46 protein-coding genes, 3 pseudogenes and 1 riboswitch (1 of these 50 running past the window's edge) are annotated in these 57,671 nt (G+C 43.8%); of the genes and pseudogenes, 24 read left to right on the plus strand and 25 right to left on the minus strand.

Annotated elements, in window-relative coordinates; genetic code table 11:
- Nucleotides 1-1,121: 1,121 nt before the first annotated feature.
- Nucleotides 1,122-1,718 carry a tyrosine-type recombinase/integrase gene (locus AB4263_RS21680; RefSeq protein ID WP_372098876.1) on the plus strand — a complete coding sequence of 199 codons (597 nt, stop codon included), beginning with the start codon at nt 1,122-1,124 and terminating at the stop codon, nt 1,716-1,718.
- A gap of 164 nt (nt 1,719-1,882) precedes the next feature.
- On the opposite strand, the gene AB4263_RS21685 is transcribed toward AB4263_RS21680, so the two are convergent.
- The 5 genes and pseudogenes from AB4263_RS21685 to AB4263_RS21705 all read right to left on the minus strand — a co-directional run.
- Entirely contained in the window at nt 1,883-2,113 is a 231-nt protein-coding gene (locus AB4263_RS21685) for a hypothetical protein (RefSeq protein ID WP_004735670.1), read from the minus strand.
- The gene (gene gspS2, locus AB4263_RS21690; protein WP_016796828.1) at nt 2,114-2,479 is read right to left on the minus strand and encodes a type II secretion system pilot lipoprotein GspS-beta; all 366 of its coding nucleotides are present in this window, start codon (nt 2,477-2,479) and stop codon (nt 2,114-2,116) included.
- Nucleotides 2,436-3,572: an alanine/ornithine racemase family PLP-dependent enzyme gene (locus tag AB4263_RS21695; protein ID WP_372098877.1), complete on the minus strand. Its 1,137-nt coding sequence runs from the start codon at nt 3,570-3,572 to the stop codon at nt 2,436-2,438. Before AB4263_RS21695 ends, gspS2 begins: the two co-directional genes overlap by 44 nt.
- Entirely contained in the window at nt 3,569-4,774 is a 1,206-nt protein-coding gene (locus tag AB4263_RS21700) for a DUF1611 domain-containing protein (protein WP_372098878.1), read from the minus strand. The genes AB4263_RS21695 and AB4263_RS21700 overlap by 4 nt, the downstream gene beginning before the upstream one ends.
- A 481-nt stretch (nt 4,775-5,255) precedes the next feature.
- Nucleotides 5,256-5,417 (minus strand): annotated as a pseudogene (locus AB4263_RS21705) (carboxypeptidase M32); the annotation flags it as partial.
- A 391-nt stretch (nt 5,418-5,808) separates the two neighbouring features.
- On the opposite strand from AB4263_RS21705, the gene AB4263_RS21710 reads away from it, so the two are divergent.
- Nucleotides 5,809-6,087, plus strand: a complete 279-nt coding sequence (locus tag AB4263_RS21710; protein ID WP_102321458.1) for a hypothetical protein — start codon at nt 5,809-5,811, stop codon at nt 6,085-6,087.
- Between the two features lie 529 nt (nt 6,088-6,616).
- On the opposite strand, the gene AB4263_RS21715 is transcribed toward AB4263_RS21710, so the two are convergent.
- Together AB4263_RS21715 and AB4263_RS21720 are read right to left on the minus strand one after the other, a co-directional pair.
- A complete protein-coding gene (locus AB4263_RS21715) occupies nt 6,617-7,528 on the minus strand; it encodes a LysR family transcriptional regulator (RefSeq protein WP_017069525.1) in 912 nt (303 codons plus the stop codon).
- 330 nt (nt 7,529-7,858) lie between these two features.
- A complete protein-coding gene (locus AB4263_RS21720; RefSeq protein WP_372098879.1) occupies nt 7,859-9,331 on the minus strand; it encodes a carboxypeptidase M32 in 1,473 nt (490 codons plus the stop codon).
- Between the two features lie 296 nt (nt 9,332-9,627).
- Here AB4263_RS21720 and AB4263_RS21725 point away from each other — a divergent pair, with 296 nt between their 5' ends.
- Nucleotides 9,628-10,263, plus strand: coding sequence for a LysE family translocator (locus AB4263_RS21725; protein WP_017058961.1), 636 nt, complete (start codon nt 9,628-9,630; stop codon nt 10,261-10,263).
- Nucleotides 10,264-10,369: 106 nt separating this feature from the next.
- Here the strand turns inward: AB4263_RS21725 and AB4263_RS21730 are convergent, their stop codons facing one another.
- From AB4263_RS21730 to AB4263_RS21745, 4 genes are all read right to left on the minus strand, one after another.
- Nucleotides 10,370-11,845, minus strand: coding sequence for an aerolysin family beta-barrel pore-forming toxin (locus AB4263_RS21730; protein WP_372098880.1), 1,476 nt, complete (start codon nt 11,843-11,845; stop codon nt 10,370-10,372).
- Between the two features lie 560 nt (nt 11,846-12,405).
- Nucleotides 12,406-12,867: a hypothetical protein gene (locus AB4263_RS21735; protein ID WP_372098881.1), complete on the minus strand. Its 462-nt coding sequence runs from the start codon at nt 12,865-12,867 to the stop codon at nt 12,406-12,408.
- Between the two features lie 46 nt (nt 12,868-12,913).
- Nucleotides 12,914-13,675: a transcriptional regulator gene (locus AB4263_RS21740; protein WP_372098882.1), complete on the minus strand. Its 762-nt coding sequence runs from the start codon at nt 13,673-13,675 to the stop codon at nt 12,914-12,916.
- A gap of 385 nt (nt 13,676-14,060) precedes the next feature.
- Nucleotides 14,061-15,431, minus strand: coding sequence for a sodium:alanine symporter family protein (locus AB4263_RS21745; RefSeq protein ID WP_017066272.1), 1,371 nt, complete (start codon nt 15,429-15,431; stop codon nt 14,061-14,063).
- Nucleotides 15,432-15,559: 128 nt separating this feature from the next.
- Nucleotides 15,560-15,679, minus strand: a riboswitch (glycine riboswitch).
- A gap of 609 nt (nt 15,680-16,288) precedes the next feature.
- On the opposite strand from AB4263_RS21745, the gene AB4263_RS21750 reads away from it, so the two are divergent.
- Both AB4263_RS21750 and AB4263_RS21755 read left to right on the plus strand, forming a co-directional pair.
- Nucleotides 16,289-17,023, plus strand: a complete 735-nt coding sequence (locus AB4263_RS21750) for a chromosome segregation ATPase (RefSeq protein WP_017059725.1) — start codon at nt 16,289-16,291, stop codon at nt 17,021-17,023.
- 322 nt (nt 17,024-17,345) lie between these two features.
- Nucleotides 17,346-17,572 (plus strand): annotated as a pseudogene (locus AB4263_RS21755) (hypothetical protein).
- Between the two features lie 143 nt (nt 17,573-17,715).
- Here AB4263_RS21755 and AB4263_RS21760 read toward each other — a convergent pair.
- From AB4263_RS21760 to AB4263_RS21785, 6 genes are all read right to left on the minus strand, one after another.
- On the minus strand, nt 17,716-19,257 hold the full coding sequence (locus AB4263_RS21760) for an alanine/glycine:cation symporter family protein (protein ID WP_372098883.1): 1,542 nt from the start codon (nt 19,255-19,257) through the stop codon (nt 17,716-17,718).
- 560 nt (nt 19,258-19,817) lie between these two features.
- A complete protein-coding gene (locus AB4263_RS21765) occupies nt 19,818-20,984 on the minus strand; it encodes an ABC transporter permease (RefSeq protein ID WP_372098884.1) in 1,167 nt (388 codons plus the stop codon).
- On the minus strand, nt 20,981-22,228 hold the full coding sequence (locus tag AB4263_RS21770) for an ABC transporter permease (RefSeq protein ID WP_372098885.1): 1,248 nt from the start codon (nt 22,226-22,228) through the stop codon (nt 20,981-20,983). Before AB4263_RS21770 ends, AB4263_RS21765 begins: the two co-directional genes overlap by 4 nt.
- Before the next feature lie 7 nt (nt 22,229-22,235).
- Complete coding sequence (locus tag AB4263_RS21775; RefSeq protein ID WP_017070946.1) at nt 22,236-23,210, minus strand: HlyD family secretion protein; 975 nt, start codon at nt 23,208-23,210, stop codon at nt 22,236-22,238.
- A 3-nt stretch (nt 23,211-23,213) separates the two neighbouring features.
- Nucleotides 23,214-24,653 carry a TolC family protein gene (locus AB4263_RS21780; RefSeq protein WP_017063805.1) on the minus strand — a complete coding sequence of 480 codons (1,440 nt, stop codon included), beginning with the start codon at nt 24,651-24,653 and terminating at the stop codon, nt 23,214-23,216.
- Between the two features lie 215 nt (nt 24,654-24,868).
- Complete coding sequence (locus AB4263_RS21785) at nt 24,869-25,096, minus strand: hypothetical protein (protein WP_009846577.1); 228 nt, start codon at nt 25,094-25,096, stop codon at nt 24,869-24,871.
- A gap of 633 nt (nt 25,097-25,729) precedes the next feature.
- On the opposite strand from AB4263_RS21785, the gene AB4263_RS21790 reads away from it, so the two are divergent.
- From AB4263_RS21790 to gnd, 5 genes are all read left to right on the plus strand, one after another.
- Nucleotides 25,730-27,382, plus strand: coding sequence for an ATP-binding protein (locus AB4263_RS21790; RefSeq protein WP_372098886.1), 1,653 nt, complete (start codon nt 25,730-25,732; stop codon nt 27,380-27,382).
- A gap of 66 nt (nt 27,383-27,448) precedes the next feature.
- Nucleotides 27,449-28,144, plus strand: a complete 696-nt coding sequence (locus AB4263_RS21795; RefSeq protein ID WP_017059715.1) for a response regulator — start codon at nt 27,449-27,451, stop codon at nt 28,142-28,144.
- Between the two features lie 410 nt (nt 28,145-28,554).
- The gene (gene zwf / locus AB4263_RS21800; protein ID WP_017059714.1) at nt 28,555-30,057 is read left to right on the plus strand and encodes a glucose-6-phosphate dehydrogenase; all 1,503 of its coding nucleotides are present in this window, start codon (nt 28,555-28,557) and stop codon (nt 30,055-30,057) included.
- Nucleotides 30,054-30,788 carry a 6-phosphogluconolactonase gene (pgl, locus tag AB4263_RS21805; RefSeq protein ID WP_017066266.1) on the plus strand — a complete coding sequence of 245 codons (735 nt, stop codon included), beginning with the start codon at nt 30,054-30,056 and terminating at the stop codon, nt 30,786-30,788. The genes zwf and pgl overlap by 4 nt, the downstream gene beginning before the upstream one ends.
- Nucleotides 30,789-30,816: 28 nt before the next feature.
- Complete coding sequence (gnd, locus tag AB4263_RS21810; RefSeq protein WP_372098887.1) at nt 30,817-32,265, plus strand: decarboxylating NADP(+)-dependent phosphogluconate dehydrogenase; 1,449 nt, start codon at nt 30,817-30,819, stop codon at nt 32,263-32,265.
- A gap of 138 nt (nt 32,266-32,403) precedes the next feature.
- On the opposite strand, the pseudogene AB4263_RS21815 reads toward gnd, so the two are convergent.
- Nucleotides 32,404-32,610, minus strand: a pseudogene (locus AB4263_RS21815) (metal-dependent phosphohydrolase); the annotation flags it as partial.
- A gap of 239 nt (nt 32,611-32,849) precedes the next feature.
- On the opposite strand from AB4263_RS21815, the gene AB4263_RS21820 reads away from it, so the two are divergent.
- Nucleotides 32,850-33,263: a VF530 family DNA-binding protein gene (locus AB4263_RS21820; RefSeq protein WP_010438513.1), complete on the plus strand. Its 414-nt coding sequence runs from the start codon at nt 32,850-32,852 to the stop codon at nt 33,261-33,263.
- 133 nt (nt 33,264-33,396) lie between these two features.
- Here AB4263_RS21820 and AB4263_RS21825 read toward each other — a convergent pair whose 3' ends face one another.
- The 5 genes from AB4263_RS21825 to AB4263_RS21845 form a co-directional block, all read right to left on the minus strand.
- Nucleotides 33,397-33,588, minus strand: a complete 192-nt coding sequence (locus tag AB4263_RS21825; RefSeq protein ID WP_123283324.1) for a hypothetical protein — start codon at nt 33,586-33,588, stop codon at nt 33,397-33,399.
- 226 nt (nt 33,589-33,814) lie between these two features.
- Nucleotides 33,815-34,573: a sulfite exporter TauE/SafE family protein gene (locus tag AB4263_RS21830; protein ID WP_102333369.1), complete on the minus strand. Its 759-nt coding sequence runs from the start codon at nt 34,571-34,573 to the stop codon at nt 33,815-33,817.
- Between the two features lie 192 nt (nt 34,574-34,765).
- On the minus strand, nt 34,766-36,286 hold the full coding sequence (locus tag AB4263_RS21835; protein WP_372098888.1) for a tripartite tricarboxylate transporter permease: 1,521 nt from the start codon (nt 36,284-36,286) through the stop codon (nt 34,766-34,768).
- A 10-nt stretch (nt 36,287-36,296) separates the two neighbouring features.
- Nucleotides 36,297-36,797, minus strand: coding sequence for a tripartite tricarboxylate transporter TctB family protein (locus AB4263_RS21840; RefSeq protein ID WP_372098889.1), 501 nt, complete (start codon nt 36,795-36,797; stop codon nt 36,297-36,299).
- 244 nt (nt 36,798-37,041) lie between these two features.
- Entirely contained in the window at nt 37,042-38,013 is a 972-nt protein-coding gene (locus tag AB4263_RS21845; RefSeq protein WP_136974310.1) for a tripartite tricarboxylate transporter substrate binding protein, read from the minus strand.
- 499 nt (nt 38,014-38,512) lie between these two features.
- Here AB4263_RS21845 and AB4263_RS21850 point away from each other — a divergent pair, with 499 nt between their 5' ends.
- From AB4263_RS21850 to AB4263_RS21900, 11 genes are all read left to right on the plus strand, one after another.
- Nucleotides 38,513-41,686 (plus strand): HD domain-containing phosphohydrolase, encoded by a 3,174-nt coding sequence (locus tag AB4263_RS21850; protein WP_372098890.1) that lies wholly within the window; start codon nt 38,513-38,515, stop codon nt 41,684-41,686.
- Between the two features lie 393 nt (nt 41,687-42,079).
- Nucleotides 42,080-42,799, plus strand: a complete 720-nt coding sequence (locus AB4263_RS21855) for a GntR family transcriptional regulator (RefSeq protein ID WP_102428969.1) — start codon at nt 42,080-42,082, stop codon at nt 42,797-42,799.
- A 100-nt stretch (nt 42,800-42,899) separates the two neighbouring features.
- Nucleotides 42,900-43,796 (plus strand): methylisocitrate lyase, encoded by an 897-nt coding sequence (gene prpB, locus AB4263_RS21860; protein WP_017062292.1) that lies wholly within the window; start codon nt 42,900-42,902, stop codon nt 43,794-43,796.
- Nucleotides 43,797-43,942: 146 nt separating this feature from the next.
- On the plus strand, nt 43,943-45,157 hold the full coding sequence (gene prpC, locus AB4263_RS21865) for a 2-methylcitrate synthase (RefSeq protein ID WP_372098891.1): 1,215 nt from the start codon (nt 43,943-43,945) through the stop codon (nt 45,155-45,157).
- Nucleotides 45,158-45,258: 101 nt separating this feature from the next.
- The gene (gene acnD / locus AB4263_RS21870; protein ID WP_372098892.1) at nt 45,259-47,895 is read left to right on the plus strand and encodes a Fe/S-dependent 2-methylisocitrate dehydratase AcnD; all 2,637 of its coding nucleotides are present in this window, start codon (nt 45,259-45,261) and stop codon (nt 47,893-47,895) included.
- 9 nt (nt 47,896-47,904) lie between these two features.
- Nucleotides 47,905-49,077, plus strand: coding sequence for a 2-methylaconitate cis-trans isomerase PrpF (gene prpF / locus AB4263_RS21875; RefSeq protein ID WP_017069365.1), 1,173 nt, complete (start codon nt 47,905-47,907; stop codon nt 49,075-49,077).
- A 118-nt stretch (nt 49,078-49,195) separates the two neighbouring features.
- Nucleotides 49,196-51,100: a propionyl-CoA synthetase gene (locus AB4263_RS21880; protein ID WP_017063816.1), complete on the plus strand. Its 1,905-nt coding sequence runs from the start codon at nt 49,196-49,198 to the stop codon at nt 51,098-51,100.
- 147 nt (nt 51,101-51,247) lie between these two features.
- Nucleotides 51,248-51,694: a hypothetical protein gene (locus tag AB4263_RS21885; protein ID WP_050648228.1), complete on the plus strand. Its 447-nt coding sequence runs from the start codon at nt 51,248-51,250 to the stop codon at nt 51,692-51,694.
- A gap of 236 nt (nt 51,695-51,930) precedes the next feature.
- Nucleotides 51,931-52,332: a glycine zipper domain-containing protein gene (locus tag AB4263_RS21890; protein ID WP_017062298.1), complete on the plus strand. Its 402-nt coding sequence runs from the start codon at nt 51,931-51,933 to the stop codon at nt 52,330-52,332.
- A gap of 222 nt (nt 52,333-52,554) precedes the next feature.
- The gene (locus AB4263_RS21895; RefSeq protein WP_372098893.1) at nt 52,555-53,034 is read left to right on the plus strand and encodes an N-acetyltransferase family protein; all 480 of its coding nucleotides are present in this window, start codon (nt 52,555-52,557) and stop codon (nt 53,032-53,034) included.
- 86 nt (nt 53,035-53,120) lie between these two features.
- Nucleotides 53,121-54,533, plus strand: coding sequence for an NUDIX domain-containing protein (locus tag AB4263_RS21900; RefSeq protein WP_372098894.1), 1,413 nt, complete (start codon nt 53,121-53,123; stop codon nt 54,531-54,533).
- A gap of 100 nt (nt 54,534-54,633) precedes the next feature.
- Here AB4263_RS21900 and AB4263_RS21905 read toward each other — a convergent pair whose 3' ends face one another.
- Nucleotides 54,634-55,443 (minus strand): Cof-type HAD-IIB family hydrolase, encoded by an 810-nt coding sequence (locus AB4263_RS21905; RefSeq protein ID WP_017062301.1) that lies wholly within the window; start codon nt 55,441-55,443, stop codon nt 54,634-54,636.
- 184 nt (nt 55,444-55,627) lie between these two features.
- Here AB4263_RS21905 and queE point away from each other — a divergent pair, with 184 nt between their 5' ends.
- Both queE and queC read left to right on the plus strand, forming a co-directional pair.
- Nucleotides 55,628-56,296 (plus strand): 7-carboxy-7-deazaguanine synthase QueE, encoded by a 669-nt coding sequence (gene queE, locus AB4263_RS21910; RefSeq protein WP_346762947.1) that lies wholly within the window; start codon nt 55,628-55,630, stop codon nt 56,294-56,296.
- Nucleotides 56,297-56,354: 58 nt separating this feature from the next.
- Nucleotides 56,355-57,050 carry a 7-cyano-7-deazaguanine synthase QueC gene (gene queC / locus AB4263_RS21915; protein WP_004733611.1) on the plus strand — a complete coding sequence of 232 codons (696 nt, stop codon included), beginning with the start codon at nt 56,355-56,357 and terminating at the stop codon, nt 57,048-57,050.
- Nucleotides 57,051-57,057: 7 nt separating this feature from the next.
- On the opposite strand, the gene AB4263_RS21920 is transcribed toward queC, so the two are convergent.
- On the minus strand, nt 57,058-57,671 hold the 3' end of the coding sequence (locus tag AB4263_RS21920) for a diguanylate cyclase (RefSeq protein ID WP_372098895.1). The gene runs 1,366 nt beyond the window's last position; 614 of the gene's 1,980 nt are visible here — the last part of the coding sequence; its start codon lies off the right edge, out of view — the gene reads right to left on this strand; its stop codon occupies nt 57,058-57,060.

Genomic DNA, 57,671 nt, shown 5'->3' on the forward strand with positions numbered 1-57,671 from the left:
AATTACGCAACAAAGCCCATAGACTCTTCAAGTATCTTATAGATCTCTTTATCTGGCGCATATTAGAACGCGCCAATTTTTTTAATTAAGGTATATGTATGTCTTAATTAAAAACGATGATGGAAGTTATTGTTTCCTTTTTGCCTGCCCCCATGACAGAAATATTAGTTCCAAGCGTTGCCCACGATGATTCAAAAATAGGGTACGTATAGTATTTTTACAATAGTGCCGTCACAAAACCCAAAACAAACTCCCTGATAGAATACTGACGAGTGTGATTAAAGATAACTTTAATGTGTTCTCAGCCAGCTACATTTTGTATATCACTTATCAGCTAAAATGGTGGCCAATATCTTATCGCCTTTGCATTCAACACTGACGTTCATTCCATTGACGAGTGCTCTCTCATTAGGCGCACTTGCTCTCATATCGAGTCCACTTGTTTAAATTTGGACAACTAGTTCGGTAAGCGTTAAAGAAAGAGTGCTGGTTACCCTGAAGTTTTAGTGTAGGCCACATCTTGATGTTATCGAAGATGGCCAATCGCAATGCAAAAATAGACACAGCCCTGGAATATTGAAGCTAATGTTATCGAAAGCTTTTCTGCACTATTTTTTTAGTTTGCGTAATTGGTGTAGCCAAACTTAACACCAATGATACGAACCGCCATATAAGTTTTAACTCATACCATTTGACGTATTATTGCGGAATCTTTTGTCTATGACAGTATGACTTTGTAAGTAAAATCATTACATAATGAAAGCGTATTTATTAAGTTGCCAGTTCAAACCTTGATGTATTGTTTTCATAAAGTTCAACGTTAATGTCGGTTTTATCTAATAGTCATAAGATGTTGCTCCTAATGAATTGATAGCAGCGTAGCTTCTTACGTCTAAAGCGGGACTGTATTGGATAAACCTGTGATAAAAATACAACGATTCACAAAAATGCTGTGCTTGGCCGACATATCACTCAGATTGACATCACTCATGGAAGTTGATTAAACGACTTTATATACTTGTAGTAATTCATTGTTTACTAAATTAGTAAAATCACTGACACGCTTTTGTCCATTTCCTTCCAACTACAATCGTGATGACCAAATTAAAAAGGAGGTCATCATGGTAGTTTTCAACAAAACGAAACGAAGTGGCGTCAAAAAGTCTTTTCGGCTTGAGGAAATTTGGCGGATCAGAACCAGATTAGAAATTGAAAATAATTTGATGCAGCTTGCGTTGCTCAACTTAGCTATTGATAGCAAACTTAGAGCAAGTGATTTGCTCGTTCTCAGAGTTTGCGATGTATCTTCGCAAGATAGGATATTTAACCGCGTTAAGCATATCCAGCGCAAAACAGATATTGAAGTTCAATTTGAGATAACGACAAGAACTCAACAGAGTCTAATGAAATGGATTTTGATGGCTTCGCTACATGACAGCAATTTTATTTTCCCAAGCCAAAGGCGAAAGCAACAACCGATTAGCTATTCGTACTATCGATACTTAGTGAGGAGATGGGCTTCTAATCTGGGGTTGGATCCTAACTTGTATGGCACTCACTCGATGAGGCGAACAAAAGCGACGTTAGTCTACGCAAAAACGAAAAATATCCGAGCGGTGCAGCTACTACTTGGTCATACCAAGGTAGATAATACAATCCGCTATCTTGGGGTTGAATTAGAAGATGCATTGTTGCTTTCAGAAGGTACTGAGTGTTAATCGAAAAGGAACCTAAATACTTAGGTGTTTCAATTGCTATTACGCTGAAAGTTGTTACCCATTCACCGCTACACTTGATTATTTTCAATACGTTAAGTGCAAATACTACTAATCTGTCCAAGGTTTAGAGGACCTTGAACAGATTAGGTATACACAAGCTTAAATTAAACGTTGGAACGCGCGTTTTTCTTCTTTGATTTATAGGCTTTCATTGAAATTTTTAAAGCAAGCTGTTTTTGTTTAATTGAAATGAGTTGTCTAGTTACGACCTTATGGTGTAACTCTGTGATAAAGTTTTTTTCCCAAGGCGTAAGGCGGTCAAACCTCAATAAAATAGTGTCATTGAGTACATTGAACAACTCGTATTGGCTTTTATCCATTCGACTGCTAAGCATTCAATTAGAGCACTTAGCTAGAGAAATGACGTTAAGGCTTTCTACTTTCTCATTTTTTCCTAAGGTAATGATTCGATAAGAGATCCCACTCTCTAATAGTGGTCTTATTTCGATGTTGTCACAAAAACTAACGGCGACTTTTTCTACTAAGCGGTCCATATTCAAAGTTTTCTTTTTTATGAAAACAAGAGTGACACTATTGCCCTCTGACTGAGCATTTACGAGTGTGATTGAGCCTAACTCTTGTGGAAGTTGGCTTGAGATAACCGTCGCTCTATAATCGGCAAGCCCATTAGATTTTATTGGGCTTATCTGACAACCGTTAAGCATGACACTGACGAAGAGAATTACAGTTGTTCGTAGCATTATACGCTCCTTCTTCCTTTCTTCTCCCTTTAGGTGCCTTAAAATATTTATGGATATAACGTGAAGACATAGAAGATAAGAGCGCACTATAATCTAAACTGAATGTGACTTTTTCCCCTACAAGTAGTGGTTTCTGTGAGGATTCAAGGACAAGGTGATCGCTAGTTGAAGACATGATCTTAATCCCATTCGGAGCCTTAAGCCCGCCGACACAAACATCTTGGCGGCCTAATGCTAGAATAGCTTGTGAGACCTCCCCTCTATCTTGAAGGTTTTCTTTTTCACCAAAAGCATTTAACCCCCGACTCCCCCAAGGCAAAGTCGGTTTAGTCTTGGATTCAATCACTTCAGCGGTCAAAGAAACCGCATCCGTATGTAAGCCTTTGATATTTTCGTGCTCTAAAGGCTCACAGCCTAAAAAAATTGCTTCTCCTATACGAAGGTGATTGACTCGAGTTAAGCCTGTTCTCTGAAGAGCCCAGTTAACTGAAGCAGAATTACCCCCTGAAATAATTTCTAGATTGATCCCAAATGTAGCTTCAATTCCATCGGCAAGATCAGAAAGAATATTCATATTTTTGTCATCTGGAGCGACACCATACCGACAAGCTAAATTCGTACCAATTCCTTTTATCGTGATGTTTGGTAAAGAAATAATCTCACGGATAAAATCAATAACGCGATTAGGCATCACACCTTCTCTGAGATCGCCAAGCTCAACCATAATAATAATATCGTGACGACAATTTTGTTGTTCCGCTGCATGTGAAAGCCTCTGAATCACTTCAACTTCAGAGTTTAAACTCATATCACTGTATTTTATTATGCTCGCCACTTGACTGAGTATGGGTGTACGTATCAGCATTTTGGGGATAGAAATGCCAGATTCAGTCATCTTTTGAAGATTTTCGATTCTTGAATCGGCTAACATTGGTGCGCCAGCATCAATAAGAACTTGTGCGATGATAGGGTGACCGAGGAAGGCTTTTGTTACAGGCGTAACGGATATATTTTTCAGTGAGAGCTGAGTAATCAGGAATTGAGCGTTATGGTGAACTTTCCCACAATCGATGTCTAACCTAGGGTAGTTCACCCTTTTTCGGCCAGTTTACTTTCTATTTTAGGGAAAGCTGACGTTACGATGTGCAACAGATGTTCGACAGGTTGTGACAAGACATCAGTAACAGGTAGACCAAATTCGGTAGTGTAACTGTCTATCACACTGCGTGTTTCATCCAACGACATATCTTCATGATTCAGTGTTAGTCCAATAACATTGGTATTAGAAAACGTTTCGATAAGATTGATTTCTGAGGCAATCGAAGGCATTGGGCAATCAGGAAAATCACTACGATATAAACGTTTAGGGGCATGTTGCAGTATCACACCCGTTGGACAGCTGCCACGTAAGATAAAAGCGCTGGTTGAAAACGCAGGGTGACTCAAGGCTCCTTGCCCTTCAATAATAATCAGATCCGGGTTTTCTTTTTCATAGGCCTGTACAATGACAGATTCCAACTCACCGGCACAAAATTGTGAAGGAACAGCATCGAGTGCAACGCAGTATTGTGCGCCTTGCATAGTGCCTGTTTGACCGGTGGCAATCAGAACGACGTTAAGGCCTTTTTTAGTCAGTTCATTCGTTAATATTGTTGCTGTTGTTCGTTTTCCTAGCGCGCAATCCGTCCCCATGACAGCAATTCTCGGACATTTAACGTTGTGTATTTTCCCGATAAACGTTTTCAGATCGCCTTTATTTTTGGGTTTGCGAGTATCGAATATTCGAACGTTATTCTTTAAGCTGGCTTCTAAAAATAGAGGATCATCGGTTAGGAATTCATGTAAGCCATTTACGATGTTCATTCCTAGTGACATGGCATTTAAAATTATGCTTTTATCTAAGTCAGATAAAAAGCCACTTGATGGCGCAATGCCAAAAATGAAGTAATCAGGAATGCTTTCTGCGTGAATGATAGCTTCTTCAGCATTAGCAAGGATAGGTATTCCATTGGCTTTGTTATCAAGAACTTCACCAGCATCTAAGCCAGCAGACTCACTATCAATAACCGATAGAATACGATAGCTTAACGAATGTCTCACTAACCCATTAGCGGTTTTACCATCAATTTTACCAAAATTACCTTCGCAATATATAATCGCAGAAGGGATGACAGGTTTTACTTTCTGAGCAAGTGGTAACCAAGGTGCGAAGTGGGGTACATCGTTGTTGATTTCTACATTTTCAATTCTAGTGAGTTTGAAGATGTTTCTTAACTTTTGGGTTGAAATGGACATAATTAAAGCCTGCGGTGAGGCTTAGGAGGGCAACTAAGGAGTGCCGAGATGTGAGTTCGGAAAAGAAAAGAAGTCCCCACTAAGCGGTAGGGATAACAACCAAGATAACACACTCACCAGACTTTTGTTGATTATTATTAATACGCTTTCTAAGTCTATCACTTTCAGGCTTCACCCATACTAACGTGATTGATTAGAGATCTAAGACTCATTGTTCAACGTCGCCGTATCAACCTCTCAGCTTTAAGGTTTCAAGATACTTTTTCTAATATTAGTTAAGTGAATTAGAGTTTTGAGTTTAACGCGTTTTTGTCCAATTTCGTGCTAGTAGGTACCAGAATCTTCCGTGATTGTTAAGTTCGATGAAGGGATAAAACCTTCAAATCAATCTAAGTATGTTTTGAAAATGTGATTAAAAAGGCTGAATCAATAAACTGATCAGCCTCTATCAATTTATTCCATTAAAGGTAACGACTTCTCAAATGTTCGATTCTAACCAATTGAAGATAGGGGATAGGTCACCGCTTTCAATCACTGAGTTCACATCCACTGTTTTCTTCATTGAAGCCATGAACTGAGCCGCGTACATCGCACCTAATGTGTAAGGTGGGAAGTAACCGAATGCGCCGTCCGTCCAGTGGAGAATGTGACCTGCATTTTAAGGTAGTTGCGGCTGTCCAAATTCTTGCTAACGGGGCGACTTAACTCACAAAGTACGAAAAGTGGGGGCAGAGTACAGTTCTTGACTCAAACGAATTCGCTAGTTTTTGCTCTGTAAATCGCACTGAAAGAGTCACACACATACAAGGTAGTATGAGCATAGCCTTGAACAAGCCCAAAATCCTCGCTGAGAGCGTTTGAGGAGGTCTGAGGGTTGTTTTTGGTAGCTAATTTACCCATTTACCATAATAAGAATGATGAACTCCGACTTTAATTGCATGAAACGAGAGCTATCTATTTAGTTTCACTGCTGCGACAATCTTAATTTCTTACTAAACTGGGATTAGTATTGAACTAATAAAAAAGGAATAGTTATGCGAATTGTTTTTTTTGTTTTTGCTCTTTTTTTTTCTTCCCTTTCATTTGGAGGTTTTAAACCAATTCACGATAAAGCCTTAGAAGAAAAAGCACTCGATGCATTAGAAGTTCACTTAGTAGCTGAAGGTTTGATAAGAGATGATGCTGAGCTAGCTCTCGCGTATGAGGAGGGAGGGAAGAGTATTTTTTTCTTTCGAGTAAGAGTGCATGAAGGTGGGGATGAGTTATATAGGGTTTTTTGCTCAAAGGCTAGGTGCCGTTTTAGTTATAACTGACAATTGAAGTTGTAGTGGTCTAATGATCCCTGACAATCACGTAAGCGACTTTTTCTATCCTTTTAATTCATGCTTTGCTTAATTGGCAATCTTGCTAAAACGGAAATTTCCAGAGGCTTCATAAGCCTGAAGCTTTACTCGTGGCGCTTTTCTTGCAAAGTGCCTGCTAGCTCAGATCTGCCCCAAAATCACTTAGATTGAATACTCTACATCGTTTAGGATGCGAACATTTTCCCTACTAAAAGTCATCCATCCTTATGAACTTTAGTTGTGAACAATTGCTATGTATCACATCAACCATTTAGTCACTTTATCTTCACGGGCTGGGGGTAAAATCACAACAAACTGTATGATATCTTTTATATTATTTAAAGGTACAGGGAAAGTGACATGACTGAAGAGATAGTCAGCTTGATACCTCACACTCCTATATAAAGGGTGTAATCCATCAAAACTCGAACTTAAAGTTAACTGAAACGAAAACAAGGCTCTAATTGAACCTTGTTAAAAAATTGGATGAGTCTATGAGTTAACGACGGAGACCATCTTCAAATCGCTTGCGATAATTGTTTATCACGGTGATTAACGACTTTTTAATATCAACAATTTGTTTGGAATGTGGACACCAAAGCGCGAAGCCAAACTTGAAGCCCTCTAGCATCTCATCGGCTTCAACTGGCTCAATAGCATGATTGGCAAACTCAGTATTAGCAAAGGTTTTAGGCAGTAACGCCCAACCCAACCCCGCTTCGACCATCTTTATCACTAGGGCAAGTTGATCGATTGCTTCATTGTCTGAGCTGTAAATAATCTTCTCTGACATACCTTCTTCAATAAAAGATCGTAAGACAAATTGTTTGCTGTTTTTCAGAGCCACCAAGACTGCACTTTTCTCCAACCTAGATAGATCTCCACCTTTTTGAACAAAAGGGAGAAATTCGAAATGCCCAAGGAAAGTAGCATCAAAGCTATACATCGCCTGACGGTCATGCACATTGACGATACCAAAATGGTATTCGCCACTATCTATGCCTCTTTTGATGTCCTGTTTATTCCTAACAAAAAAGTTCACGCGCATTAGCGGAAAATCGCGAAGAAATTGCTGGCGGATTTCAACCAAAGCGCGATGAGGAATCACACTAGAATAAGCGATGTTGACGCTTTCTAATCCACCATAAGAGAGGCTTAGCGCCAATTTATCGAAAGTACGCGCTTGCTCGATGGTTAATTTAGCATTGTGATAAAGAAGGTGACCATCTTCAGTTGGCTCTACCGAACGCCCCACTCGTTCAAACAAACTGACCGCTAGTTGGTCTTCAAGGTTGGTAATCACCTGCCCTATCGTAGTTCGGTGCTTATTGAGTTTGACCGCGGCTTTGCTAAACGAGAGTTGTTCATAAACGGTCACGAACGCGAGAAGTTGTTCAAAACTAAAATTCATAGGTTTCACTTCCTTTCTAGAGTGATTTACTTAAAATATGATAACTGATCTGCACCAGTGATACTGGACACTCGACTAAGCGAGTTGCCATACTTCTGTTAATTCATGACTTACTAAATTAGATAAAACGCAACTCGGAAATGTCCAGAACCTTCACAGATGGCACTTCGTAACTCAGAAGTGCCCCTTTTCTAGTTAGAACCAAAGCTACCCTTCAGCCATAATTGTGACTTTTGACTTACAATACTTGTACTATGCTTTTTTCAGCTTGGTTCTACTTACACAGCAAGCTCTGCAAGTAGAAACCTTCAATGTAGTTGGGCGTTTTATCTACAGATAACGACTTCTCAAATGGTCTTTGAAGTATTGCGCATTCAAGGTTTCGCCCGTTGCACCTTTCACCAAGTCATCAGTGGTCAGCAGGCTGCCTTTGCTCCAAATGTTTGATTCTAACCAAGTGAAGATAGGGGATAGGTCACCGCTTTCAATCACAGAGTTTATATCTACCGTTTTCTTCATTGAAGCCATGAACTGCGCCGCGTACATCGCACCTAATGTGTACGATGGGAAGTAACCAAATGCGCCGTCTGTCCAGTGGATGTCTTGCATACAGCCGTTAGTGAAGTTGCCTTGAGTGCTTAAACCAAGGTAAGACTGCATCTTGGTATTCCATAACTCTGGCACGTCAGTGTGTTTGATCTTGCCGTTGATCAAGTCACGCTCAATCTCGTAACGCAGGATAACGTGTGCAGGGTAGGTGAGTTCATCAGCATCGACACGGATGAAGTCTTTCTTCACGCGCGTGTAGATCTTCTGGAAGTTTTCTTTCTCAAATTCTGAGCCTGAGAATTGCTGACCAGCCAAGTTCGCTAAGTGTCCAATGAACGGGTCGCTGCGGCCGACTTGCATCTCGAAGAATAAAGATTGAGATTCATGAATGCCCATAGAACGAGCTTCCCCCGCTGGTTGTCCTGCTAGGTGTTTTGGTAAGCCTTGTTCGTAACGTGCGTGGCCTGTTTCATGCACAATACCCATTAAGCTTTGAACGAATTCCGCTTCGTCATAGCGTGTTGTGATACGCACGTCTGAAGGCACGCCGCCACAGAATGGGTGAACACTTTCATCCAATCGGCCGTGTTCAAAATCGAACTGAAGCAGCTTCATGACTTCTAAACCCAGTGCTTTCTGTTTCTCGGTCGAATAGATACCTGATGGTGCGTTAAATTGCTCGCTCGATTGTTTTTCGATCACTTCATCAATTAAACCTGGAAGCCAAGTTTTAACGTCTGCAAATAGGGTATCAAGTGAAGTAGAGCTGGTGCCCGGTTCATAAATATCCAGCATCGCATCATAAGGCGTTAGATTGGCTGCGTCTGCGCGAACCTGCGCTTCTTCACGAGAAAGCTCAACCACTTCACGCCAGTTCTTTTCGAATCCAACCCAGTCGTTGTTACCGCGTTGGCTACGCCACGCATGTTCACATTTTGAACCCGATAGAGATTTCGCTTCAACCAGTTTTTCTGGAAGTAGGTTTGCTTGTTGCCACTGGCGTTTTATTTCACGAAGTGACGATTGTTGCTCAGTGTTCAGCGCTTCATTTTCAGCGTCTGCAATCCAATCGCCAAGCTGTGGTTGAGTCATTAAGCCGTGAATATGAACAGAAAGCTCGGCCATCGCTTCACTACGAGCTTGGTTACCACCTGCTGGCATCATTGAAGCTTGGTCCCAACCACAAATAGAAGCTAGGTGTTGAAAGCGTGAACATTTTTGAGAGTGTTCGACTAGTTTTTTGAATGCGCTCATTTGACTACTCTTAATTTGGTTTCTTTAAATGATCCTTAGGGCTGCGTCAGCGTTAAGGTTCATCTCGTGTACTTTGATTATGGCTTTGCTTTTTAATGACGCCGACCTTCGCAGTCGAAGATATAGCGAGAAAAGCATGAGGCGGTACGATGCCTTGAATTTACTATTTCTTAACAAATCAAACTGTTCTATTGTGCACAAAATCAGTGAGTTGTATAGCTGGTGGCAATTGTTGCTTGCGAATTGTTCAGATACACGGTATTGATGATAGATCGCTGAACAAAAATGACAATGATATGGATATTTTGAACTTTGAGGCATTTCTAATTGCCATCACTATTTTAACGCTAACGCCGGGCTTAGATACGGCTTTGGTGATTCGCAATACTAGCCGCTCTGGCTTAGCTGACGGTTGTATGACGAGCTTTGGTATTTGTAGCGGCTTGTATGTACACGCGTTTTTCTCTGCTGTGGGTATATCTGCAATCCTCGCCCAATCCGCTGAACTCTTTCAAGCCGTTAAGATGGTAGGTGCGGTTTACCTCATCTGGCTTGGCTTAAGCAGTTTGCGAGCGTTGATGAAAAACGGTGGCGGTTTGAAGGTCGGAGAACAAGCTCAGCAGGCTTACAGTGCAAAGCGTTCTTTGCGTGAAGGCTTTCTGTCTAACGTTCTTAACCCAAAAACAGCAGTTTTCTATCTGGCCTTTTTACCTCAATTTGTAAACCCTGAAGGTTCGCCTTTATTGCAATCTATGTTGATGGCTTCGGTACACTTTATGATTGCGATGGTATGGCAATGTGGTTTGGCTGGCGCGCTTAACTCGGCTAAAAATTTGCTCAAAAACGCGAGTTTTATGAAGTGGATGGAAGGCGTGACGGGCATGGTGCTGGTTGGGCTGGGTGTTAAGCTTCTGATGGAAGAGCCTGTGTAGTTCACCGTTTTCAGTTGAACATGAATATATGAAAGCCCACGATGTGTCGTGGGCTTTGTGCTTTATTACTGGTAGATCTTTGTACCGATCTTATTCTACAGCGCAGTTATTCAACGACGCTAATGTTCATCTCAGCACCTTCGAAACCTAAGTCACTCAACTCATCGGCGTTAAAGTTGGTGGTAACTTCGATGTCGCCAATGCGCTCAGTAGATTCGTTGACGGAATCAGTACTTCTTTTGCTGCGTAGATTGTTAGTAATTGGTGTTGCTTGTCCAATTTCGATAGTACCTGCAAATTGAGATTCAGCGTAGAAATCTCCAGACACGTAAGAGTGGAAGGGGCGTAAGCTTCCGCCAGTCGCGTATTGCATGCTTGATAAGCCAGCTTCTTTAATCGCCCAGCCCCAATCCCACCATTTAGTTTCACCTGGGATGTAACGGTGATCCCATTGGTAGCGAATGTCGGCAGATTCACTGCTGCCACGGCCCATGGTGAAGGTATGAGCCTTGTACGGGCGGTTATCTGGATGAGAGTGCCACGCGTTGCCACCCCAACGAAGGAAGCCGTTGAATTCAACATCGTAGCTAATATCGGCGTTGAATCGGTACGGGTAAGAGATGCTTGAACGATACAGCTCAACTCGAATCGGTAGCTCCGAATTCGCAGGAACCATAGGACGAGCTTGAAGTGTTACTTGTTCGCTAGTGGAGTTGCCATTTGTTTCAGCGAAGCTTTGGTTAGCCTCGAACTTAACGGTGAGCTTAGTTTCGCCAACCAAAGGCCACTTGAATGTGTTCTCTGTTTGAACGCTCTGTGAGAATCCGTAGCTGTTCGTTTTCGACCAGTTTGTTGATTCGTCTACTTTTAGGTCTACCACCACTTGTTGCGCGATGTTGCTGTTGTTTCTTGCCGTCGCGTAAACCGTTTTCACTAGTTCACGATCCGACTCGACAACATCACCATGCCAAAAGTTGTCGTCGTTAACGGTGTAGGCAAAATTGTCGACGGTGATTTTGGTTTTTTCATCACAGCGATAGCCGCTACAAGAGCCATTGTTATTTCCTTGTATTACCCAACTGTTGCCAGAGCGCTTTATCGTCATGTCTTCGCCCACGTACTGACTGTTATTACCGCCAACCCAAGCGTAACCTAGGTTGTGGGCTAAGTAGCTTAATGGGCGTACAAAGTCGTTACGGTTGTTCACTAATTCATACTGAACATCGATTTCGCTGCCTTCCTGAACCGATTTGGCGGAATAGGTAGGGATTTCAGATTGGTCGTTGTTTGGGTAACAGAACGTTGACCCACTGCTTGATTGCTTAATTTCGCCATGATAACCCGGCCCCATGATTACCCAGTTTCCTTTTAACCCGGTGATCTGCCAAGTGCCCATGCGAGCGACCAAAGTACTCTTCTGCTCTTCTGCTTCATAACGGTCTATAGGACGATAACCAGAGCGACAGACATCTTCACCAAGTTGGTCAAACACTATTTGGTCTGGGTAAATCTTCGCATTTACACCGGTTGATAGAACAGACAACACTGCGGTTGCTAAGAGACTTCTGTTTACTGTGATCATTAACAATTCCCTCATTTGTAATTTTTCTATTTTGATAATGTTTTGTGTGCCGTGCAGTTAACAAGACAAGTTCACTTTTTCATGTTGATAAATAGATAGATACTGAAAAGGGTTGAATTAAATTACCCAGTTAATTCAATGGCTTGTATTGTCATTAGTGTTTTTACGGTGAAAGAGTATGCAACTGAACGTAAATTGTTTGATGGGGCTCAAACCGTTTTTAGAAAAATGAAGGCCCATTATTCGGGCTTAGACGTCAAAATTATTTGACGTTATTTTTGGCGTTTGTATGAATGGTTAATTAGAAGAACAGGTATAACCATTCACAATACTCGTAGTTTTAAGGTGGGCAGGTAGTGATTGACAAAGAGTAAAAATCTAACTTGAATATTTTGCTTTGCTATCGGTTTTAAAATGCAAACACTTAAAGTAAGGAAGACTGTAATAATTGTATTACTGATAAAATAATGAAAATAACCATCCGTTTTTTATGTGTAATATCGGAAAAGCTTGCTACTTGATAATAGGGCACTTGTTGCTAGTGGTTAAACTATCTCTAATTATCGTTTGGCCAGAAGTTGCGTTCGGCCTGTATTACACGTTTTAATGATGGCAAATAAATCATTCGAACTTAAGATATCAATCTTTACCGTTAATGGGTCATTGTTGATTAACAGGTAAGGCGCCAATCGGCTGTCATTCATTGTTTTATTTGTTTTTTGCACAGAGACTAAGTCAATGGTGCCAGAAATAGAAAAGAAAAGTGATTGAGAAGGAGGGGCTGTTCCTCTGAATCGCAGAACAAGTGGGTCGGGCATGTTGTCGTCTTGAACGGACATCAGGTGCAGCACCTTGTTGTTACTTATTTTCGTTAATCCGTCGGTACGTAATACATTGTCATTCACTATCAGGTCCACCACGCTATGTTGGTAGCGATGCTCTTCTTTTGGTTGGGGCGAAGGGATACTCCATATGCCAACCAATAAAACGAATGCAGAAATGAGCGCAACGATTGGCATCATAATTGACCTCTTTCTAGGAATAGGGCCAGTTCGGTACTGGCTTGATCTAGTTGGGTTGGCGTGTAAAAGATGTTGACGGACTGCGTGTGGCTTTGTTCAGAATAGAGAGCTCAGAATATTCCGCTTCTTCGCTAATGTACGCCACGCAATCACATTGATACTGATAGAGAATGCTTTCTAGCTCTGGCGTCATCGCCATTTCAGGGGCTTGGAAAACTTGTATTTGACCTATCCATTGCTCGCTGAGCCGGTTAACGGGGTTGATATCGCTGAGGTTTCTCTCATTAACCTTAGCAAAAGCCAATAACGCTGATGCCAACAGTAAGCAGCCAGTGGTGAAGTAGCACAACTTGTTTCGGTTTTCAGCAGTGGGAAAGTAAGCCGACGAACTTTGTTTAGGGTTAGGCTTAGGTTCGACTGCAACAGCTGCACCGATAGCAATACCGTTATTGCCGACGGGTATCAGGTTGCTCGCATCAGCAAGGGGAGTTGTGGCTGCATTATTGATGGGGGAGTCGATTACCACGCACTCATCGATAAGGCGATAGCCCACCTTAGGAACGGTGACGATTGGGGTTTCTTTGATGCCTAATCTAACGAACCCTTGGCGCAGTAAACTTATACTTTTCGCTAGTGACGTATCCCCTATGAACTCGTTTCCCCAAGCGAAGCTAATAATATCTTGTTTGTTAACAATATCGGGTGAGTTTTTATGTAATAACTCCAGGACCCGAGTTTCACGGTATCCTACTTTAATAGAACGTTCATCGTTATAAATACGGTTTTTAATCGGGTCGAATCTGATCATATAGCCAACGTTTTATTTTTATTATAATTCTCTCTACAATGTAGATGACTATAAACTGACTAATATATGAATTAAAGTCACATGTTTTATTCTTCTGGTTTTTTGTGTCGTTGAAACAAAAAAGAAATTTAATATGTTTGTGACAAAACGCCTGACACCAACACACAATCTGTTAAATATAAGTAATATCTAATTAAGTGTTGGTTTTATTAGTGTCCTTTTTAGTAGTCTACTATTTGCTTTATTAAATCGCATAGTAGTCGATTTAATATTCTTGTTATTTATAAGGGCATATGTGCTGCATAATAATTTAAGACGTTTCGCTATGTGATGAAAATAAAAAAGCCCGCAGTTGAGTGCGGGCTTGGTATTCAATCACTTCAGTTTACGCTTTAACTGCTTCACAATCATGTGAAGACGTCAACGGTTTGAAGAATAGCTTGGTTTCTTCGATAACAACGTGGCGCAGCAAGATAAGCCCGATTAGGTTCGGAATTGCCATTAGGCCGTTCACGATATCAGCCATTATCCAGATCATGTCGAGCTTTAAGAATGCACCAGAAGCCACCAACGCAATGAAGATGATCTTGTAAGGCAACACAGCTTTGGTACCTAGCAAGAACACAACACAGCGCTCACCGTAGTAGTTCCAACCTAAAATTGTTGTAAACGCAAAGAAGATTAAGCCAACAGAAACCAACATAGGGCCAAGGGTATCTGCATTCAGACCAACAGCGAATGCGTGAGTGGTCATCGCAGCGCCTGAAAGATCAGTCTGCCAAGCACCCGTTAAGATAAGCGCCAAACCTGTCATCGTACAGATGATGATGGTGTCGAAGAAGGTACCTGTCATAGAGACAAGTCCTTGTTTCACACATGAGTCTGTTTTAGCCGCTGCTGCAGCCATTGGTGCGCTACCTAGGCCAGATTCGTTCGAGAACACACCACGAGCGATACCTGATTGGATAGCAAGCATGATGCTCGCGCCAAAGAAACCACCGGTTGCTGCTGTGTTGGTAAACGCAGAAGTCACAACAAGGGTAATGGCATTCAGTAGTTGGTCGGCATTTGAAATCAGAACGCTTAAACACGCGACGACGTACATAACCGCCATAGTAGGAACAACTTTCCCTGCCACTTTAGCGATAGATTGGATACCACCAAGGGTAACCACTGCCACTAATATAGTAAGAACGACAGCAGACATCTCACGCGAAGCGCCAAATGAGATTTGAGTTGCGTCCAAGATAGCGTTGACTTGTGGGAAGGTACCGATACCGAAGCAAGCAACGCCGAGCGCGAAGACAGCGAACATTACCGCTAAGATTCGTGAGCCGACACCGTATTGCAGGTAGTACATTGGGCCGCCAACCATTTCGCCATTGCTATCGGTTCTGCGGTATTTAACGGCGAGTAGACATTCTGCGTACTTGGTCGCCATACCAAATACAGCGGCAAGCCACATCCAGAATAGGGCACCAGGGCCACCAATCTTGATTGCGGTCGCTACACCAACGATGTTACCTGTACCAATGGTTGCTGAAAGTGCAGTACACAAAGCCGCGAAACTCGATACGTCACCCGTACCAGATTTGTCTTTGCTGAACACCATTTTCAGTGCAGTTGGGAGGTGTCTAAACTGGAGTAAGCCTAAGCGAAAAGTAAAATAGATACCTGTACCCACTAGCAGAATAAGCAGTGGTGGTCCCCAAACGAATTGGTTGATGGTTTGTAGTGTAGCTTGTAGGTGGTTCATAGATTCCCCTTAATAAATTAAAAATTTAAGGAGAAGAGGGAAGGCAGTGCAGATCTCAGGGATCGGGCGCACTACTTAATACATACGGATTTCTAGATAGAATTCTTGTGTTAATTAAGGCTGTTGCTTTCCACTCCTCTGTCCTTTTGCCTGAGAGTTTCACTTAGCGAATCACTTATAGATAAGTAACGGGCACTAAGCTTGCTCCTTCGGCGACCGATCTAACGGTTCTCTCCAGAGGTTCCTCCAACGACAGTCCTCACTTTTCTGGATTTCTCCAGCATAAAGCACCTGAAAGATTTACTTCTTCGGCGGGTCAATCTAACTAAATGTTAATGTTTAGTTAAAAACCACTCTCCTGCAGTCTTCATCGGAACAATTACCTAAATAATTAGGTAATCTGTAGGCGTATCCTAGATCATATAAAATGTGATGTCAGCTACAAAATATCTGTTTGCACAAATGTTGTTCAACTAAATGATCAAACAACGAGTCTCTGACGTAACTTGCTTATTTAAATGGTATAAAATAGAGAAACAAGGAGGAGTTATGACTCGACTAATAGCGATTGTTTTTTTATTGGCTTTGGCATTTGTACTATTTCGTTACCGGACAAACGAAAAACTGCAAAAATGGGTAGTGATAGTTATCGTTAGCAGTTTCCTTTTGTATACTGCCAGCTTGATGATTTCGGAGTTAACTCGTTAAGCCTGCCTGTAAACAGGTGGGATGAATGTGTTAGTAAAGCTTAAGTGCTTCTGGCTTGAGCGATAGGTTTAACTGAGCCTTCACAATCAGTATTGGCATTCGTGTCAGTGACCGCGTAACGTTAAATAAATTTTTGGGAGTACCCGCTAGTGAACCAGCAATCTGGACAAAGCGAACAAGATGAAGTGGTTGTTATAGAAGAACGCGATAAGCGCAGTCAGCTCTATATCGGCATTGCTGCGGTTATAGGTTTAGCACTGGGTGGCTTAATTGGTTCTACAGTTACGGCTTCTAAGTGGGAGTCCACTTACCAGGTACTCGAAACTCGTTATCAAGAACTGCATGACAGCAGAGCACAGTTGATGACATCCGTTGAAACTAAAGTGGCAAAAGTTGATACCGAAATCGATGCGAAAGTAGAAGCCGCTCTAGTGAAACAAACGGAAGAGCATCAAAAAGAGCTCCAGGAATTAGCGAAGCAGTCTTCGGTTTTAGAGAAGGCGAACTACTCGTTAGAGCAACAGCTAAATGAACAGAAGCAAACGTTAGAGCAAACTCAGCAAGACAACCAGAAACTTAATCGTCAGGCTGACATGCAATCGACTTTGTTTGAGCGTGCGCGTGAAGTTTTCCGAAAAGAATTACAGATTTCTCAAGAACTTGAAAAACTTGAGAAAGAAAGAGATCAACTCGAGCAGAATCTTGGTTCTCTTAAGAAAGCGTGTGATGTTTACTTAGATGGCACATCATGGGATGCGAAATCTGACGCGTGTGAGAAGCAAGATAACGCTAACTCTCGACTGAGTGATATAAGACAAATGATTGAAGTCCACACCATGGACCTCAAACAGATCAAAACTCTCACTGAAGAGATGGGTCTATAAGCCGAAGGCTTTACCAACCTAACGTTAGTTTTGCACTAAATATTGAAACGCCCACATCACACACGTGATGTGGGCGTTTTGCGTTTGTCGAGAGCATAGATCCGGTGCTTTCTCATTATTGATTATTTGCGTGTTTTCATTGTTTGCTTAGATATTTGTGAATAGTTACGTATATCCACAATGATATGTTACTTGTTGTCTATTAAATGACTTTGCATACATATTTTCAGCTCAGAGTCGCTGCATAATAGTGTTGTTCAGGATGAACACGCAGTCGATTGCTAGCTCGCATTTGGCTGCTTTGACGACAAGGGATGGAGTGATGCCAGAGTATCTTTGTGAGAACTGCACCATAGCTTATTGTTTCGATGATTGTCGCTCGCCATTAGCGCAAAAGAGATGATCAAAGTAGAAGAGTTGGTTCGTCGTGTCGATGTTGAACACGATGATGAACAGAGTGAAAAGGGTGAAAAGAGTGAGCAGGGCATTGAAGGTAGTTATTCGCCTAATCGTTCAGACATAAAAAATCCCCACAAGCCAAGCTGGTAGGGATTTTGGATAAGTTGCAGTCCTGTTCTCGCTTTCTCAAGCAAAGGGTCTTACAAAAATTTTTAGAACAGTTTCGTTTTTAGAGCTGTGTCGTTTCTTAGAATGCAGTTAGCTACTAGAGCAAAACCTCATTCCACTAAACGTTATTTCTCATACGTTTTGATTTCGCCTGATTTCACACGAGCAACAAACGATTGTAGTTCTTTCTTCACAACTGGCATCAAGAAGTACAGACCAAGAATGTTGAAGATAGACATCGCAAAGATAGCCGCATCAGAGAAGTCGATTACCGCACCAAATTGAATCGTGGCACCAATAACAACAAACACACAGAACATCACTTTGAAAATCAGCTCCGTTGTTTTGCCTTCACCAAATAGGTAAGTCCAAGCTTTAAGACCGTAGTACGACCAAGAGATCATGGTAGAAAACGCAAACATGATTACTGCGAGAGCGAGTGTGTATTTGAATACTTCTGCCGTTTCAGTAAACGATGCAGCAGTCAGCGTTACACCCGTTAAACCAGAGCCATCGAATGGACCTACGTTTAAACCAGCGATAGTGATAACCAATGCGGTCATTGTACAAATGATTACCGTATCAACGAACGGTTCTAATAGTGATACTAGACCTTCGGTGATTGGTTCTTTTGTTTTAACCGCTGAGTGAGCGATAGCTGCTGAACCTACACCTGCTTCGTTCGAGAATGTTGCACGTTTCAAGCCTTGAATTAGCGCACCAATAAATCCACCAACAACACCTTCACCAGTAAATGCACCTGTAAAGATTGCGCTGAACGCAGGGCCAACTTGATCAAGGTTAGAACCGATAACAATCAGAGCCATACCGATATACAGAGCAGCCATCCAAGGAACAACTTTTTCTGTTACCGATGCGATAGAAGGCATACCACCAACAATCACAGAGAAAACTAAAGAGGCAAGTACAAGGCCAGTGATCACACCGTATTCACTTGGTACATCAAATGCGTAAGTTAACATGGCGTGTGCTTGGTTAGCTTGGAACATGTTACCGCCGCCCAATGCGCCTAAAATACACATTAATGCGAAACCAATAGCGAGCACTTTACCTAGTCCACCTAAACCTCTTTCACCCAGGCCTTGGCTTAGGTAGTACATTGGACCACCCGAAACAACACCTGAAGGTAGGATAGTTCGGTATTTCACACCTAAGGTACACTCACAGAACTTAGAAGCCATACCCAGAAGGCCACACAAGATCATCCAGAATGTCGCGCCAGGGCCACCAATCGCAAGTGCAGCACCTACACCGGCAATGTTACCAAGCCCGACAGTACCAGAAAGCGCCGTTGTTAACGCTTGAAAGTGAGAAACCTCGCCGTCCTCTTTAGAGTTAGGATCGGTATACTTACCTTTGATAATGTCTATCGCCATGCCGACACGTTTAAATTGAACAAAGCCAAAATAAACAGTGAAGATGATCGCAGCGAGCAACAGCCAGCCAACAATCACTGGGAAGTTAGCTTCACCAATCGGTACACTTTTAAATATCAGCCCAACGAACCAACCTGTGTATTCGTTGAAAAAACCATCAACACTTTGACTTAAGTTGCTGATAGCTCGGTTAAATGATCCTTCTTCTGCAAATGCACTGGAACTAAACAATAATATAAACCCAAAAAATAATTCACGTATGTTTTTCATGGTTTTCCCTGTCTTTTTAATAAATTATGTTTGTTGCTGTTGTGTTTGTTTTCTATTTGATTTGTATATCTCAGTGGTTTATCTACTTCATTCGACGGCAACATAAACGGCTGTAGCTAGGTCGAAAAACGAAATAAATATAAGTACTGATCTTGCTTTGTATGGATATCCTTTTGGTATGTGCACCAATAAGACTATGGCATTCGGGCTACCAAGTCCTACTGATAATCCTATACATAAAAATAATGCCAACAAAGAAATTTTTACAATAAATTTACAGTTGTTCGGGTTTTGTCATCATTTGGGAATAAGTCGATGCTTTTTATGCTGAGAAAAGCATATGCAGTAGCTGCTATAGAGTCGGGTGAAGGAGAATTCAGAGTGATGGGCTGGAGGGACATAGAGGGCGCGTAGGGGATTTCGAGTATTCGATATGTTTTCGAGGTGTATAAACATTCTAAGGCTGAAAGTGTATTCGGATCTTAGGATATTAAAAAAGCCCTTTATAAGAGCTTTTTTGATGAGCGGAAAGCATGACTACTTTCCGATAGCACATAAAACTAAACGGCTCGATCACTATTGCCAACCGTGCTTTTGCTGGATTTGTGGTAGAGCTTAAGTGCCAATAACGAACCCCACAACAAAACTTGTCCCCAGAGTAATGTCCATTGAGATGCCACTTCTTGCCAAGATGCACCCATCTGATTAAGTGCTAAGAAGCCTTGGATAGCCGGTGTGCTTGGGAATAGCTGTGATAACAGAACTAACCATTCAGGCATCATTTCAACTGGCCAGATAAAACCTGAAGAGAAGATCAGTGGCATTGAACTGATTAACACTACAACCGTGACTAGCTCTCTTCGTGGCACTAACTCACCAATAAAAATCCCGATCAAACAACTGGCCAGTAAGAAGGGCAGAAGTAAGGTTAAGATCTGTGTTGTTGAGGCGAGCTGGTTTATCCCATACATCGAAAAGCTAGCGCCGAAATAGTACATCGACAACAGGTAATAAATGCCGACTAAGGTACAACAGCGGGCAAGCATCAATTTCGCTGGAGAGGTCTTACTCCAGTAGCCAAATGTCGATTGAGCATTTTGGGTTGCACCAACTAAACCTGAAGCCATGGCTAAGGTTTGTTGCAGGATCAACACAAAGACGGCTGGAACTACGTAATCGATGTATCCCATGCGACTATTAAACGTTGGTTTCAGGTTCAAGCTGAATGCACTGTAGCCTTTGGCTGCCGATTCTAAAGGCACACCTTCGACTAACAAATGGCTGACCTTAACTTGCGCAGCTAACGTACCACCGGCCTTGGCAAGCCCTTCAACAATGGTTCCGTAGACCAAAAAGTAAGAAGCATCACCAGCGTAAGAAAGTGTCGGGCTCTTACCGAGCAACAAGTCTTTATAGAAATCTTCTGGAATGACAAGGAATCCGCCAATCTCTTGGTTAAGCACGGCTTGTTTCGCATCGGCGATGGTGGAGTCTCGACGGACCAATTCGATCTGAGAGGTGGCATCTACCATACGTTCTAATTGGTAGCTGCTTTGGCTCTTATCCAGATTCACAACGGACGCTTTAAGCTGTTGAGGTACTTGGTTTGCGTAAGGCAATGGATATAAGAATGAATAAAATACCACGCCGCCGAATACGGTGAGCAATACAACAGGGTTGCGAAGTGCCGCTAACAGTTCTTGTTTCAGCAGTTGAGTAAAGCTCATTGTTTTACTCCTCGTTGCTCTGCTTGTTTTGACGATATATATCGTGGTGATTGCGCCAAGTGTTTCTTAATCAACAACATCACCACGAAAGCAGGGACTGCGTACCACAACATTGAGGAGAGGCTGATCAAAGACTGTGCTGCGCTCACACCATAACTAGACTGCGCCGTTTGTACTTCGATGTAATGACTCACGGGCAATAAGCTTCTCCAAATTTGAGCTGCCGTGTTCATATCTGTTACTGGAAAGGTAATGCCCATGAACGCAAAACTTGGTGCCGTAAACGCGCCAGCGAAACTCATCGCCCTTGCAGGATCAAGTGTTAAGAAGAAAAACAAACAACCCATGATGATACAGCTGATGACGGTAAGCAGTTGGGCAATGGTCAATGCCACAAAGCTGCCGTTAAATGGCCAGTCTAAGAGCACATAGAACCAAAAGCTAAACGCGATACCAAACATCAAAAACAAGACAAGGTAGGGCGTTAATGTTGATGCGAGTGACTTCATAGGGGCGTTGGATAACCAAGCGTGAAGCCCACGAGCTCTAACGTTCGCCGTCAAAACCAATATCGTGCCCACCACAATCATGATCTGCCACAGTGCAGGAATAACCGCAGACACCAAGAACTGAGCATAACTGGTGTTCTTGTTAAACAGCGGCGTGATCTGGCTTTGTACCGTTACTGCTTGGCCTAATGCGGATTGCACCGTGGTATCACCGTGTGACAGTTGTTTCACGACTTCAAGTTGCGCGTTAAAAGTCCCTTGAGCTTGCAGCAACGCGGAGTTCACCAGCTTACCGATTAAGATAAATTGGCTGTTATAGAATAAAGACACTTGCGGATTCAAGCCGAGCAGAAGGTCTCGGTCGAAGTGCCTTGGTATCACAACATAACCATAGATATCGCGTTCGATCATCGCTTTTGCCGCATCACTCGCAGAGCTGTATTTCTGAGTGACTTGCAGCGTTGGTGACGCATCAACAAGACGTGTGAACTGTTGCGAGATTTGACTGTGTTCCAAGTCAACAACTGCAACCGGTAAGTCACGAGCGATCCCTTGTGAAAAAATCAGCCAGATACTGGCAGCAAGCAGCAAAGGGATCCAAGTTAGGCAAGACAACAACCATTTGTCTTTGCGGACAATCGCCCACTGCCTAAGCAAGGTATTCTTCGCTCTATGATGCTCAGTTGATTGCGAGCCTCTAGATTGCGATCCAGTATATTGAGAGTTAGCAGACATAAGTCACCTAAAGCTCAACCACTAGGCTCATGCCCATACGCAGTGTTTCGCTCGTATCGACAGGGTGTGCTTCTACTTCAAAAGTACGTAAATCGAAGCCTTGTGCTGCGTCTGTTGAGCGCCAAGTTGCGAAATCACCCATTACGGCGATGTGAGTTACTTGGAAAGTTAATGATTTATCCAGAGCCGGTAGGTACGCCTCAAACTGGCTGCCTTTCTCGAAATGCTTAAGCATGTCTTCACGAACATTAAGCACAGCCCAAGCATCCTTGGTGTCGATAACAGTCACAACAGGGAAGCCTTGTGGTGCAAGTTCTCCACTGCTCAATAGAACCTGAGAGACTTCGCCATTAAACCAGCTGTGGATCTGTGTGTCTTTTGCGTAAGCTTCAACTTCCGCTACCGCACCCGCTGCCATTAACGCTTTTTGAGCGGCGGCCACTTTGGTTTCGTCACGCGCACCTTCTTGCGCTAATTGATACATTTGGAATGCAGCGCTTTCGGTGTACTTCGCCGCTTGCCACTGTGTTTTGGCTTCATCACGCTTCTGCTCGGCAACCACACCATCGTTGTAAAGGTTGTTTACACGTTGGTAGGTTTTGTCCATCAGATCGGCAGCTGCTTTGGCTTTCAACCATTGGTCTTTAGCCGCTTGGATCTGTTGAGTACGCGCGCCATTCTCTGCTTCTTGTGCTAATGCACCAGCGGCTTTCTGACCAGCTTTTGCTTGCTCTAGCTTCGCATCAATCTCAGGGCTTAGTAGAGAGAAGATCAATTCGCCTTTTTCAACCGAATCGCCTTTGCGCACGAATATTTCATCAATTCTGCCAGGTACTTTCGATGAGATGCTGTATTGCTGCACATCGATTTGACCTTGAAGCTTAACCGGCTGAGGTTGATAAGCTTGATAGAAACTGTATCCGACCCAGCCAATAACGCCGATACCAACTAAAGATAGAAGAAGGGGCTTAATAGGTTTCATGAATTATCCTTTTGACTGGCTAACGGTGTCTGTTTTTGAGTCGAAATCAGACGGAACAGAGGAGGTTAAGTAACTGGAGTAAGCATTCATTTCGCTGGTTAGCGCTAACAGCTTGTTGAGAGAGATTAGGTATTTGAAGCGAGCAGCAGATTGCTGGGTTTTAATGCTCGCAAGATAAAGCTCGGCATCAACCACTTCTAATGAGTTAGATAACCCTTGTGTGAAGGCTTTTTTACGAAGTAATAGGTTTTCCTGAGCTAAAGACAAGCTCGAGTTTAGGCCTTGAACCTCTTCAATGGCTTGGTTTGCTTCAAGGTAAGTCTTTTGTACCAACACGGTTAAGTCTTGCTTAGCTTGTGACTTAAGGAATTGAACCTGTGATACGGCACTGTGAGCCGCAGCGACTTTGTCGGAACGGCCAGAGGTATCAAGCAGTGGCACATTCACACCAATGCCAACCAACCAATCGGGTTTCATTTCACTGGCTAGAGAGTCATCTTCATACAGGCTGTAATCACCATAAAGGTAAACCTCTGGGTAGTATTTACCTTTCTCGGCTTTAATTAAGCTGCTTGCTTGTTTCTCTTTTGCATCAAGAATCTTAAGGCCGGGGTAGGTCATGAGTGTCTGGTCAATGAACACGTCCATATGAGGCAGGTTCTTATTGATAAACAGTTGTTCAGAGGGTTCTACACTTTCATTTTGACCAAGGATTTGGGTCAACGCCAATTGCGCAATTTTAAGATCGTTCTGAGCTTTCGTGCGCTCTACAATCGCTTTATCTAAAGAAGCATCGGCTTGTAGGCGCTCTACTCGGGCGATTTGTCCTTGCTGTTCAAGCTTGATGGCGAAATCACGATGCTGAGTTAAGCCTGCTTCAACGGCTTGACGCGTTCTCACCACGTCTTCCGCTAAGATCACCGAGAAGTAATACTTACTTAAGTCTTCGTAGCGAGCTTGTTTCTCCATCAACAGTTGGCTTTGCGCTTCTTCGCTTTTACCTTCAGCCGCATTTTGCGCAGCGGTTATTCGACCACCAGTGAAGATAGGCCACACAGCACGAATGGAAGAGCTAAAGATGTCTTGTTCGGTAATCGTTGAGGTAACGCCACCAACTAGAGGGCGCAAAATCGCGGATATAGCAGGGTTTACTCCACTCAAGCTATCTGAAAACTGTTCACCATTAATCGTCACATCACTATCAAGGTGCGTGTAGTTAGCCCCTAAGGTAATAGAAGGAAGATTGAGGCTACTTGTTGAGTTCTGAAGGTGTTGATAACGTTCAACGTTGGCTTGTTGAGCCGCAAGAGAGTTGTTGTTCTCTTGGAGAATTTGCCACGCTTCAGAAAAAGTGAGCGGAGCTGCATAGCCTGGCGAAGCCATAGTGCCGAGAAGCATACTGGCGATCGCAAGGTATCGGAATTTTGGTTTGGTCATCTGCATTAAATACCAATTAGAGTATTAACTCTAATGTTAACAGGGCGATAGTCATTTGTCTTGAATAGATTGTCTCATATGAATAGAAATTCTCATAACTCGTTAATCAAGTGTAAATAAGATTGAGTGACGTGAATATCAAAGATAAATGAAACTTAAAAAGCACGCATAAGCATGCTCTTTAAGTTCAGTATAGAAGTGTTTTTACAAAATGAAGTGGCTTATTTAAAGCTAGGACAATGGTGATCGGCGCGCCATACCAATTGTCTTGAACCTTGCATTGTTTGTAATAAATCTCTACCTGACATTTGCGGGAATGCTAACAATACCTTGAGATCGAGAGGGGAGGTACCATCTTTCTCATAGGCTCTTACGTGAGTAAAAGTCGATTGTAAGTGTTTGAACAGCATAGTCTTAGTAAGACAAATTCCAAAGTTATCGCGTTTCATTGCCTTGTTTCCTTTTCAACAATGTTTATACGTTATGTTTGTTATCCTGTTTCTATTGGACGTTGCCACTGATCGATACTTCCTGCTCATCAATGTTTTATTATTGGGTGATGCTTTTATCAGTCACCTCTTCGTTGTCTGGCTAGCCGAGTTTGAAATAGCGATGGATGAATAGGGGAGAATACTTAATCCGTTTGTTCATCATTCGTAACGGCGAGCGTGCAACTTTTAGTTATAGATACGTCCAGCGAGCGAAGGGTTGTTGCTATTTTGTTAATCGAAGTTTCGATTCAAAGCGCGGTCTGAAAATCATGACCTATGGCTTAGCAACAATAAACTTCTTCATATGCAACCATTATAATTGTATTTATTTTAAACAACCTAAAAAACACCTAAAAGCTTAGTGATCTAGCTCAATATTTATTCGTTTATTTTGGTTTTTAAGCTAATCAGTCCTAAAAATGAACGATTAATCGAGATGAACAACGTAAAGGATTATCAATTAACAATCTGCTCAATTAACAATCTGCTCAATTATTTAGTTGAGTAGCAGTCACAAATTCACGTCCCTAGAAAGGTCATGCGATTAACTTGGTGTTAACATTGATCGTCTAACACTAGGGACGGTGGAATATGAAATGGAGCAGTATCAGTTTCCGTAAAAGGTTACTGATTATCATGACGGTCACTGGCCTCGTTGAACTTTTGATTCTTGCAGCGGCTGGTTTTTACTACATCAAACAATCTCAAGAACAAGAGATGGGTTTGAAAGCGTTAGGTGTTGCTGAATTTCTATCTGAATCGCCACTTGTCACCAGCATTATTCAAGAAAATGGAACGTTGGACCCTGATGGCGTTCCCTACGTTTTGTCTGAAAAAACCCAAGTTAAATTTCGTAACCTTACTCAGCTCATTGGCGCGGCGTTTATCGTTGTTGGAGATGATAAAGGTATCCGCCTGATTCACCCTTACGATGACAGGCTCGGCAAACCCATGCGTGGTGGCGATAACCAAAAAGCATTGGTATTGGGCGAGTCTTATGTGTCGACAGCCAAAGGATCGCTGGGTTTTTCAGTTCGTGGTAAATCCGCGGTAAAAGACACCCAAGGTACCGTTATTGGTGTGGTGTCAGTTGGTTACTTATTGGATTCGTTGCAAGATCGAATCGAACCTTACTTAGCCTTTTTGATTGTGATGGCGTTGCTGGTGGTTGCGGTCAACGCTTTGATTTCGAGTTATGTATCTCGCCGTTTTCAACGCGCTATTTTGGGCTTTGAGCCTGAAGAGATAGGCCGGTTGTATGTTGAGCTAGATGTAACCATGAGTACCGTGAAAGAGGGCATTCTGAGCATCGATAAGCACGGCATTTTACGTTCAATTAATAAGAGTGCCTGCGATATTTTATCGATAGACAGGGATAAAGCACTCAATCAACAGCGCCTTTCTGATGTATTGCCAGGCAGTGATTTAGAACAACTGCTATCAACCGGCGACACCGACCACGATGTTGAGTTGTATTTAAACAATAAGCGAATCATTGCTAACCGAAGCCCGATTATAGTGGCAGGTGAGGTGGTCGGGGCGGTATCGAGTTTCCGATTACGAGATGAAATCAACGATTTAACAGACCAGCTCTCACAAACCAAAGAGTATGCTGATCTATTGCGTTCACAAACCCACGAGCATCAAAACAAGCTCAACACCATCAGTGGCTTGATTCAGATGGGCGAGCTGGACTCTGTTCAACAATTGATTGGTCAAGAAACCGCTCATTACCAGAGCTTAATTGAGTTCTTAAGAGAGACGGTGAAAGACCCTCTTATTGCAGGCATGCTTTTAGGCAAAACAGAGCGAGCTCGAGAGATTGGGTTAGAGCTTAAAGTGGAAGAGGGATCAAGGCTTGAAGCTCTGCCTAGCTGGTTAAACGCGGATGACGTTGTCACAATTCTTGGCAACCTGATTGATAACGCCTTTGACGCCACCATGACGGCGATTAAGCAAGAGGGTCAAATTGCGCCAGCGCGTCGGGTTATTGAAGTTTCAATCAGTGATTTTGGTAATGAAATTATCGTAGAAGTAGAAGACAAAGGGTGCGGTTTGCCGAAAGAGTTGGCGACCAAAGCACTTACCGAAAAAGGCGTATCGAGCAAAGCGAAGCAAAATCGTGGTGTGGGTTTGTATCTGATAAAGCAGCTGGCAGACCGATATCAAGGGCAGCTTGAAATGGTCGACAACCACGATTTTGGCACGCGAATGACGGTTTATCTGCCAAAAGAAGAACAATAATTAAGCACGAAACGATCTTGCGAAGATCATCGTGACGGAAAAAGCATGGTTAAAGGAAGAACATAAATGAACGCAATCACGAGAGTCATGGTCATTGAAGATGATATTGCGATTGCAGAGCTACACCATCGTTATTTAGAACAGATGGGTGGCTTTGACGTGGTCGGCATTGCCACCACACAGTCTGAAGCGCTCATGCAACTGGACATCTTAAAACCTGATTTGGTGTTATTGGATGTGTATCTGCCGGACGGGTGTGGGCTCGATATTCTTAATCACGTAAGAGGGAGCAATCAAGGCTGCGACGTTATCTTGATTACTGCTGCTCGGGATGTCGATACGCTGCAGCAAGCAATGCGTGGTGGGGTGGTCGATTATCTATTGAAACCAGTAATGTTTCCTCGTTTGGAAGCAGCACTGAAAAAGTATCAGTCACAGTTACAAGAGTTCGAAAGCGTGTCTGATTTGAACCAAGGTTTGGTTGATAAGATGCTGCAAGCCAATGCCAAAGCGGACTCAGGAAAAGTATCAACCTTGCCCAAAGGAATTGATGGCGTAACGTTGGATAAGATCAGAGCCATTTTTCAGCAAGCTGATGCCGTTAATATTACCGCCGATGAAGCCGGAGAACGAATTGGTGCTAGCCGAACCACCGCCAGACGCTATTTAGAATTTTTGATTACCACTGGTGAGTTAGTCGCAGACTTAAATTACGGTACCGTAGGTCGCCCGGAGCGCTGCTACAACAAAGCGCAAAGATAAACACGACACCATCAAAATAAATATAAAGCCAGTTGAATAAGCTGGTTTTACCTTTTTCTCCCTTTCCTATTGCTCACTCCACCGACCAGATACCGTTCTTTCTTGACTACACTGTTTGAGAATGCCGATTTGCTTCTCCCTCGGGTCAAATGAACGGAACTATCGATTAGAATTTGTTCGAAATGAGTCAATATTTAATCGATTGCTTTCACAGTGGTTGATGTAAATCAAATAGTCATAGACAATACTGTCCCGAATAGAGGTGATAGCTTTCACCCTCGTTTACCAAACGCATTCTCAAATTTAATAGGCGCTTACTATTGATGTAATAGTTAAGACCTATTATCTATTTTCGTATGTCGCTGATACCTTTGGCGAATACTAAAAACCTTGTTTTTATAGGAAAGATGATGGTAATACCTGAAAACAGCAGCATCGTTATTTTTGGTGCGTCGGGAGATCTAACTTACCGCAAGTTAATTCCTGCTCTATACCACCTGTATGCTAGCAATCAACTACCAGAATCCTTTGCGATTCTTGGAGTGAGCCGTACTGAGTACAGCGATGAGTCTTACCGTGAGAAGCTGAAGAAGTCTCTTCAGGAAATGGAAAAAACTGAACCAGAGACGCTGAATGCATTTATTGAACATCTGCATTACCAAGCGATCAATACTTCAGATGTAGACGACTATGCTCGTTTAGCACAACGTCTAGACAAGCTTGAGCAAGACTACCAATTCGAAAACCATAACACATTGTTCTACTTGGCAACCCCGCCAAGCCTATACGGTGTGATTCCAGCAAACCTTGCTGCGCATGGCCTTAACGATGAATCGAACGGCTGGCGTCGTCTGATCATCGAAAAACCATTTGGTTACGACTTAGCATCAGCTCAAGCGTTGGATGAAGAGATCCATCATCACTTCCAAGAACACCAGATCTACCGTATCGACCATTACCTTGGTAAAGAGACGGTTCAAAACCTTCTAGTGCTTCGTTTCTCAAACGCGATGTTTGAACCACTGTGGAACCGTAACTTCATTGAATACGTTGAAATCACAGGTGCTGAGTTCCTTGGCGTTGAAGAGCGTGGCGGATACTACGACGGTTCTGGCGCAGTTCGCGACATGTTCCAAAACCACCTGCTGCAAGTGCTAGCGATGGTAGGTATGGAGCCGCCTGCACAAATTAACGCTGATTCTATTCGTGATGAAGTGGTTAAAGTGCTTCAGTGTCTGAAACCATTAGAAGAAGATGATCTGCGTAAAGACTTAGTATTAGGTCAGTACACAGCATCAGATGTTCGTGGTCAGCACCTACTAGGTTACCGTGAAGAGCATGGTGTAGCGGATGATTCTCGTACCGAGACTTACATCGGCTTGAAAGCTCACATCAATAACTGGCGTTGGAATGGTGTTCCTTTCTACGTACGTACAGGTAAACGCTTACCAACACGTGTGACTGAAATCGTGATTCACTTTAAGAACACGCCACACCCAGTATTTGGTCAAGATGCACCAGAGAACAAGCTGATTATCCGCATCCAACCGGATGAAGGTATTCAGATGAGCTTTGGTTTGAAAGAGCCAGGCGCAGGCTTCAAAGCAAAAGAAGTGAAAATGAACTTCTCTTACTCTGACTTGCCTGAAACTCAGATGCTGACGGCTTATGAGCGTCTTCTTCTTGATGCACTGAACGGTGATGCGACTCTGTTTGCACGTACCGATGCGGTAGAAGCATGTTGGAAGTACGTTCAACCAATCTTAGACTTCAAGCAAGATCCTCAAGCACTGTTTGGCTATGCTTGTGGTACTTGGGGCCCACAGGAAGCAGATGAACTTCTGCAACGTGATGGCCGCGCATGGCGTTTCCCATGCAAAAACTTAACAGACACGGATTACTGCGAACTATGATCAATCACAAGATCTTTGCAACGCCTGAACTGGTTGTTGAAAACCTAGCAAATGAAATGAAAGCATACAGCGAGCAGGGCAAACCTGTTCACATTTCACTGTCTGGTGGCAGCACGCCAAAAATGCTTTTCAAACTTTTAGCACAGGCGCCATACGCGGAAGGTATTCAATGGAATAACCTTCACTTCTGGTGGGGCGACGAACGTTGCGTTGTACCAGACGACGCTGAAAGCAATTTCGGTGAAGCAAACGCGCTCTTATTTTCAAAACTAAAAGAGTTTACTCAAGTAAACCTTCCTGCTGAAAACATCCACCGCATCCGTGGTGAAGATGAACCAAAAGCAGAAGCAGAGCGTTTCGCAAAAGAGATGGCAGACGTAATCCCAACAGAAAACGGCACGCCTGTATTCGATTGGATTCTGCTTGGTGTTGGCGCAGACGGCCACACAGCTTCACTATTCCCAGGTGCAACCAACTACCAAGATGAGAACCTATCTGTATTAGCTTCTCACCCTGAGTCTGGTCAAATCCGTGTTTCTAAAACAGCGAAAGTTTTAGAAGCAGCAAAACGAATCAGCTACCTAGTACTGGGTGCAGGTAAAGTTGAGATCGTTAAAGAAATTCATACAACTCCTGCTTCAGAACTGCCTTACCCGGCAGCGAAAATCCAGTCTAAAACTGGCGAAACAGAGTGGTTCTTAGATTCAAATGCAGCAAGTGCTATCGCATAAGTGCGAATAGCCGCAAGGAGATAAAATAATGAAAGGTGATATCGGTGTAATTGGCCTAGCAGTAATGGGTCAGAACCTTATCCTAAACATGAACGACCACGGCTTCAAAGTTGTGGCTCATAACCGTACTGCTGCTAAAGTAGACGAGTTCCTAGAAGGCCCAGCTAAAGGTACTAACATTGTTGGTGCTTACTCTCTAGAAGAGCTAGTTGAGAAGCTAGAAGCGCCACGTAAAGTGATGCTTATGGTTCGTGCTGGTGACGTTGTAGACACGTTCATCGAAAACCTAATCCCACTTCTAGACGAAGGCGACATCATCATTGATGGTGGTAACACTAACTACCCAGACACTAACCGTCGTGTAGTGCATTGTCGTGAGAAAGGCATCCACTTCATCGGTACTGGTGTATCTGGTGGTGAAGAAGGTGCTCGTTTCGGTCCTTCAATCATGCCAGGTGGTGCGGCTGAAGCTTGGGAAGCGGTTAAGCCAATCTTCCAAGGTATCTCGGCAAAAACTGACGCTGGTGAGCCTTGCTGTGACTGGGTTGGTAACGACGGTGCTGGTCACTTCGTTAAGATGGTACACAACGGCATCGAATACGGTGACATGCAGCTTATCACTGAAGCATACCAGTTCATGACAGATGGCCTAGGTATGTCTGCTGACGAGATGCAAGCAGTATTCGCTGACTGGAACAAGACTGAGCTAGACAGCTACCTAGTTGAAATCACTGCTGACATCCTTGGCTACAAAGATGAAGACGGTGAAGCGCTAGTTGAGAAGATCCTAGACACTGCAGGCCAAAAAGGTACGGGTAAGTGGACTGGTATCAACGCACTAGACCTAGGTATCCCACTAACACTGATCTCTGAGTCTGTATTCTCTCGTTGCCTGTCTGCTCTTAAAGACCAACGTGTTGAAGCTGAAGCTTTGTTTGAGAAGACAATCACTCCAGTTGAAGGCGACAAGCAAGAGTGGGTTGATGCACTACGTCAAGCTCTACTGGCTTCTAAGATCATCTCTTACGCTCAAGGTTTCATGCTAATGCGTGAAGCGTCGAACGAAAACGGCTGGGACCTAAACTACGGTAACGTAGCGCTAATGTGGCGTGGTGGTTGTATCATCCGTTCTGCATTCCTAGGCAACATACGTGATGCGTATGAAGCAAACCCAGACATCGCGTTCCTAGGTTCTGACGAGTACTTCAAAAACATCCTACAAGGCAGCCTAGTGGCATGGCGTAAAGTAGCAGCGAAATCTCTAGAGTCTGGTATCCCAATGCCATGTACGATTTCTGCGCTATCTTTCCTAGACGGTTACACAACTGCACGTCTACCAGCGAACCTGCTTCAAGCTCAACGTGACTACTTCGGTGCTCACACTTACGAGCGTACTGACCGTCCACGTGGTGAATTCTTCCACACAAACTGGACTGGTAAAGGCGGCGATACTGCTTCTACAACTTACGACGTATAATCGTTAGTTAGAATCAGTTAAGAACCTTGTTGTTCTTATTAGCTGTAAACTAGAAAACAAAAGGATGCCAACTGGCATCCTTTTTTGTTAGTTTGCGTATTTTTAGATGGTCACTTCAAACACACAACTAATTATCGCTTAGGCGGTCATGATATGTGGTTGTACATCGTCGTTGTATTGATCTCGAGTGGCCATAAAGCTGTCTAGGTTTTGTTTAGGCGCTTCAACCCACTCTGGGTCAAACATTGAACCAGTGTTTGCTTCTATATAGGCCATCACCTCATTCAGTGACCAAGCGTGTTTATAGGCTCTTTTACTCATTAACGCATCGAATACGTCTGCCAGTTAATAGCGTATGCGCTATTGCTTAACTAAAGTGCTGTTAATGATGATCTGGACGTTAAATAACCATTTTAAAATTAAATGAAAAGATAAATAGGATAACGCACATGCTTTATGCCATCATAAAGACATAAACAAGGGCAATGGAAATAATGCCCAAATGATTGAGCTAGAAATGGTCAGTGATGACGGTGTTCTAGAGTAAATTCAAGGCCTTTAGTTGCCTTGAAAAAGGTAATGTTATGACTGAAGAAGAAAGAATCGAACTGCAACAAAATAACCCGCTACACGGCTTAAAGCTTGAAACCATGATCACTGAATTAGTGGATCATTATGGTTGGGAAATTTTAGATGCGGCAATGCGTATGAACTGCTTTAACACTAAGCCTACAGTGGCAAGCGCAGTTAAATACCTGAAGAAAACCGAATGGGCTCGTGAGAAGGTTGAAAACTTCTACCTTTACCGTTTCAAGCGCATGCCTAAAGCATCGGACATCGAATACCAGATGCCTCCGCGTTCACGTACATTCCGCCATGGGCTAGAGCCTCGTGAGCCAATGGAACTAACGGTTGAGTCTATCCACGCTTCTCAAGCTAAAGCTGCGTCTGCATTTAAAGAGCGCCGTGGCGGTAACGGTCGTAATTTCCGTCGTTAACAAGAAGACGTCGCTAGAAAGAACCGTCGCTAAATAAGGCGTCGGCGATTAGCACGGCTAATTAGATAAGCGAAAAACACAAAAGGAGCCTATGAGCTCCTTTTTTAATTCGTTCGATTTAAACCGTAAATGGCTAAGCTTCGCGGTTCTTTCTTTGATTCTTCCAAAGATCGGTGACATAAACGATTGCACTGATAAGTAAGAATAGCGCTGACACAGAAAACAGAGCGGGCATTTTTAGGATCCACGCGAATGTGGCAGCAAGAAAAGCGACAAAGCAAATGAGTCGACTTGATGACATGACATGACCGAGTTTAGTGTTCATAACGCCTCCTAATGAAGTCTCACTTTCGACAGGAGAATTATCCTACCTTTGGCAAAATAAAGGCTAAAAAACAGTCTAAATTGTTATCAAATTTGCTAATTGAAGGACTCGTCTCACACATTTTGGCTTGGCTATTTTATAAGTAATAAAATAGCCAAATCGGTATGAGCAGGGTGGAGTCTTTTGGCTTTATCTTTTCAGTTGCAAGTCTTATTAAACCGAACGTCTAATTAGCATAGAAAAAGTAAGCGGTGATCAAAAAGCTCGCGATGATCACTGTGGTTCGAACATAGTGTTGAGGGATGCGGCGAGAGATTTTTGCTGAATAATAACCACCAACCAATGTACCCAATAATACAGCCATGCCAGACGGCCAATCAATCGAACCATTGACGATAAAAAATACGATCGCTGCGAGGGAAGCACACGCGGACACGAGCAGTTTGATGCCATTCATCACGTTGATGTTGGTGTAACCAGCCAGCGCCAAGTAGCTCAATGTCACAATGCCTAAGCCTGCATTAAAATAACCACCATAAACACACACGATCAAAAGCAATACAGCGGAAAAGAACGCCCCTGCGCTGGTGGCGTGCTTATGTTTAGCGGTTACTTTCTTTAGCCATTTGTTGAGAGTGCCACCAAAGGTAAAAAGCAGAGCGGCGAACAGTAATAACCAAGGTACGGATTGGGTAAATAGCGCTTCTGGCGTGTGTAGTAGTAAAAATGCACCAATGCCGCCGCCAATTACGCATAGCCCAACAACGAGCTTGAGTTGTTTGGTACCAGATTGAATTTCGTGGCGCAGTGCGTAAGCACCACTGATGTAACCAGCGCATGAAGCAAAGGTGTTGGTCGCGTTGGCTGCTATTGGTGGAACGCCAGCAAATAACAAAGCAGGGAAAGTGATGAAGCTGCCGCCACCCGCAATGGAGTTAAGCACACCGCCAACCACCCCTGATAAGAATAGAATCAACCAATCCATAGTTTTAGAATCCAATACGTTAACTAACTGGTTACCTTACTTGAATTTGTTATGAATATCAGCGCCATGTGTGTTGTAAAGATAGGTTTGTGAGTTTGCTACCATCTTTAACCGCTGGTTTTAATTGAGGCTTTAAATGAAAAAAGGAGCCAATGGCTCCTTTCGTTGAGGTTTAGTTGATTCGATAAAGCTTTACACTTCTACTGGCTTCGCTCTAAAACTCTTAAATAGTTTCACTAGAATCGGGCTAGACAGCACCAATACCGCCAGAATAGTGAAGGTCATCGTAATAGGGCGTTCCCATAAGAAGTTCAACTCACCATCGCTGATCATCAATGCTCGTCTTAAGTTCTCTTCCATCAAGCCGCCCAATATGAAGCCTAACAGTAATGGTGCCAATGGGAAGTTGGCTAGCCTTAATGCTATCGCAGCCATCGCTACCAGTAGCATCACAAATACGTCCATCGTGTTGAATGACACCAAGTACACGCCTGTGATTGAGAAGAAAATGATCATTGGCAGTAGTACCGTTCTTGGTACCGCTAGCAGTTTAGAGATATATGGGATCAACGGTAGGTTTAAGATAACCAGCACGATGTTGCCAAAGTACATCGAGATAATTACTGACCAAAATACATCTGGGTGTTCAACAAACAAGCGAGGACCCGGCTGAATACCGTAAGCGATTAGGGCGCCAAGCATGATTGCGGTAGTACCAGAGCCGGGAATACCAAGCGTCAGTAGCGGAACGAATGAACCACTTGAAGCTGCGTTGTTTGCTGATTCAGGAGCAACAAGACCACGAATACTGCCTTTACCAAACTCTTTCTGTTTGTCTTTTGGCGCAAGGCTACGTTCCATACCGTAGCTTAGAAATGCCGCAATAGTTGCACCTGCGCCCGGTAAAACACCCGTAAAGAAACCTAGAATAGAGGAGCGAATCGAAACTGGCGCCACTTCTTTGAACTCTTCTTTGGTAATTTTCATGCTACCAATATCAGCCATCTTTTGGCTTTCTTCGCCGCTAGTGTCTTTCTCCGGTTTCAAAATACCCATTAAAGTCTCACCTAAAGCGAAGGTTGCCATAGCAAGGAGTAGGAAACTAAAGCCATCCATCAGGTCTGTTAGACCAAATGTGAAACGTTCAACACCAACCCCTTTGTCGATACCAACAGTAGATAGCATCAAACCAAGAATGGTCATCATCCATGCCTTGATTACCTGACCTGGGCCCGCAAACGCCGCTACTGCCGATAAACCTAACAACATCAATGCGAAGTAGTCTGAAGACTGGAAGCTCAATGACACGCTTGCTAGAGCCGGTGCGGCAATCAAAAGCATGATTGCTGAAAGCGTACCGCCTGTGAAAGAAGAGTAAGCCGCGAGAGCAAGTGCTTTACCTGCTTGGCCTTTTTGAGCCATCGGGTAGCCGTCAAACGCGGTTACTACCGTTGAAGAACAACCCGGAGCATTGATTAAGATGGATGACGTCGAGCCACCAAATACAGCGCCGTAGTACACACCAGCCATCAAGATTAGGCCAGAAGAAGGATCTAGGCCGTATGTAATCGGGATCATCAACGCGATTGCTGAAATTGGACCGAGTCCCGGTAGCATTCCAATAAAGGTACCAACAAAACAGCCAACAATTACCATCATGATGTTCATTGGCATCACGGCGGTAGAAAGTCCTTGTAAAATTCCGTCTAACATAATGTTATCCCTACCAAAGAGTGAAGATTAAACCAGGCTCTAGGTAGATATCTAAGCCTTGAGTTAATAAAAGAAAGAACACGATAACGAAAGGAAACGACGCGCCAAATAAGACAGCTTTGCGGCGCTCACCCAGTAGGTAAAAGCCTGCAAGTAAGAAGAAGCTGGTTGCTAAAACAAAGCCAAGATAAGTCAGTCCAACACCGTACAGAGCCATTAACACCAAGAAGCCAATAAGCAGTTTCCAGTTCAGCGGCGTAGTGTCGCATGTAACTTTTTTATCCGGCTGTCCGGTTATAAGCAGGATCAACGAAAGGCCAACGCCGATAAACGTTAGCAGGATAGGTAAGGTTCTTGCTGTGAAGGGTTCGTACTCGTCACCGGGGAACAAAGGAATCAGCGTGGTTTGGTAGCCATAGCATAAACATGCAAGCATAAAGAGCATGGCTCCGATGCGATCCTTCGAAAGCAAAGATTCCTTACTCAGAAATTTGGTTGGTAAGTCCGACATATCCAACTCCATTTGGGGTGGTATAAAAAGTAAAAAAGCCGTACATGAGCGAGTCAATGAAATGTCTGGGATCACTAACCAAAGGTAAGCGAATTACGGTACTGGTTTATCAGCCACTTGCGTTTACAACGAATCGGCAAGCGTTAGTAATACGTCTACGAATAAACAAAGGAGTTTGAAGTTAACTCATGCACGGCGAAACAGGAAAGAGTAAGAGGGCACATAAGCCCTCTATGGTTGTTGGTTACTTCAAGAAACCAAGCTCACGCATTAGATCGCCCATCTGTTTTTCTTGGTCTTCTAGGAAGGCGTAAAAATCTTTGTCAGCTTTGTAGTTGTCGATCCAACCGTTACGGTCACGAACCACTTGCCACTCATCGGTTTTGTACATTTTGCCAAGAGCTTCGTTCCACTCGTCGATTTTTGCTTGGCTTGTACCCGGTGCCGCAAAGAAACCACGCCAGTTAGCAAATACTGTCTCGTTGCCGTATTCAGTCAGTGTAGGGATGTTAGGCGCGGCGTCAAGACGCTTTGGAGCCGTCACAGCAAGCACTTTTACTTGGCCAGATTTAGACATCTCTAGTACTTCACCAAGGCCCGTTGAAAGCAGCTGTGTTTCGCCAGAAAGCAGTGCCGCCATCGCTTTACCGCCAGCATCGTAGGCAATGTAACGTACTTTCTTCGCATCAAAACCTTCGCCTTTGAACGCTGCCGCTACTACAAGGTGGTCCATGCTGCCACGAGCTGAACCGCCAGCAATCTTCACTTTACGTGGGTTGGTTTCGAACTCTTTAACGACGTCTTCCCAAGTGTCGTACTTAGAATCCGCAGGAGCGACGATTGCGCCGTAATCGGCAATGGTTGCTGCTACCGGAGTTAGGTCACGGAAAGATTGAGGGAAGATACCTGTTAGTGAACGAACAACGATAGGCGTTGAGTTCACCATTAGCGTGTCTTCTTGGCGTTGTGCTGTTTCGATTAGGTGAGCAATCGCTTTACCGCCACCGCCACCAGACAGGTTTTGGAAAGAGACATTTTCTACGATGTCTGATTTCACCAATACATCACCCGTACCACGAGCCGTCATATCCCAACCGCCACCAGCGCCGCCAGGGATTAGGAAGTGGATTTTTTCTACGTCAGCAGCAAAAGTGTTGAAAGAAAAGGTTGCTGCGATGATAGAAGCCGCAAGAGTAGGTTTCAGTGCCTTGAACATGGTTCACGTTCCTTATGTAGGGGATCTCTTCAATGGAGAGAAACTTATGTTTTATTTCCAGCTACTAAACAGATGAGTAGGATATTGCTTAGCAGATGAAGCTAAAGTTAACGGTGTGTTAATGAAATGTCTGTAATGCGGCGATATTGAGAATAAAGAACATTGGATTAATATTGTTCATAAAGTTCACGGTAACGTGTTTTTGTCCATTTACTGTTGAATGATATCTGGATTCTAAAATCGTAGTTATTGTCTCAGAATGATTGAATTCATTGACAAAGGTTGGATTTAACTAGCGTTTTCTACTCGAGTGCATTGGTTGTTGGTCTATATTGTTAGATGTGACTACGATAACTATTTCTGCAAAAGAGTCAGGTGTATAGAGGTGTTAGATTTTAGATGTGGAATAATGAGTTACTATAGTTGATATGCAACTTAAGCGGTATTGATTGCGCTAGGCTGTTAACTTTGGAGTTGGCGATTATTCAAGGATGAAATAATGGCATTAAAAAAAATTTCGTTACGCTTTACCGTTGGAACAATGTTCATACTCGCGACTGTGCTAACGGCTGTGGTTGCGGTCTCTCTTCAATACTACTTCAGTAAAAAAATGGCGACGGAGAATACTCTGTCAAAGTTGACGATGGTATCTCATGACCTGAGTGATTATATCGGCGCGATTGACTCTGACGCAGCCAACACCGCGCGTTTACTTGCTACAGTGAAACTATCTATCAGTAACAAAATATCGAAAGAAGAGTCGCGTAGTATTCTTTCTGAAGCCATTAAAGATAACCCTCTCTTTTATAGTATTTACATTGGCTCATCCGATGAAAATTTCTTCCAAATTATTAACCTAGAATCTGCCCCTGTCGTTAGAGAAAAAATAGGAGCACAACAAACGGATCGTTGGGTTGTGGTTGAGATTCAAAATATAGGGCAGGAGCGAGTCCGGACAACGAAATACTTTGACCAAGAGTTTTCCCTCAGAAGCTCAACTACGGAGCAGAGCAACTACTTTCCAACGACCAGGCCTTGGTATGTTGCTGCCAATGTTCTGTCGGTCGAAAAAACTAAGCCATATCTTTTTCAGCATTTACAAATTACCGGACAAACTTATTCTTTAGCGTTTGAGTCGAAAATCGAATCTGAAATTCAACATGTGATTGGTATTGATATTGTGCTGTCTTCTTTGGCTAACAAATTATCAGGTACGGCGCTTGGATTAGCAGAAGATAGTAAGGTTGAGTCTTTCTTATATTCGAAATCGGGTAACATTATTGCGTCTAACCTCAAGGTTAATAATCAGGAATCGGAGTTTGATGTATCAAAACTGATGCTATCATCTGAGCAAAAAGCCTTGGTTAATGATACTCCTCCGCTTTTAGTGTCTAATCAAAATGATTGGGGGCCGATGGACTTTTCAGTGGCGGGAAGACCAGACGGCTATGCGATAGACCTTCTCAAAATGATTGGTGGTATGACTGGGATCAGGTTTGAATTTGTGAATGGTTTTTCTTGGGGAGAGCTTATTAATAAGTTTCAAGAAGGAACTATAGATGGGCTGCAATCGGTGCAAAATTATAAAAATAATGGCATAAGCGGCCTCTACACCACTCCAATCTATGATTTACCGTTTGCTATCGTGACCAGAGAAGACGCGAAGATTATTACTAATTATGCCGAGCTTGAGGATAAAAAAGTGGCCATTTTATCTGGGTGGTCAATTATTCCTAAGCTAAGGGAAGACTTTCCGAATATTGATTTAGTTGAGTTTGAAAACCTAGAGTCCGCATTTGATTCAATTGAAAGCGAAGAGAACTTTGCTTTCTTAGAAGCTGAACCCGTACTCTCGTTTGCATTAGATAGGTTTTTCCAACCAGGCCTTGTTGTAAATGGGGCTCTAGAAGATCTAAAACAGAACTACTCAAATCAATTCCATTTGGTGTTGCAGAGCAAGCATAAGCAATTGCTTCCAATTATTGACAAAGCTATCGGCAGGTTAAGTGATGAACAACTTGATACCTTAGCGAAAAAGTGGCTCCATGATACCGGCTTTAATACGAATACGACGGTTCCTTATATTGAACTTTATGATTTGACTAAGGAAGCAACGGTTGAAGGCAGTATGGTAAGGGTAGAGTTGAATGGCGAGATCAAGCATCTCTATTTAAAGAAAATAGACACGGGCGAACACTACTCTGAATATTTTGCGGTATTGATTCCCGAATCTGAAGTCTTCAGTACAGTCAATAAACGTCTAGCAACCTCTGTTGGTGTAACGGTGTTACTGATGAGTTTGACGCTGCCTATTGCTTGGGCTTTTGGTGCGCCGATAGTGCATCCAATTCGCCAATTAGAGGAAGAGACTCATAAGGTTAAGCTGCGTGATTATGACAACGTGACAATTCTTGATACTCGAATCAAAGAAGTGTGGGAATTATCTGTTGCCGTAAAAGATATGGCTATGGAGATTAAACGACATGAACAGATGCAAGAGGCGTTTGTTGAGTCGTTTATCAAGCTCATCGCTCAAGCGATCGATGATAAGTCCGCTTATACGGCAGGGCATTGTAATCGTGTACCAGAACTCGGCTTGATGTTGGCTGATGCAGTTGAGAAATCACAGTCCGATCATTTCAAAGATTTTGAGTTTAAAAATGATGATGAACGTCGTGAATTCAGAATTGCGGCTTGGCTTCACGATTGTGGCAAGATCACGATACCCGAACACATCGTCGATAAAGGTACGAAGCTAGAAGCGAACTACAACCGAATTCACGAGGTGAGAACTCGATTTGAAGTACTTTGGCGTGATGCGGAAATCACCGCTTTGAGAAAGCAACTTGAAGGTACGCTATCAACGCAGCAAATTGCAGATGAGTTTGCGACAACCAAACAACAGCTACAAGATGACTTTACTTTTATCGCGACATCGAACGTTGGTGGTGAATTCATGAGTGAAGACAAAGTCGCTCGTATTCACGCGATAGCTGAGACGACTTGGACGCGTAACTTTGATGATCAACTTGGTTTATCACCGATAGAGGCGTTGAACCGAGAACCGAGTGCAAGTTTACCTGCGACAGAGCCACTGTTAAGTGATAAACCTGAACATATAGTGAGAAGAGATAGGCCGTTAGAGTTTGACCCGAAACATAAAATCAAAATGGATGTACCTGAGCACTTATATAACCTAGGCGAAGTCTACAATCTGAGTATTGCACGCGGCACGTTGACTGCAGAAGACAGATTCAAGATAAACGAGCACATGCTTGGCACGATTAAGATGCTTGAGAATCTGCCATTCCCGAAAGAGCTAAGCCGTGTTCCTCGCTATGCTTCGACGCATCATGAAACACTCAAAGGTACGGGATATCCAAGGAAGCTGACTGGTGATGACCTTTCAATCCCAGAACGTATTCTGGTGATCTCCGATATTTTTGAGGCGTTAACTGCTGCGGATAGGCCTTATAAGAAGGCGAAGCCAATCAGTGTTGCTGTCGACATCATGTACAAAATGGCGTTGGACGAGCATCTCGATATCGAACTGTTTAGATTGTTCTTAACCAGCGGTACTCACCTGCGTTATGCAGAAGAGTATCTCAAACCGGAACAAATTGATTTCGTTGATATCAACAAATACCTAGAAGTTACTCGTCAGATAGCTTGATTAAAGGTTGGCTTGTTAGAACGGGTTCGATGAATGAAAGGCGCACATGAGTGCGCCTTTTTTATATCTGTTTATCGGTGAGCTGGTGGATAGATACGAAGGGGGCTGCTTTTGACAAGTTTCGGCTATAAGTTGTCGACATATCGATTTCAAATGATTTTAGGGTAGATAGGGGGTTAGTGACTCTTACTCTGATTAAATCGATAAATAACAGATGGTTGAGTTGTTTGTAGTGTCCTTTTGGATTAGTTTTAATCGTCTATGAAAAATACTACCTTAGTCTAAATTGTCGACAATTGGCTTGATTGTCGACAATTCAATCATGTATTTTATGTTCATGTTATGGAATTGTTGACAATTAAGGTTCAGCAAATAGAAGTGAGCAGCGTGAATATGAATACTGCGATAAAAGATCTCAGCTTAAATGCAAACACGAAAACACGTGTTAGCGATAAAGAGAACACTAAATCAGAAAATCTCACTGAGTATCTCGTTGAGGCGATTGTTAGCGGTGAATTACTACCGGGCAGTAAGATTTCGGAACCTGAATTGGCTAAACGCTTTGAAGTAAGTCGAGGTCCATTACGTGAAGCGATAATGCGAGTTGAAGGGCTTGGCCTAATAGAACGCATTCCACATGTTGGCGCGCGAGTGATTACTTTTTCGGCAGAAAAACTGCTAGAGCTTTACGCGGTGCGAGAGGCTTTGGAAGGCATGGCTGCTCGACTCGCAGCGAGACATATCACACAAGAAGAGCTTGTCGGGCTTGAAGGGTTATTGTCGACACATTCAAAGCATATCGATGAAGTAGAAGGTTCTTCTTACTTTCATCAACATGGGGATTTTGATTTCCATTACCGCATTATCAAAGCGAGTCGCAACAGCAAACTCATTTCGTTGTTGTGTGACGAGCTTTATCACTTATTACGCATGTATCGCTATCAATCACCTAGGGCGCAGTCTCGTCCAAAAGAGGCGCTAGATGAACACAAATACATTCTACAAGCGATCCGTAACCGTGATGAAGAGCTAGCAGAAATGCTTATGCGAAGACACATATCGGGAAGTCGACTGCTTATAGAACAACAAATCCAATCCAAAGATCTTGATTAACTGGCGACTGGTATCTGTCAGCGGGTCAGCGCTGGCGATAACCAAAAGCCGTAAGTCTTAAAGGTTAGCTAGAAATAAACAATTAACAGGGAGCGTCATTATGAAGTTATCAGCAGGAGCTAAGTTCCGACAAGCTGTGCAAGACAACGACCCATTGCAGATCGTCGGCACGGTCAATCCGTATTGCGCGATGATGGCAAAGAACTTGGGGCATCAGGCGATCTATTTGTCTGGTGGAGGTATCGCCAATGCGTCTTACGGTTTGCCTGATTTAGGTATCACCACATTGAACGATGTGTTGGTAGATGTTGAACGTATTACCAACGCGTGTGATCTGCCATTGCTGGTGGATATCGATACGGGATTTGGTGGCGCATTCAATATTGCACGTACGATTCGCGCTATGGAGAAGGCAGGCGCAGCAGCAATCCATATGGAAGACCAAGTGGCCCAGAAACGCTGTGGTCATCGACCAAATAAAGCGATTGTAAGTCAGCAAGAGATGGTCGATAGAGTCAAAGCGGCAACCGATGCTAGAACCGATGAAAGCTTTGTGATTATGGCACGTACGGATGCATTGGCGGTTGAAGGCATTGATAGCGCAATTGAGCGAGCGATAGCTTGTGTTGAAGCGGGCGCAGACATGATCTTCCCTGAGGCGATGAATCAACTCGATCAATACGTGAAGTTCTCGGCAGCGCTGAAATCAGCAACGGGCAAGCACGTGCCTATTCTTGCGAACATCACTGAATTTGGCCAAACACCACTCTACAGCTGTAACGAGTTAGCCCAATCAAGTGTCGACATGGTGCTTTATCCATTGAGTGCGTTCCGTGCGATGAACAAAGCGGCGGAGAATGTTTACAAGCACTTGCTAGTTGAAGGCAATCAAGAAGCTCTGTTGGATTCAATGCAAACCCGTAAGGAGCTTTACGAACACCTTAATTACCACGACTACGAAAACAAGCTTGATCAGTTGTTTTCAAGTGAAGGGTAAACCAGTTTCAATTAATCAAAAATCAACTTAATCCAATAACGTGAAATGGTTAGTCGCCATATCCAGTACCGATCATAAAGATCATCGGACATATAAACAGGCAGCACCAAAGAGTGCAGGCGGCTAACACAGAAAAGGAGTTCACCATGTCTGTATCTTTGAGTGATAAAGCAGCTGTCGAAAAGGCTTCAACAGAAAACCAACAACAAAGCGAAAAACCCGAAATCAAACCAGCTAGCGCACCTGCAATCGGTGGTGCTGGTCTACGTGGGCAGAGTGCGGGAACCACGGCGCTATGTACGGTAGGCCAGTCAGGAACGGGTTTGACCTACCGTGGCTATGACATAACCGACCTTGCTAATCATGCTCAGTTCGAAGAAGTGGCGCATCTGTTACTAAGAGGTCATTTGCCCAGTGAAAAAGAGTTAGACGATTACAAAACGTTGTTGATTGGTTTGCGCGGCTTGCCTCAACCTTTGAAAGCAGCACTAGAGCTTATCCCTGTAGACGCTCATCCAATGGATGTGATGAGAACGGGTTGTTCAATGCTAGGTAATCTAGAGCAAGAGTCAGATTTTTCTGAGCAACTGTCTGCGACTGAGCGAATGCTCGCGCTTTTCCCTGCGATTATTTGTTACTGGTATCGCTTTAGCCATGATGGCGTGCGCATTGACACTGAAGATCAAAGCGAAGCGTGTCTGGGTGGCTACTTCTTGAAGATGTTAACGGATAAAGCGCCGAGTGAACTTCACAAGAAGGTAATGCACTGCTCGCTCACCCTGTATGCGGAACATGAGTTTAATGCCTCTACTTTTGCCGCTCGTGTGTGTGCATCAACGCTGTCGGATATCCATTCGTGCGTTACAGCAGCAATTGGCACACTAAGAGGCCCGCTGCATGGTGGTGCGAATGAAGCGGCGATGGAAATGATCCAAGATTGGAAATCCGCTGATGAAGCAGAAACTAACATCATGCAGATGCTTGCTAACAAAGACAAAATCATGGGCTTCGGTCATGCCATTTATCGTGAAAGCGACCCACGAAATGCTCTAATCAAGCGTTGGTCAAAAGAGCTAGCTCAAGAGGTCGGTGATAAACAGCTTTACGCCGTTTCAGAACGTGTTGAAGCGGTTATGAAGCGCGAGAAAGGCTTGTTCTGTAATGCTGACTTCTTCCATGCATCGGCATATCACTTCATGGACATCCCAACCAAATTGTTTACTCCGATCTTTGTGATGAGCCGCCTTACAGGTTGGACGGCGCATGTGTTCGAACAAAGAGAAAACAATCGCATCATTCGCCCAAGCGCAGACTACACTGGGCCAGAGCATCAAGACTGGCTACCAATCCATTTACGTTAGTCCTCTATATCGAGTCGACTTATATCTCGAGCTGACTTTTCTCTTCATGTGATAAGGCCTCGAGAACCAACGAATAGAATTTAACAGATAATGGTGGATGTATGTCTGATGTAAAACTTAAAAGCAACCAAGATCTTGATGAAAACAAGTATCGAAAGGTTCTACCGGGAACGGGTTTAGAATATTTCGATGCTTGCGAAGCGGTAGAAGCGATATCTCCGGGCAGTTATAAAACCTTGCCTTATACGTCGAGAGTATTGGCAGAGCAATTAGTAAGACGTTGTGATCCAGCTGCACTTGAAGATAGCTTAAAACAGATCATCGAGCGTAAGAGCGACTTAGATTTTCCTTGGTATCCAGCACGTGTCGTGTGTCATGACATTTTGGGTCAAACCGCTTTAGTAGATTTAGCTGGCTTACGAGATGCGATTGCCGACCAAGGCGGAGACCCTGCCAAGGTGAACCCCGTTGTCGAAACCCAACTGATTGTTGATCACTCTTTAGCTGTGGAACATGCAGGCTTTGATAGTGAAGCCTTTGATAAAAACCGTGCGATTGAAGAACGCAGAAACGAAGATCGTTTTCATTTTATTGACTGGTGTAAAATCGCGTTTAAAAACGTGAGTGTGATTCCCGCAGGTAACGGGATCATGCACCAGATTAACTTGGAAAAAATGTCTCCAGTCATTCAATCTAAAGAAGGCATCGCGTTTCCGGATACTTGTGTCGGCACAGACAGCCATACACCGCACGTAGATGCGCTGGGCGTTATTGCGATCGGTGTGGGCGGCTTGGAAGCTGAGACAGTGATGCTCGGTCGCCCGTCAATGATGCGTTTGCCTGATATTGTGGGCGTTAAACTGACTGGTCAACGACAAGAAGGGATAACCGCAACGGATATTGTGCTCGCAATAACGGAGTTCCTTCGCAATGAGAGAGTGGTTTCAAGCTATTTGGAATTCTTCGGTGAAGGCGCGCGTGCACTGACCATTGGTGACCGTGCGACTATATCTAACATGACGCCAGAATACGGCGCGACTGCGGGTATGTTCTATATCGATGAACAGACCATACAATACCTAAAGCTGACAGGACGCGAGCCTGAACAGGTTGAGTTAGTTGAGCTATACGCTAAGCAAACTGGCTTATGGGCCGATGATTTAGATTCCGCTCAATACGAACGTGTGCTTGAGTTTGATTTGTCTAAAGTTGAGCGCAACCTTGCAGGGCCATCCAATCCACATCGTCGTTTACCAACCAGTGAACTTGCCAAACAAGGTATCAGTCAAACATCTTGGAAAGAGCAGCATGCTAAGCAGTACAGGGATGATCAGATGCCTGATGGTGCCGTAATCATCGCAGCGATTACCTCTTGTACTAACACCAGTAATCCAAGAAATGTGGTCGCCGCAGCATTGGTGGCTAAGAAAGCCAATCAGCTTGGATTAGTTCGTAAACCGTGGGTGAAAACGTCATTTGCGCCAGGCTCAAAAGTTGCCAAGCTTTATCTTGAGTCCGCCGGTTTGTTGCCTGAACTGGAAAAACTAGGCTTCGGTATCGTCGGTTATGCGTGCACAACCTGTAATGGAATGAGTGGTGCGTTGGATCCTAAAATTCAACAAGAGATCATCGACCGTGACCTATATTCAACCGCTGTGCTATCGGGGAATCGAAACTTCGATGGTCGAATTCACCCTTATGCCAAACAAGCGTTTTTAGCATCACCGCCATTGGTCGTCGCTTATGCCTTAGCAGGTACGATTCGCTTTGATATCGAAAAAGACAGCTTAGGTACAGACAGCAACGGAAAATCGATCTATTTAAGTGACTTGTGGCCGAGTGATGCAGAGATCGATGCCGTTGTCGGTGAGCATGTTAAGCCTCAGCAATTCCAACAAATCTACGTGAAAATGTTGCAGCCAGACGAGGAACAGGTGACGACTGAACCGCTTTATGATTGGCGACCTCAAAGTACCTATATTCGCAGACCACCTTATTGGGAAGGGGCTCTTGCGGGAGAACGAAGCCTATCTGGTATGAGACCTTTAGCGATTCTGGGTGACAACATCACCACAGATCACTTATCCCCTTCAAATGCGATTCTCGCTTCGAGTGCTGCGGGGGAATACCTCACCAAAATGGAAGTTCCGGAAGAGGACTTTAACTCTTACGCGACCCATCGAGGTGATCACTTAACCGCGCAACGAGCAACATTCGCCAACCCTAAGCTGTATAACGAAATGGTTAAGGACGCTGGAGAAGTCGTGCAAGGTTCACTAGCAAGAGTTGAACCCGAAGGTCAAGTTACGCGAATGTGGGAAGCGATAGAAACCTACATGAACCGTAAACAGCCTTTGATTGTCGTGGCGGGTGCGGATTATGGACAAGGTTCATCACGTGACTGGGCTGCCAAAGGTGTGCGTTTAGCGGGTGTTGAAGTGATTGTTGCCGAAGGCTTTGAACGAATCCACAGAACCAACTTAGTTGGAATGGGTGTGTTGCCTTTGCAGTTTAAAGCGGGAACCAATCGCAATACCTTAGAACTGGACGGCACCGAGCTTTACGACGTGTACGGCGACATTGAAGCAGGGTCTGATTTGGCTCTAGTCATCACTCGTAAAAACGGTGACAAGCTGGATGTTCCTGTGACCTGCCGACTAGACACGGCAGACGAAGTGAATGTGTACAGCGCTGGTGGCGTATTGCAACGTTTCGCAAAAGACTTTCTCGCACAGTAGGAGCTTATGATGACAAATAAACAGATAAAAGTACCTGCTACCTACATGCGGGGCGGAACAAGCAAAGGCGTTTTCTTCAACTTAAGTGACTTACCTGAGGCTGCGCAAGTTGCCGGAGAAGCTCGAGACGCATTACTTCTGCGCGTGATTGGTAGTCCAGATCCTTATGGCAAACAAACCGATGGCATGGGTGGTGCAACATCCAGTACCAGTAAAACCGTTATTGTTTCGAAAAGTAGTAAAGCCGATCACGATGTTGATTACCTATTCGGCCAAGTAGCAATAGACAAGCCGTTCGTTGATTGGAGCGGTAACTGCGGCAATCTGTCTGCTGCAGTGGGCCCATTTGCTATTCATAGTGGCCTAGTCGACTCGAATCGTATTCCAGAAAACGGTGTGGTCGAGGTGCGAGTATGGCAAGTGAACATAGAGAAAACCATTATTGTTCATGTACCTATCGCTGGTGGCGAAGTTCAAGAGTTAGGTGATTTTGAACTCGACGGTGTGACTTTCCCCGCCGCTGAGATCCAAGTTGATTTCCTAGACCCCGCCGATGCGAGTGGCTCTATGTTCCCAACAGGGAATGTTGTCGATTTTTTAGATGTTCCCGATCTGGGCTGCATCAAAGCGACATACATTAATGCTGGGATACCCACCATTTTTGTTGATGCTGAATCGGTTGGCTACCAAGGCACTGAACTTCAATCAGATATCAATAGTGATACCAAAGCCTTGGCTCTGTTTGAATCCATACGAGCACATGGTGCAGTAGCAATGGGTCTTATTGATTCTTTAGAACAAGCTGAATCACGTCAACATACACCTAAAGTCGCGTTTGTTGCTAAGCCTCAAGCGTACCAAGCTTCCAGTGGTAAATCGGTTGCTGTCGAAGATACTGACCTTCTGGTGCGTGCTTTGTCTATGGGGCAACTGCACCATGCCATGATGGGTACGGCTGCGGTTGCGATTGCTTCAGCGGCAAGTGTTCCTGGCACCTTAGTGAACTTGGCAGCCGGTGAGGGAAGTCGTGATTTCGTGACCTTTGGACACCCGTCAGGAACCTTAAAGGTAGGTGCGAAAGCGCTGCAGGCCGAAAGTGGGTGGAAAATAGAGAGGGCGATTATGAGTCGTAGTGCCCGAGTGATCATGGAAGGTGCCATTCGTGTGCCTTTTCCCAAGTAAAGCGATTGTCGTGAACGGTTAAATGTTCACGAATACAACGCTGAGAAAAGAGTGCACCCAAGTGAAACTGTTAAAAGCTAGTCGCTTGGACTAATGGATAAATCATGGAGGAGGCACTATGTCTGCTACGAATCGAATGACTAGAAAAACAGATTACATCACCGAGTATCAATGGGCGAGGGAAGACCCAAATTCGTTTTGGGAAACACAATCACAAGCGATAGATTGGTTTGAACCACCAAAAACGATATTACAAACTGACGATAACGGAATTGAGCGTTGGTTTCCTGATGGGGTGATGAACACCTGCTGGCTCGCGCTGGATTATCATTGTGAAAATGGGCGAGGTGACAATACCGCACTGATTTACGACTCTCCAGTTACAGGAACTCAATCCTCGTACACTTACAATCAATTGCGTAACCAAGTGGCTAAAGTCGCTGGTATGTTAGCCACGCAAGGCGTTACCAAAGGTGATCGTGTGGTGATCTACATGCCAATGATTCCTGAAGCGGCGATGGCAATGTTGGCCTGTGCACGACTAGGTGCGGTGCATTCGGTGGTGTTTGGTGGTTTTGCCCCTCATGAGCTTGCCGTTCGAATTGAAGATGCCGAGCCCAAGGTGTTGATTACTGCATCCTGCGGTGTCGAGATAAATAAAGTCCTGCCATATAAGCCGATGGTCGATCGCGCGATCATGGACAGCCGATGGAAGCCTGAGAAAGTGGTGGTATTCCAAAGAGAGCAGTCTCTAGCCGAATTGAACAACGAACGTGATGTACTTTGGCAGCAAGCTGTTGAGGATGCTTTGCCTCACGTATGTGTGCCTGTTCTAGCGACTGACCCACTATATATCTTGTATACATCAGGGACGACGGGTAAGCCAAAAGGCGTGGTGCGCGATAATGGTGGTCATGCGGTCGCGATGAAATACTCGATGAGCACTATCTACGATATGCCGCAAGATGGTGTGTTTTGGGCGGCTTCTGATGTCGGCTGGGTAGTGGGGCATTCCTATATTGTGTATGCGCCATTGATTCATGGCTGTACGACCATTTTGTTTGAAGGCAAGCCAGTAAGAACACCAGATCCCGGCGCATTCTGGCGTGTGTGTGAAGAGTACAACGTCGATGTATTGTTTTCTGCGCCAACCGCGTTTAGAGCAATCAAGAAAGAAGATCCTGAAGGCGAGTTGCTCACCAAGTATGACTTATCATCGCTCAAGTCGATTTTTATGGCGGGAGAGCGTTTGGACCCGCCAACATTGGATTGGGTTGAGTCTCATACCAATAAACCGGTTATTGACCACTGGTGGCAAACCGAAACGGGTTGGGCTATTTCTGCCAATCCGACAGGGCTGGAATCTTTGCCAGTGAAAGCAGGTTCTTCAACTAAGCCTGTGCCCGGTTACCAAGTCGAGATTCTTAATGAATTGGGTGAAACGGCACAGCCTAATCAGCAAGGCTTTGTTGCACTCAAACGTCCACTACCACCCGGTTGTCTGCCAACGGTTTGGCGTAATCATGATCGATTTGAATCTGGCTATCTGAGCCAATTCCCAGGCTATTATGTTTCTGGGGACGGTGGCTATCTCGATGAAGATGGGTATCTATTTATTATGGGTCGTATCGACGATGTGATAAACGTAGCGGGACACCGTCTGTCGACTGGAGAAATGGAAGAGATCGTGGGTGGTCACCCAGCCATTGCAGAATGTGCGGTAGTCGGGATTCACGATGACTTGAAAGGACAACTTCCTTTAGGTCTAGTTGTGTTAAAAGATGGCGTAAAAGTCGATGGCATTGAGTTGCAAAGGGAATTGGTTGGCAAGGTTCGTAATGAGATCGGCGCGGTAGCTTGTTTTAAGCAAGCCTTGGTTGTTGAGAGGTTACCTAAGACACGCTCAGGTAAGATCTTACGTAGAACGATCCGGCAGATCGCAGAAGGTGAACAATATGTGGTGCCTTCAACTATTGACGACCCTACCAGCTTAACTGAAATTGCTGAAAAGCTCGGCAAATAGACGTCGCAGTTTAGGTAATCTCACCTTCGGCTTGTTGATTTATACATAATCCGGCGTGATGGTTTACCTAAACTCTACTTTATTCATCCGCTTATCCATTGCGTTTACTATGACCTCATTATGAATCCCACATATTGAGGTCTTTTTATGCGAGCTTACTTTTTGTTGATTGCTTTATTGGTCAGTGGTGCTGCTAGTGCCAGTATTTCAAAGGATGAAGCGAGTAGAGCGTTGTTAGAACCTTTGAGTCATCCCAAGGTATTTAAATGTGTATCAAAGACTGGCGTCGATCTCTATCAAGCGGTTTTTGATATTGGTGTGGGATATGAAGCCGACCCTATTAACTCGAAGATGATCGTTAATTCAAGGAAAGGCCGCTACGAATATCAAATCTTAGGCGCAGTAAGGTCTGAAAGAGCTGGTGAAATTGTCGTGTTAACTCGCCATGTGGGAGACGGTGTTAAAGTTGCGGCTATGATTGATGACGAAAATGGCAAGATACTGGGGATCGGCGATAAAAATCATTATCGAGATTGTGGTGTTAGGCCACCACCTAGCGTAGCAAACATGCAAAACTTTTGGTCTAAAGGCTAAGAGATATGTGAAAGGCAAGAATTATAGAGAAAGCGCGATTGAGGCGACCTTATTGGTCGCCTTTTTTGTTGGTGAGGATAAAGCGAGCTCAAAGCTATATATCATTAATCAGTTATGCGATGGCTGAATAATACATAGCTGAACATGATGTATCGTCTAAACGTGGCTTTATTTATCTTATTAACGGCTCTGCTTAAGATGGTTCTACTCAAAACGAAGAACTAAGCGAGACTCCTATGAAATTCACTAAACCTTTTCTTTTAGCAACACTGATTGTGACTCTTTCTGGTTGCGCATCACCAGCAATGGATAACGAAAATGAGAATGCCGCACGTAATCGTGGTGCTGTAGGTGGTGCTTTATTAGGAGCGACAGCAGGCGCTCTAACTGGAGATGCGAGTTTAGCGGTGAAGGGCGCTGCATTAGGTGGTGTTACTGGTGGCGTTGCGGGTTCAATGAAAGATACGGACGATGCAAGAAACGCACAACGAACCCAAGTTACTGCTGATGGTCTAGCGCAAGACAATCGCACCGATGCAGAAAAGCGAGTTGCTGAAGTAGAGGCGGAAATTAAGCTTATTGAACTAGAACAACAGCTTGCTGATCTCAAAGAAGAGAAAGAAGATAACGGTGCATAAAGCTGAAGCTACAGCAAAAGCCACAGCCACAGCAAAAACCCATAGCTTCGATATTCGTTTAATTCAAAATCATTCAAACAGAATGGCCACGTAATGTGGCCGTTTTTGTATCTAAAATACACACTTCAAACAATGAATTAATTCAATAACTTGTATAGATACTCACGCCAAGTAAACTAGACTCAGTTTAGATATTAATTTGGTTTGAGAAGCGCAATAGTCATGAATGTCACCTTAAGGGCCGCAAAGCACGCGGATTTGGAACAACTTAACGAGTTAATGTTCGATCTCCACCACCACCACCACCTTGCTAGTCCAGAGCACTTTAAAACGGCAGAAGAGATTGAGCAGGAAAAAAGCATTGCACGATACTTGGATGATCCTGAATGTTTGGTTTATGTGGCATTAAAAGGTGAGCTCATTGTTGGCTTTATCTCTGGGCATTTTTGTGAGCTTATCTCAACGGTGAGTAAACCAGTGCCGATGGGTAGTGTCGATGAGCTGTTTGTCTTGCCTGATTATCGAAAAGAATCGATTGCTGAAAAGTTGTTTAACAAAGTTGAAAGTACTTTTGATGATTATGGGGTTGAACAAGTCTTTGTAGAAGTTTGGGACTTTAACTCGCCTGCCAAGGACTTCTATCAAAAAATGGGGTTCATACCTCACATTCAATGGATGAGGAAGGCTTTGCACAAAACGTAGACAGCGATTTTGTGTGGCTTTGATTACAATAGTTCAACTGCAACAGCAGTCTTCAATATTCTTCTATTATTTTTTAGGTAAACTCGTTGGTTATTCGATATTTATTAGTTTTCATACTGTCTCTTTTGAGTACTACTTCCGCTTGGACAAACGACACTTTGCCCGATCATATCGCGGGCGCCTTGTGTGTAGTACGTGCTGATAACCAAATCGTGTTGGTTGATGAGTTGATCACCGGTCAATTGTCTCTACCGGGAGGCACTGTTGTTTCAGGTGAGCCGCCAGCCGTCGCGGCGCAACGTGAAACGTGGGAAGAGGCTGGTTTGTCGGTAACGGTCGGTGATGTGCTAGGTTATACCGACAGTGCCGTCGTGTTTGATTGTATTTCTGACTCTGAAGTGATCAGTTACAAGGCTCGAAATGAGTTAGGTGGCTTTGAGCTGCCGATTTGGTTTGCTCCTCATTATGGCGTGGAAGTCAGCCGAGCGATGTTATTGCCACCTACGGAGTTGCAAGCCAATCAATACCGTTATCCAGAGCAATGGTCTGAGATTAACGAGTTCTTTCTATCCGCGACAGATCAACCTGTGACGTATGTGACTGAGCTGGTGGGCGCGGCACCGAAAGTCCATCAAGTTGAATTAAATTGGATTGTGTCGCTTCAAAACGCGTTCGATAAGATGCCAAGCGTGTTTGCGAATACTGTGCTTTTAACTGACTCGTTAGCGAAGCCATGGATTTTCATCGTGATATTGCCGCTAATTGCTTGGCATTTTGGCCGTAACTTCGCGTTGAAGTTTGGCTTCACTTTGATCTCGGTGACATTGCTCACTTTAATCGCCCATCAAGGGTTTGGTTTTCCACGTCCGCATGCTTACTTACCAACATTGAAGCTAGTGATGAGCAGTGGGTATAGCTTTCCAAGTTTATTGGCTGGCTTGTGGGTGAGTTTAACCTTGTTAGTCTCTTGGAAACTAAAGCGCCTCTTGGAGCAAAAATCGATTTTGATAGTGCTCGCTGGCCTGCTGTGGATCATGCTATTTAAGTCTTATTCAGGTAGTGCGTTTTTTAGTGATGTATTAATGGGTGGCGTATTAGGCGCTTTAACGACGTGGCATATCGTGAGATTAGACGCGAAACCGGATGTTGATATTAGCGCCTTATTGAGTTCTAAAGGTGTTTGGTGGGCATTGTGCTTACTGTCGATTGTTCTGACGGTGATATGGCCACTGCCAACATTCTCGTTCTGGGTGGCGATTTTGATGACGATTGCATGCCTAGTGACGTTAACAGACTCGAAACCTTTGGTTGGTCAGTTCTCATTCAAGATCGTTCTTGGAGTGATGGCGATGTTGTTAGCGGGAAATCTGCTGATTAGCTGGGCTGGAAGCTTTGTCTCTTTCAGCGGTATTGCTTCATTTATTGTTGAAACGTTACGTTTCCCAATCTTGATTCTGTTTGGTGTGGTGGCATTTCGTCTGCCATGGAAAAGAGAGTAAGCGACTCGACTAACACAAAATCAAAAAGGCTGTGCAGTGCACAGCCTTTGTCATTTCTGAAACAAGCAAAAAGTAATTCTTATTAGAACCTGTTGAGCGTTTATGAGTTGAAGATAAACTTCTCAATCGCGACCGCTACACCATGGTCGTCGTTGCTAGCTGTGATGTGATCCGCCAGTTTCTTGGTTTCTTCCATTGCGTTTTCCATTGCAATGCCAAGGCCTGCGTATTCAAGCATATGGTGATCGTTTTCAGCATCACCCATGCAGATGACTTCTTCCGCTTTAATGCCTAAGTGTTTCGCTATCGCTTCAATACCGACACCCTTGTTTGATTTCGGGTTTAGGAACTCTAAGAAGAATGGTGCACTTTGTACGATAGTAAACTGAGTCTTAAGCTCTTGTGGCAACTTACCGATGATTTCAGTCAGCTTGCTTGGTTCAGCGACAATCATAGTTTTGATGATTTCGTGGTCATCTTCTAGTTGAGAAAAGTCGAACTCGGTTATATCTAAGCAATTAATACGCGCTTCAATACCAGTGTACTCATTGTTCTCAGGTGTGATTAAGCCGTGGATCTTGCTGAAAGCATGGACATAACCACCAAGCTGTTCAGCGAGGGCAGCAATCTCTTTTGCGGCTTTACCGTTGCTGATCTCACTGTGAATGATCTCTTTTGTCGATACGTTCTGAACCATAGAGCCGTTGTAGAAGAGTACAAAGTCATCTTCGCCGTCAATCGAAAGCTCATCTAATTTGCTTTGCATGCCTTCTAAAGGGCGACCAGAAGCGAGAACTACTTTCACACCTGCAGCTCGTGCTTTGGCGATTGCGTCTTTGTTCTCTTGAGAAATCACTTTTTCACTGTTGAGTAGTGTGCCATCCATATCAAGAGCAATCAGTTTGTACATGTTGTTCCTTACTAAAAAATTAAAAGCTAACGAAATCTATGGGCGAAAGGATAAGGGAACTTGAAAGTTCAGGCTAGGGCTTTGATCAACTCATTTATCAGTACTCATTTGTTTGACCAAAAGGGGGAAGTGCTTTAAGGTCTGCGGTTGATTAATTTCATCAAATGATTGAGCTGAGGGAAAGTTGTACAAGATTAATGAAATGTTTGAAACCATTCAGGGTGAGGGCGTGTTTACTGGCGTTCCCGCTGTTTTTGTTCGTCTGCAAATTTGCCCAGTGGGCTGTTCTTGGTGTGATACCAAGCAGACCTGGGAAGCGTTGCCAGAAGAGGAAACCAGCCTTGGCGATATTATGGTTAAGACAGAAGATTCACCTACTTGGTCAGCAATCGATGCTCAAGGAATCGTGAATGAATATATCAAGCAAGGTTACACTGCTAAGCACATTGTGATTACTGGTGGTGAGCCATGCATTTATGATCTTGTTCCTCTTACTGAAGCGTTTGAGCAGCACGGTTGTCGCTGTCAGATTGAGACTAGCGGAACATCAGAAGTTAAAGCCACACCGGACACTTGGGTTACGGTGTCACCGAAAGTGGCGATGAAAGCGAAACTGGAAATCTTAGATAGCGCCTTGCAACGTGCTAACGAAATTAAGCATCCAGTAGGTACAAGCAAAGACATCGAACAACTTGACGGTTTATTGGAGCGAGCAGCAGTTCCTAACGACACTGTTATCGCTCTGCAACCAATCAGCCAAAAAGACCGCGCTACTCAGCTTTGTATTGATACCTGCATTGAGCGCAATTGGCGCTTATCAATACAAACTCACAAATATTTGAGCATCGCATAGGTTGTATTTTTACTGGGCAAGATAAGTCGCTAGTAGAAGGTTCTCGTAAGGATTTAAGATGAAAAAAGCAGTGGTAGTATTCAGTGGTGGTCAAGACTCAACAACGTGTCTTGTTCAAGCATTAAAAGAGTATGATGAAGTTCATGCGATTACGTTTGATTATGGTCAGCGCCATAGACTCGAGATTGAAGTTGCTGAGTCATTGTCGAAAGAGCTTGGTGTGAAAGCGCACAAAGTGATGGATGTGACTCTGTTGAATGAACTGGCTATCAGCTCTTTGACTCGTGACGATATTCCTGTGTCTCATGAGCTGCAAGAGAATGGGCTGCCGAATTCATTCGTTCCTGGTCGTAATATTCTATTTCTGACTCTAGCGGGTATTTACGCTTACCAAATCGGTGCAAATACCGTAATCACGGGCGTGTGTGAAACTGATTTCTCAGGCTACCCTGATTGTCGTAATGACTTTGTGAAAGCGATGAACTCTGCGCTTGTACAAGGTATGGACAAGCCGCTGGATATTAAAACACCGTTAATGTGGCTCAACAAAGCTGAAACATGGGCGTTGGCCGACCAGTACTCAGCACTTGAGCTTGTTCGAAATAAAACACTGACTTGTTACAATGGCATTGTCGGGGATGGTTGTGGCGATTGCCCAGCGTGTGAACTGCGTAAAGTTGGCCTTAACGATTACCTAGGTGATCGTGAAGGTATTATGGCTGAGTTGGTTCGCAAACAGACTGAGAATAAATAACCTCAGGTCAATCAATTGGTTCGTTGTAAGCATCAATGATGCAGTTTCGGCCGTTGCTTTTGGCTTGATAGAGTGCTTGGTCAAGCACTGAATACAAGTCATCAAAGTCACTTAATGCGTTTGAGGTTGCTAGATAAGCAAAACTCGCGGTCACATTAAGTGACTTTTTGCTTTCTGATAAAAAGACAGTGCTTGAAATTGCGTAGTGCAACTCTTCAACGCGTTCTCGTACCTCTGCTGGTGGGGTATCGGTTAACATGATGACAAATTCTTCACCCCCTAAGCGACCAAACAATTCACCATTCACTAAGTGTTTTCTAATTTGATCACTAATATGGACCAGTGCCCGATCACCAGTAGGGTGCCCATGCTCATCATTAATCTTCTTAAACTTATCGAGATCGAGCAGCACGAGCACATGCTGTTTGTCCGTCCCTTTACAGCGTTTCACTCTTTTGATTCTTCGAATTATCTCAGTTCGGCTATATGCTTTCGTTAAGCCATCAATTGCTGCTTTTGCGCGAACCGTTTTGTTTATCAATACCGTGAAGCTTGCAGCGCAAAGCAATAGAATAACAACGATGTTATATATCCACCTTTGATGTTCCATTTTTTCAATTT

It is taken from the genome of Vibrio sp. 10N.261.55.C5 (genome assembly GCF_041470505.1).
GTDB classification, from domain to species: domain Bacteria; phylum Pseudomonadota; class Gammaproteobacteria; order Enterobacterales; family Vibrionaceae; genus Vibrio; species Vibrio crassostreae_C.

Coding starts and splice junctions, on each gene's coding strand:
- AB4263_RS21680 (WP_372098876.1), top strand. CDS start 1,122: ATGGTAGTTTTCAACAAAACGAAACGAAGTGGCGTCAAAAAGTCTTTT.
- AB4263_RS21685 (WP_004735670.1), bottom strand. CDS start 2,113: ATGCTTAGCAGTCGAATGGATAAAAGCCAATACGAGTTGTTCAATGTA.
- gspS2 (WP_016796828.1), bottom strand. CDS start 2,479: ATGCTACGAACAACTGTAATTCTCTTCGTCAGTGTCATGCTTAACGGT.
- AB4263_RS21700 (WP_372098878.1), bottom strand. CDS start 4,774: ATGTCCATTTCAACCCAAAAGTTAAGAAACATCTTCAAACTCACTAGA.
- AB4263_RS21710 (WP_102321458.1), top strand. CDS start 5,809: ATGCGAATTGTTTTTTTTGTTTTTGCTCTTTTTTTTTCTTCCCTTTCA.
- AB4263_RS21715 (WP_017069525.1), bottom strand. CDS start 7,528: ATGAATTTTAGTTTTGAACAACTTCTCGCGTTCGTGACCGTTTATGAA.
- AB4263_RS21720 (WP_372098879.1), bottom strand. CDS start 9,331: ATGAGCGCATTCAAAAAACTAGTCGAACACTCTCAAAAATGTTCACGC.
- AB4263_RS21725 (WP_017058961.1), top strand. CDS start 9,628: ATGGATATTTTGAACTTTGAGGCATTTCTAATTGCCATCACTATTTTA.
- AB4263_RS21730 (WP_372098880.1), bottom strand. CDS start 11,845: ATGATCACAGTAAACAGAAGTCTCTTAGCAACCGCAGTGTTGTCTGTT.
- AB4263_RS21735 (WP_372098881.1), bottom strand. CDS start 12,867: ATGATGCCAATCGTTGCGCTCATTTCTGCATTCGTTTTATTGGTTGGC.
- AB4263_RS21740 (WP_372098882.1), bottom strand. CDS start 13,675: ATGATCAGATTCGACCCGATTAAAAACCGTATTTATAACGATGAACGT.
- AB4263_RS21745 (WP_017066272.1), bottom strand. CDS start 15,431: ATGAACCACCTACAAGCTACACTACAAACCATCAACCAATTCGTTTGG.
- AB4263_RS21760 (WP_372098883.1), bottom strand. CDS start 19,257: ATGAAAAACATACGTGAATTATTTTTTGGGTTTATATTATTGTTTAGT.
- AB4263_RS21765 (WP_372098884.1), bottom strand. CDS start 20,984: ATGAGCTTTACTCAACTGCTGAAACAAGAACTGTTAGCGGCACTTCGC.
- AB4263_RS21770 (WP_372098885.1), bottom strand. CDS start 22,228: ATGTCTGCTAACTCTCAATATACTGGATCGCAATCTAGAGGCTCGCAA.
- AB4263_RS21775 (WP_017070946.1), bottom strand. CDS start 23,210: ATGAAACCTATTAAGCCCCTTCTTCTATCTTTAGTTGGTATCGGCGTT.
- AB4263_RS21780 (WP_017063805.1), bottom strand. CDS start 24,653: ATGCAGATGACCAAACCAAAATTCCGATACCTTGCGATCGCCAGTATG.
- AB4263_RS21785 (WP_009846577.1), bottom strand. CDS start 25,096: ATGAAACGCGATAACTTTGGAATTTGTCTTACTAAGACTATGCTGTTC.
- AB4263_RS21790 (WP_372098886.1), top strand. CDS start 25,730: ATGAAATGGAGCAGTATCAGTTTCCGTAAAAGGTTACTGATTATCATG.
- AB4263_RS21795 (WP_017059715.1), top strand. CDS start 27,449: ATGAACGCAATCACGAGAGTCATGGTCATTGAAGATGATATTGCGATT.
- zwf (WP_017059714.1), top strand. CDS start 28,555: ATGGTAATACCTGAAAACAGCAGCATCGTTATTTTTGGTGCGTCGGGA.
- pgl (WP_017066266.1), top strand. CDS start 30,054: ATGATCAATCACAAGATCTTTGCAACGCCTGAACTGGTTGTTGAAAAC.
- gnd (WP_372098887.1), top strand. CDS start 30,817: ATGAAAGGTGATATCGGTGTAATTGGCCTAGCAGTAATGGGTCAGAAC.
- AB4263_RS21820 (WP_010438513.1), top strand. CDS start 32,850: ATGACTGAAGAAGAAAGAATCGAACTGCAACAAAATAACCCGCTACAC.
- AB4263_RS21825 (WP_123283324.1), bottom strand. CDS start 33,588: ATGAACACTAAACTCGGTCATGTCATGTCATCAAGTCGACTCATTTGC.
- AB4263_RS21830 (WP_102333369.1), bottom strand. CDS start 34,573: ATGGATTGGTTGATTCTATTCTTATCAGGGGTGGTTGGCGGTGTGCTT.
- AB4263_RS21835 (WP_372098888.1), bottom strand. CDS start 36,286: ATGTTAGACGGAATTTTACAAGGACTTTCTACCGCCGTGATGCCAATG.
- AB4263_RS21840 (WP_372098889.1), bottom strand. CDS start 36,797: ATGTCGGACTTACCAACCAAATTTCTGAGTAAGGAATCTTTGCTTTCG.
- AB4263_RS21845 (WP_136974310.1), bottom strand. CDS start 38,013: ATGTTCAAGGCACTGAAACCTACTCTTGCGGCTTCTATCATCGCAGCA.
- AB4263_RS21850 (WP_372098890.1), top strand. CDS start 38,513: ATGGCATTAAAAAAAATTTCGTTACGCTTTACCGTTGGAACAATGTTC.
- AB4263_RS21855 (WP_102428969.1), top strand. CDS start 42,080: ATGAATACTGCGATAAAAGATCTCAGCTTAAATGCAAACACGAAAACA.
- prpB (WP_017062292.1), top strand. CDS start 42,900: ATGAAGTTATCAGCAGGAGCTAAGTTCCGACAAGCTGTGCAAGACAAC.
- prpC (WP_372098891.1), top strand. CDS start 43,943: ATGTCTGTATCTTTGAGTGATAAAGCAGCTGTCGAAAAGGCTTCAACA.
- acnD (WP_372098892.1), top strand. CDS start 45,259: ATGTCTGATGTAAAACTTAAAAGCAACCAAGATCTTGATGAAAACAAG.
- prpF (WP_017069365.1), top strand. CDS start 47,905: ATGACAAATAAACAGATAAAAGTACCTGCTACCTACATGCGGGGCGGA.
- AB4263_RS21880 (WP_017063816.1), top strand. CDS start 49,196: ATGTCTGCTACGAATCGAATGACTAGAAAAACAGATTACATCACCGAG.
- AB4263_RS21885 (WP_050648228.1), top strand. CDS start 51,248: ATGCGAGCTTACTTTTTGTTGATTGCTTTATTGGTCAGTGGTGCTGCT.
- AB4263_RS21890 (WP_017062298.1), top strand. CDS start 51,931: ATGAAATTCACTAAACCTTTTCTTTTAGCAACACTGATTGTGACTCTT.
- AB4263_RS21895 (WP_372098893.1), top strand. CDS start 52,555: ATGAATGTCACCTTAAGGGCCGCAAAGCACGCGGATTTGGAACAACTT.
- AB4263_RS21905 (WP_017062301.1), bottom strand. CDS start 55,443: ATGTACAAACTGATTGCTCTTGATATGGATGGCACACTACTCAACAGT.
- queC (WP_004733611.1), top strand. CDS start 56,355: ATGAAAAAAGCAGTGGTAGTATTCAGTGGTGGTCAAGACTCAACAACG.